Annotated in this window: 55 protein-coding genes (2 of these 55 running past the window's edge); 19 read left to right on the forward strand and 36 right to left on the reverse strand. The window is 64.7% G+C overall.

Annotated elements, in window-relative coordinates; translation table 11 throughout:
- On the reverse strand, positions 1-236 hold the beginning of the coding sequence (locus tag ACTUWL_RS15020; protein ID WP_021077611.1) for a haloacid dehalogenase type II. It extends 466 nt beyond the left edge of the window; 236 of the gene's 702 nt are visible here — the first part of the coding sequence; its start codon is at positions 234-236; the stop codon falls past the left edge of the window.
- A gap of 93 nt (positions 237-329) precedes the next feature.
- On the opposite strand from ACTUWL_RS15020, the gene ACTUWL_RS15025 reads away from it, so the two are divergent.
- On the forward strand, positions 330-1,232 hold the full coding sequence (locus ACTUWL_RS15025; protein WP_021077612.1) for a LysR family transcriptional regulator: 903 nt from the start codon (positions 330-332) through the stop codon (positions 1,230-1,232).
- Here ACTUWL_RS15025 and ACTUWL_RS15030 read toward each other — a convergent pair.
- From ACTUWL_RS15030 to ACTUWL_RS15050, 5 genes are all read right to left on the reverse strand, one after another.
- A complete protein-coding gene (locus ACTUWL_RS15030; protein ID WP_021077613.1) occupies positions 1,229-2,638 on the reverse strand; it encodes an MFS transporter in 1,410 nt (469 codons plus the stop codon). The two genes, ACTUWL_RS15025 and ACTUWL_RS15030, sit on opposite strands and share 4 nt — an antisense overlap.
- A 360-nt stretch (positions 2,639-2,998) precedes the next feature.
- On the reverse strand, positions 2,999-4,333 hold the full coding sequence (locus tag ACTUWL_RS15035) for a TadE/TadG family type IV pilus assembly protein (RefSeq protein WP_158267778.1): 1,335 nt from the start codon (positions 4,331-4,333) through the stop codon (positions 2,999-3,001).
- A gap of 16 nt (positions 4,334-4,349) precedes the next feature.
- Positions 4,350-4,883 (reverse strand): hypothetical protein, encoded by a 534-nt coding sequence (locus ACTUWL_RS15040; protein WP_021077615.1) that lies wholly within the window; start codon positions 4,881-4,883, stop codon positions 4,350-4,352.
- Between the two features lie 5 nt (positions 4,884-4,888).
- Positions 4,889-5,383 (reverse strand): TadE/TadG family type IV pilus assembly protein, encoded by a 495-nt coding sequence (locus ACTUWL_RS15045; protein ID WP_021077616.1) that lies wholly within the window; start codon positions 5,381-5,383, stop codon positions 4,889-4,891.
- A gap of 62 nt (positions 5,384-5,445) precedes the next feature.
- Entirely contained in the window at positions 5,446-6,048 is a 603-nt protein-coding gene (locus ACTUWL_RS15050) for a pilus assembly protein N-terminal domain-containing protein (RefSeq protein WP_106940397.1), read from the reverse strand.
- 449 nt (positions 6,049-6,497) lie between these two features.
- Between ACTUWL_RS15050 and ACTUWL_RS15055 the strand changes: the two genes are divergently transcribed.
- Positions 6,498-7,790 (forward strand): YXWGXW repeat-containing protein, encoded by a 1,293-nt coding sequence (locus ACTUWL_RS15055; RefSeq protein ID WP_021077618.1) that lies wholly within the window; start codon positions 6,498-6,500, stop codon positions 7,788-7,790.
- A gap of 80 nt (positions 7,791-7,870) precedes the next feature.
- Here ACTUWL_RS15055 and ACTUWL_RS15060 read toward each other — a convergent pair whose 3' ends face one another.
- The 4 genes from ACTUWL_RS15060 to bioB form a co-directional block, all read right to left on the reverse strand.
- Positions 7,871-9,133 (reverse strand): adenosylmethionine--8-amino-7-oxononanoate transaminase, encoded by a 1,263-nt coding sequence (locus tag ACTUWL_RS15060; protein ID WP_021077619.1) that lies wholly within the window; start codon positions 9,131-9,133, stop codon positions 7,871-7,873.
- On the reverse strand, positions 9,130-9,762 hold the full coding sequence (bioD, locus tag ACTUWL_RS15065) for a dethiobiotin synthase (protein WP_035650561.1): 633 nt from the start codon (positions 9,760-9,762) through the stop codon (positions 9,130-9,132). Before bioD ends, ACTUWL_RS15060 begins: the two co-directional genes overlap by 4 nt.
- Entirely contained in the window at positions 9,759-10,913 is a 1,155-nt protein-coding gene (locus ACTUWL_RS15070) for an 8-amino-7-oxononanoate synthase (protein ID WP_021077621.1), read from the reverse strand. The genes bioD and ACTUWL_RS15070 overlap by 4 nt, the downstream gene beginning before the upstream one ends.
- A 66-nt stretch (positions 10,914-10,979) precedes the next feature.
- On the reverse strand, positions 10,980-11,975 hold the full coding sequence (gene bioB / locus ACTUWL_RS15075; protein ID WP_021077622.1) for a biotin synthase BioB: 996 nt from the start codon (positions 11,973-11,975) through the stop codon (positions 10,980-10,982).
- Between the two features lie 123 nt (positions 11,976-12,098).
- On the opposite strand from bioB, the gene ACTUWL_RS15080 reads away from it, so the two are divergent.
- Complete coding sequence (locus ACTUWL_RS15080) at positions 12,099-12,737, forward strand: GntR family transcriptional regulator (RefSeq protein ID WP_035650522.1); 639 nt, start codon at positions 12,099-12,101, stop codon at positions 12,735-12,737.
- Positions 12,738-12,867: 130 nt separating this feature from the next.
- Here the strand turns inward: ACTUWL_RS15080 and greA are convergent, their stop codons facing one another.
- From greA to ACTUWL_RS15100, 4 genes are all read right to left on the reverse strand, one after another.
- Complete coding sequence (gene greA, locus ACTUWL_RS15085; RefSeq protein WP_021077624.1) at positions 12,868-13,350, reverse strand: transcription elongation factor GreA; 483 nt, start codon at positions 13,348-13,350, stop codon at positions 12,868-12,870.
- A gap of 80 nt (positions 13,351-13,430) precedes the next feature.
- Positions 13,431-16,577, reverse strand: a complete 3,147-nt coding sequence (locus ACTUWL_RS15090) for an efflux RND transporter permease subunit (protein ID WP_021077625.1) — start codon at positions 16,575-16,577, stop codon at positions 13,431-13,433.
- Positions 16,574-17,809: an efflux RND transporter periplasmic adaptor subunit gene (locus ACTUWL_RS15095; protein ID WP_021077626.1), complete on the reverse strand. Its 1,236-nt coding sequence runs from the start codon at positions 17,807-17,809 to the stop codon at positions 16,574-16,576. Before ACTUWL_RS15095 ends, ACTUWL_RS15090 begins: the two co-directional genes overlap by 4 nt.
- A gap of 289 nt (positions 17,810-18,098) precedes the next feature.
- Entirely contained in the window at positions 18,099-19,136 is a 1,038-nt protein-coding gene (locus ACTUWL_RS15100) for an MDR family NADP-dependent oxidoreductase (RefSeq protein ID WP_199196609.1), read from the reverse strand.
- A 111-nt stretch (positions 19,137-19,247) separates the two neighbouring features.
- Here ACTUWL_RS15100 and ACTUWL_RS15105 point away from each other — a divergent pair, with 111 nt between their 5' ends.
- Positions 19,248-19,853 carry a TetR/AcrR family transcriptional regulator gene (locus tag ACTUWL_RS15105; RefSeq protein ID WP_021077628.1) on the forward strand — a complete coding sequence of 202 codons (606 nt, stop codon included), beginning with the start codon at positions 19,248-19,250 and terminating at the stop codon, positions 19,851-19,853.
- Between the two features lie 60 nt (positions 19,854-19,913).
- Here the strand turns inward: ACTUWL_RS15105 and ACTUWL_RS15110 are convergent, their stop codons facing one another.
- Positions 19,914-21,047: a hypothetical protein gene (locus ACTUWL_RS15110; protein WP_021077629.1), complete on the reverse strand. Its 1,134-nt coding sequence runs from the start codon at positions 21,045-21,047 to the stop codon at positions 19,914-19,916.
- 503 nt (positions 21,048-21,550) lie between these two features.
- Here ACTUWL_RS15110 and ACTUWL_RS15115 point away from each other — a divergent pair.
- The 4 genes from ACTUWL_RS15115 to ACTUWL_RS15130 all read left to right on the forward strand — a co-directional run bounded on the left by ACTUWL_RS15115 (position 21,551) and on the right by ACTUWL_RS15130 (position 24,423).
- A complete protein-coding gene (locus tag ACTUWL_RS15115; RefSeq protein WP_021077630.1) occupies positions 21,551-22,663 on the forward strand; it encodes a helix-turn-helix transcriptional regulator in 1,113 nt (370 codons plus the stop codon).
- Between the two features lie 194 nt (positions 22,664-22,857).
- Complete coding sequence (locus ACTUWL_RS15120; protein ID WP_021077631.1) at positions 22,858-23,163, forward strand: hypothetical protein; 306 nt, start codon at positions 22,858-22,860, stop codon at positions 23,161-23,163.
- A 95-nt stretch (positions 23,164-23,258) separates the two neighbouring features.
- Positions 23,259-23,900, forward strand: a complete 642-nt coding sequence (locus ACTUWL_RS15125; RefSeq protein WP_021077632.1) for a glutathione S-transferase family protein — start codon at positions 23,259-23,261, stop codon at positions 23,898-23,900.
- 7 nt (positions 23,901-23,907) lie between these two features.
- Positions 23,908-24,423 carry a DUF1697 domain-containing protein gene (locus ACTUWL_RS15130; protein ID WP_021077633.1) on the forward strand — a complete coding sequence of 172 codons (516 nt, stop codon included), beginning with the start codon at positions 23,908-23,910 and terminating at the stop codon, positions 24,421-24,423.
- A gap of 88 nt (positions 24,424-24,511) precedes the next feature.
- On the opposite strand, the gene ACTUWL_RS15135 is transcribed toward ACTUWL_RS15130, so the two are convergent.
- The 13 genes from ACTUWL_RS15135 to ACTUWL_RS15195 form a co-directional block, all read right to left on the reverse strand.
- A complete protein-coding gene (locus ACTUWL_RS15135) occupies positions 24,512-25,750 on the reverse strand; it encodes a threonine ammonia-lyase (protein ID WP_021077634.1) in 1,239 nt (412 codons plus the stop codon).
- Positions 25,751-26,054: 304 nt separating this feature from the next.
- Positions 26,055-26,210 carry a hypothetical protein gene (locus tag ACTUWL_RS15140; RefSeq protein WP_021077636.1) on the reverse strand — a complete coding sequence of 52 codons (156 nt, stop codon included), beginning with the start codon at positions 26,208-26,210 and terminating at the stop codon, positions 26,055-26,057.
- Positions 26,211-26,264: 54 nt separating this feature from the next.
- Positions 26,265-26,675, reverse strand: coding sequence for a hypothetical protein (locus ACTUWL_RS15145; RefSeq protein WP_021077637.1), 411 nt, complete (start codon positions 26,673-26,675; stop codon positions 26,265-26,267).
- 124 nt (positions 26,676-26,799) lie between these two features.
- A complete protein-coding gene (bchE, locus tag ACTUWL_RS15150) occupies positions 26,800-28,326 on the reverse strand; it encodes a magnesium-protoporphyrin IX monomethyl ester anaerobic oxidative cyclase (RefSeq protein WP_021077638.1) in 1,527 nt (508 codons plus the stop codon).
- Positions 28,327-28,452: 126 nt separating this feature from the next.
- The gene (locus ACTUWL_RS15155) at positions 28,453-29,193 is read right to left on the reverse strand and encodes a di-trans,poly-cis-decaprenylcistransferase (RefSeq protein WP_021077639.1); all 741 of its coding nucleotides are present in this window, start codon (positions 29,191-29,193) and stop codon (positions 28,453-28,455) included.
- Between the two features lie 29 nt (positions 29,194-29,222).
- Entirely contained in the window at positions 29,223-29,603 is a 381-nt protein-coding gene (locus tag ACTUWL_RS15160; protein ID WP_021077640.1) for a transcriptional regulator, read from the reverse strand.
- The gene (locus ACTUWL_RS15165) at positions 29,590-30,207 is read right to left on the reverse strand and encodes a hypothetical protein (RefSeq protein ID WP_021077641.1); all 618 of its coding nucleotides are present in this window, start codon (positions 30,205-30,207) and stop codon (positions 29,590-29,592) included. The genes ACTUWL_RS15160 and ACTUWL_RS15165 overlap by 14 nt, the downstream gene beginning before the upstream one ends.
- Positions 30,208-30,334: 127 nt before the next feature.
- A complete protein-coding gene (locus ACTUWL_RS15170) occupies positions 30,335-30,691 on the reverse strand; it encodes a DUF1428 domain-containing protein (protein ID WP_021077642.1) in 357 nt (118 codons plus the stop codon).
- Positions 30,692-30,836: 145 nt separating this feature from the next.
- Complete coding sequence (locus tag ACTUWL_RS15175; protein ID WP_021077643.1) at positions 30,837-31,577, reverse strand: DUF899 domain-containing protein; 741 nt, start codon at positions 31,575-31,577, stop codon at positions 30,837-30,839.
- An 18-nt stretch (positions 31,578-31,595) separates the two neighbouring features.
- Positions 31,596-31,943, reverse strand: a complete 348-nt coding sequence (locus ACTUWL_RS15180) for an SRPBCC family protein (protein ID WP_199196608.1) — start codon at positions 31,941-31,943, stop codon at positions 31,596-31,598.
- Complete coding sequence (locus tag ACTUWL_RS15185) at positions 31,943-32,401, reverse strand: ArsR/SmtB family transcription factor (RefSeq protein WP_035650535.1); 459 nt, start codon at positions 32,399-32,401, stop codon at positions 31,943-31,945. The genes ACTUWL_RS15180 and ACTUWL_RS15185 overlap by 1 nt, the downstream gene beginning before the upstream one ends.
- A gap of 94 nt (positions 32,402-32,495) precedes the next feature.
- Positions 32,496-32,780, reverse strand: coding sequence for a DUF3551 domain-containing protein (locus tag ACTUWL_RS15190; RefSeq protein WP_021077645.1), 285 nt, complete (start codon positions 32,778-32,780; stop codon positions 32,496-32,498).
- A 145-nt stretch (positions 32,781-32,925) separates the two neighbouring features.
- On the reverse strand, positions 32,926-33,897 hold the full coding sequence (locus ACTUWL_RS15195; protein WP_021077646.1) for a Bug family tripartite tricarboxylate transporter substrate binding protein: 972 nt from the start codon (positions 33,895-33,897) through the stop codon (positions 32,926-32,928).
- Between the two features lie 164 nt (positions 33,898-34,061).
- Between ACTUWL_RS15195 and ACTUWL_RS15200 the strand changes: the two genes are divergently transcribed.
- Together ACTUWL_RS15200 and ACTUWL_RS15205 are read left to right on the forward strand one after the other, a co-directional pair.
- Complete coding sequence (locus tag ACTUWL_RS15200; protein WP_021077647.1) at positions 34,062-34,481, forward strand: VOC family protein; 420 nt, start codon at positions 34,062-34,064, stop codon at positions 34,479-34,481.
- A 191-nt stretch (positions 34,482-34,672) separates the two neighbouring features.
- Complete coding sequence (locus ACTUWL_RS15205; RefSeq protein WP_021077648.1) at positions 34,673-36,253, forward strand: AMP-binding protein; 1,581 nt, start codon at positions 34,673-34,675, stop codon at positions 36,251-36,253.
- Between the two features lie 104 nt (positions 36,254-36,357).
- On the opposite strand, the gene ACTUWL_RS15210 is transcribed toward ACTUWL_RS15205, so the two are convergent.
- The 3 genes from ACTUWL_RS15210 to ACTUWL_RS15220 form a co-directional block, all read right to left on the reverse strand.
- Entirely contained in the window at positions 36,358-37,647 is a 1,290-nt protein-coding gene (locus ACTUWL_RS15210) for a cytochrome P450 (protein WP_021077649.1), read from the reverse strand.
- Between the two features lie 153 nt (positions 37,648-37,800).
- Entirely contained in the window at positions 37,801-38,898 is a 1,098-nt protein-coding gene (locus tag ACTUWL_RS15215) for an HD domain-containing protein (RefSeq protein WP_021077650.1), read from the reverse strand.
- A 228-nt stretch (positions 38,899-39,126) separates the two neighbouring features.
- Positions 39,127-40,050 (reverse strand): LysR family transcriptional regulator, encoded by a 924-nt coding sequence (locus ACTUWL_RS15220; protein ID WP_021077651.1) that lies wholly within the window; start codon positions 40,048-40,050, stop codon positions 39,127-39,129.
- A 192-nt stretch (positions 40,051-40,242) separates the two neighbouring features.
- On the opposite strand from ACTUWL_RS15220, the gene ACTUWL_RS15225 reads away from it, so the two are divergent.
- Positions 40,243-40,821: a hypothetical protein gene (locus tag ACTUWL_RS15225; protein WP_021077652.1), complete on the forward strand. Its 579-nt coding sequence runs from the start codon at positions 40,243-40,245 to the stop codon at positions 40,819-40,821.
- Between the two features lie 66 nt (positions 40,822-40,887).
- Here the strand turns inward: ACTUWL_RS15225 and ACTUWL_RS15230 are convergent, their stop codons facing one another.
- Positions 40,888-43,173 (reverse strand): xanthine dehydrogenase family protein molybdopterin-binding subunit, encoded by a 2,286-nt coding sequence (locus ACTUWL_RS15230; protein WP_021077653.1) that lies wholly within the window; start codon positions 43,171-43,173, stop codon positions 40,888-40,890.
- Positions 43,170-43,661, reverse strand: coding sequence for a (2Fe-2S)-binding protein (locus ACTUWL_RS15235; RefSeq protein WP_021077654.1), 492 nt, complete (start codon positions 43,659-43,661; stop codon positions 43,170-43,172). Before ACTUWL_RS15235 ends, ACTUWL_RS15230 begins: the two co-directional genes overlap by 4 nt.
- A 287-nt stretch (positions 43,662-43,948) precedes the next feature.
- On the opposite strand from ACTUWL_RS15235, the gene ACTUWL_RS15240 reads away from it, so the two are divergent.
- The 3 genes from ACTUWL_RS15240 to ACTUWL_RS15250 are packed head-to-tail and all read left to right on the forward strand — an operon-like array spanning position 43,949 to position 45,804.
- Positions 43,949-44,737 (forward strand): alpha/beta fold hydrolase, encoded by a 789-nt coding sequence (locus ACTUWL_RS15240; RefSeq protein WP_021077655.1) that lies wholly within the window; start codon positions 43,949-43,951, stop codon positions 44,735-44,737.
- Positions 44,734-45,075 (forward strand): hypothetical protein, encoded by a 342-nt coding sequence (locus tag ACTUWL_RS15245; RefSeq protein WP_021077656.1) that lies wholly within the window; start codon positions 44,734-44,736, stop codon positions 45,073-45,075. The genes ACTUWL_RS15240 and ACTUWL_RS15245 overlap by 4 nt, the downstream gene beginning before the upstream one ends.
- 54 nt (positions 45,076-45,129) lie before the next feature.
- Positions 45,130-45,804, forward strand: coding sequence for a dienelactone hydrolase family protein (locus ACTUWL_RS15250; RefSeq protein ID WP_021077657.1), 675 nt, complete (start codon positions 45,130-45,132; stop codon positions 45,802-45,804).
- 165 nt (positions 45,805-45,969) lie between these two features.
- Here ACTUWL_RS15250 and ACTUWL_RS15255 read toward each other — a convergent pair whose 3' ends face one another.
- The 3 genes from ACTUWL_RS15255 to ACTUWL_RS15265 all read right to left on the reverse strand — a co-directional run bounded on the left by ACTUWL_RS15255 (position 45,970) and on the right by ACTUWL_RS15265 (position 47,985).
- Positions 45,970-46,707 carry a polysaccharide biosynthesis/export family protein gene (locus tag ACTUWL_RS15255; RefSeq protein WP_021077658.1) on the reverse strand — a complete coding sequence of 246 codons (738 nt, stop codon included), beginning with the start codon at positions 46,705-46,707 and terminating at the stop codon, positions 45,970-45,972.
- Between the two features lie 157 nt (positions 46,708-46,864).
- Entirely contained in the window at positions 46,865-47,524 is a 660-nt protein-coding gene (gene msrA / locus ACTUWL_RS15260; protein WP_021077659.1) for a peptide-methionine (S)-S-oxide reductase MsrA, read from the reverse strand.
- Positions 47,525-47,667: 143 nt separating this feature from the next.
- Positions 47,668-47,985 carry a hypothetical protein gene (locus ACTUWL_RS15265; RefSeq protein WP_021077660.1) on the reverse strand — a complete coding sequence of 106 codons (318 nt, stop codon included), beginning with the start codon at positions 47,983-47,985 and terminating at the stop codon, positions 47,668-47,670.
- Between the two features lie 373 nt (positions 47,986-48,358).
- On the opposite strand from ACTUWL_RS15265, the gene rpsT reads away from it, so the two are divergent.
- From rpsT to gyrB, 5 genes are all read left to right on the forward strand, one after another.
- On the forward strand, positions 48,359-48,625 hold the full coding sequence (gene rpsT / locus ACTUWL_RS15270) for a 30S ribosomal protein S20 (protein ID WP_021077661.1): 267 nt from the start codon (positions 48,359-48,361) through the stop codon (positions 48,623-48,625).
- A 1,228-nt stretch (positions 48,626-49,853) separates the two neighbouring features.
- Positions 49,854-51,284: a chromosomal replication initiator protein DnaA gene (dnaA, locus tag ACTUWL_RS15275; protein ID WP_035650540.1), complete on the forward strand. Its 1,431-nt coding sequence runs from the start codon at positions 49,854-49,856 to the stop codon at positions 51,282-51,284.
- A gap of 264 nt (positions 51,285-51,548) precedes the next feature.
- Positions 51,549-52,667 (forward strand): DNA polymerase III subunit beta, encoded by a 1,119-nt coding sequence (gene dnaN, locus ACTUWL_RS15280; RefSeq protein ID WP_021077663.1) that lies wholly within the window; start codon positions 51,549-51,551, stop codon positions 52,665-52,667.
- A gap of 74 nt (positions 52,668-52,741) precedes the next feature.
- Entirely contained in the window at positions 52,742-53,878 is a 1,137-nt protein-coding gene (recF, locus tag ACTUWL_RS15285) for a DNA replication/repair protein RecF (protein ID WP_021077664.1), read from the forward strand.
- A gap of 229 nt (positions 53,879-54,107) precedes the next feature.
- Positions 54,108-56,130, forward strand: the 5' portion of a protein-coding gene (gene gyrB, locus ACTUWL_RS15290; protein WP_021077665.1) for a DNA topoisomerase (ATP-hydrolyzing) subunit B. 413 nt of this gene lie beyond the right edge of the window; 2,023 of the gene's 2,436 nt are visible here — the first part of the coding sequence; it begins with the start codon at positions 54,108-54,110; its stop codon lies beyond the right edge, outside the window.

Consider the following 56,130-nt stretch of genomic DNA (forward strand, 5'->3'; position numbering starts at 1 on the left):
CGGTGTCCGATCTCGCGATAGGGCGTGTGCTCGCGATGCAGCAGCGCATCGATCATCGAATTCTCGAAATGGGTCCGACGCCACCATGTGACGAAGGAATTCGGATCGCCCTTCCAGCCCTTCTTTGCAAGGAACGGTGCGGCGATTTTAATCAGGCCGCCCTGCATGTCGACGACGGTGCCGTACTGATCGAACATGCAGATCTTCACGTCGCGCTTGATCGTCTCAAAGCTCATTGATGCCTCCTTGTTCTGAGCGATTGATACGCCTTTCGCCATCATGGATGAAATGGATTTGTGATCTGCCGTTATTCACGTTATGAATGACGAATGAACCTTCGATCCATCGACCTCAATTTGCTCGTCGCGCTGGACGCACTGCTGGCCGAGCGTCACGTCACCAAGGCGGCGGACCGCGTCGGCCTCAGTCAACCGGCGATGAGCAACGCGCTCAACCGGTTGCGCGCGATGTTCGAGGACGAACTGCTGGTGCGGACGACGAGCGGCATGAAGCCGACGCCACGCGCCACCGAACTGGCGGAGCCGCTGCGCCAGGTGCTGCGCCAGGTCGAGCGCGTGATGGCGAGCGACGCCGGCTTCAACCCGGGCCGGACGGAACGCACCTTCACGATCAGGATGTCGGATATTCTCGCCTGCCTGCTGCTGCCGAGGCTCACAGCGGCGCGATCGCCGGACGCGCGGATCTCCTACAACATCATCCATCTGCCGCCTGCGCTGACGATCGATGCACTGGAACGGGACGAGATCGACGTCGCGGTCAGCATGGGGCTCGACCATTCCGCATCGATCCGTTCGGAGACGCTGCTGCGCGACCGCATGGTCTGCCTGATGCGCAGCGGCCACCAGATCAAGCGCGGACGGCTGACCTTCGAGCGCTTCATCGCGCAGGAGCACATGAAAGTCTCGATCAGCCCGGCCGATCTGCGCTTCGTCGACGACGTGCTGACCGAGCGCGGCCACCGCAGACGCATCGCGCTGAACGTGCCGCATTGGCTGGTCGTACCGCACGTTCTGAAGCAGACCGATCTGCTCGCGGTGATGCCGAGGCATCTCGCGGCCGTGCTGATGGACGATGGCCTTCGAATGGAGGAACTGCCGTTCGAGTCCGCACCGTTCGACTGGATGCTGTACTGGCACCGCCGATACGATCAGAGCAACGCGAACGGCTGGCTCCGCGACCGGATCAGGGCGGCTTGCACCGGTCTGGGTTAGGCTCCGATATCCGCCGGCCTCCGCGCGATCGACGGCCGGCTTCCCGCTTCGGCCTCCGCCACTGCCGATGCGTCCTCCAGCGATCGCCCCCTGGTCTCGAATCCGAACACAAGAAACACCCCGGCCTGGACCACGAGGATGCCGGCCAGGGTCGTCAGCACGCCGGTCAATCCTTGCCAGGCGAAGATCGCGACCACGACGTACTGGACCAGCGCGGTCGCGATCCGTCCGGAGGTGGCGCAGATCGCCGTGCCGCGAAGCCGATAGCGCGTCGGGAACAGTTCAGGGACGTGCATCGCGAACCCGGTCGCCAGCATGACATAGATCGCGGTGACGAGCAGGAAGCCCACGGCTGCGAGCGCAATACCGTCCGCCATATGCGGATAGGCTAAGCCGAGCACCGCTGCCGCGATCGACGAGCCGACGATCGAGAGCCTGCGTCCGAGCCGGTCCGCCAGCACGAGCCCGATCAGCGAGCCGACCGGCCCGCCCAGCGCCATCACGGAGGTATAGCCCAGCGAGGACACCACGCTGTGGCCGCCCTTGACCATGAAGCTCGGCAGCCAGCCGATGAATCCGTAGAGGCTGAAGCCCACAACGATGTGCAACAGGCTGCCGAGCAGCGTGCGCGCAAGATACGGCGGCTGGAACAGACGCCAGACCGAACCAGCAGATTCCTGTGCCGGCACGCTGGCGACGACCGCAGAGAGCGGCCCCTTGCGCGCGGCCTCCGCTTCGATCGCCGATAGAATGTCCTCGGCTTCATCCGCGCGGCCGTTGGCGGCGAGCCAGCGCGGCGATTCCGGCATCGACTTGCGCAGTATCCAGACGACCATCGCCAGGATGCCGACAAGGCCGAACATGTAGCGCCATCCGAGCGTCGGAATCACCCACAGGCCGACCATGGACGATGCGAACAGCGAGAAGTTGGTGATGACGGCCAAGAGCCCGATCCAGCGGCCACGCGATGCGGCCGGCACGAACTCCGTCAGGGTCGCGTAGCCGACCACGATCTCGGCGCCGAGCCCGATGCCGATGATGAAGCGCAGGACGATCAGGACCATCATGTTCGGTGCGAAGGCCGCCGCGATCGACGCGAGGCCGAAGATCGCGAGGTTCATCTGGTAGGAGAAGCGGCGGCCGAAGCGGTCGCCGAGGATGCCGGACAACCAGGCGCCGATCGTCATTCCGACAAAGGTCGCGGAGACGAAGGCGGCATTGAGCTCGAGCGTCGACCAGCCGTCCTTCAGCACCGCACCCAACACGCCGCCGGCCAGATAGATATCGAATGCATCGAGGAACATGCCGGCCCCGATCAGGGCCAGGATGCGCCAGTGGAATCCACAGGTCGGCAGCCGGTCGAGGCGTGCGCCCGCGTTGATGTCGATGTCGGCGGATCGCGCCATGCCAAACCTCCCCGTCGTCTTCTTGGGAACCGGATGCTCCGGTCACCGATTGATGACGCGCAGGGGGTCGCCGTCCAATTCAAAACGAAAATTCGACTATTTGGCGCGGTGATGAAGCTGACGCGGCCGGCATGATCGCGGCACAAGACATCGGCGCGGGTCTCAACTATCGTCTGATGTATAGCGTACGGGAGCGGGTTGGCATGGGATCGGCGTCACAACTCGACACTATCGGCTTCTGCGTATTGGTGACGTGACCGCATTCAAGTTGGCAGATTCGACGCCGTCACGGATTGGCTATTTTCAAGCGGCTTGGAGAGAAACACGTCAGCGAAACCAACGGCCTCGCGTTCCCGTCGCTTACTGCGAAAGATGCGCGGCCTGCTGGAGGGCGTTGTTGAACAGCGCCTGCATCGCGTTCTGCAGCGCTGTGCTGTCGCTCGCCTGGAAGAAGAAGCTCGATGATGATGCGCAATTTTGCAGGGCGCCGGCGATATTGCTCGCGAACGGCGCAACCATGTCGGTGTACTGAAGCCCACCGACATTGATGTAGGTGGTATAGATCACCCCCACCGTCGCGCCCTTGCTCTTGAGGTTGGCGCAGACCGGGCTCCAGAGCAGCACGCTGGCATAGGGCGTACCGTACCAGGAGCCGACCGGACTCGTCAGCGTGTCGTAGCTGCCCGGCTGATAGCCAAAGGCATGATCTTCAACGCCGTCGGTCACCAGGAACACGAATTGAAACGGCGAGGCTTGCGTGCCGTTGCCGGAGCCCGATGTCACTGCATTCTGGGTGAGCCATTGGACGGCGTCAGCGATCTGGGTGCCTTGGTCGGTCGTCGGCAACTGAATGCCGCCACTCTGGTTCGCGAAGCCGACATCGGACGACGTCTGATTCAGATTCGCAGTCAGACCGGAAAGCTTGGTGACCGAATTGTTGAAGGTGTAGACGGCGAACTTATACTGCCCTGAGACCATTTCGCCCTGGGCCTGCGCGATGATCAGCTGAACCGCTGTCTTGAGCGCATCAAGCCGATTGGAGGCGCCGCTCACATAGCCCGTGGTATAGCCGGGATAGTTGCCTTGGGTGGCCTCAGGCGAATGACACTCGAAACCGCAGCCTCCGTTGACGCTGCCTATCTTGGTGATATCGGCCGCAGTTGCGCCGATGCCCATCGACGGCGAATTGTCGAGAAGCAGATAGAAATTCACGTAGGTCGGCAATGTCGCGGTTGCAGTCGATGTTCCACTGACAGAGGTGAAGGTGCTGCCGAGAAGGCCAGGCAGCAGGCTCGTCAGGGTCGCCGTGTAGCTGACGGTCGCCGTCAACGCACCCGGCGACGTTGTCGTTGCTCCCGAGGCCGTGACGTTGACGTTCAACGATGAAACCTTGCCTTCCTTGACGGCTGCCGCTTGGGTGTTGAACATCGCCGTCGCATTGGCCTGGCCGGTCGCCCCCGTATTGACGTAGGTCAGCATCGCGGGGTTTGAAACCGCCTGCAATGCGGCCGCGTCGGCAATCGCGTTCAATTTGGTCCTGAGCGAAATGGCCAGGCCGTATTGAACGACGCCGAGCGTTGCCAGCACCATCGGCACGAGAGCAAAGGCGAAAATAATCGCGACATTGCCGCTCCTGGCGCCTCTGAACCGCTTGGCTACCGACAACAGTCTGGTGAGCGGTCGTTGTGCCGACATCTGCCGCTTCATGCGTCTATGGTGAAATGCGTGCAACGAACGCGCTGTTTCGCGGCGAAACATAAATCGAATCGGAAAGCGTGATCGGACCGGTGATGAAAGAACCGAACGCGGGCGTGAAAGTGTAGCTCACGGTGGCGTAGATCAGATAGCTGTTAGGAACAGCGAGTGCCGAGGGGAGCGGGAAGCTCGAACCCGGGGTGCGATTCGTACTCCAGCTCACAGTGGCGGCGCCGGACGAGCTGATTGCAATTTGCGAGACATTCGATGTGGCGGGTGTGCTGGAATACGGTGCGAGCACCGCCGCGGTTGCTCCCAGTATTTGGGCCATGTCGGTATCGTGTATCGGCTCCGACGTGCTGTTGTACTGGTTGGTGATCTGCGCCAGCGTTGCGGTGGCAAAGTGGGTCTTGGTGTAGATCGCGACCGCCGTGCCGGCGTCGTAGAATGCCAGAAGCAAGCCGATGAGAAGCGGCAGTATCATGCCGAATTCGATCCCGGCGACGCCGCCTGTCGAGGCAATGAAACGGCGGTGCATTCGAGCGCCCATGACCGTCACGGCTCCACTTTGAAGGCGGTTATCCCCATGATGAGGGACGTTCCGTTGGACAGATTCGGACGGATAAGGGCAAACGGACCGGTGATGACCGGCCATTGGTACAGCAACCGTACGACCATGATCTGGCCGGCAGTGCCTGGGTTGTAGCTCCAGCCGTTGGTGACCTGACCTTGGGCGTTGTACGTCAACGTTGGCATCGAAACGTTGGCTGCGCTGAACGAGGCATAGGTGTTCACGTCGACCATCAGGCTGCCGCAATTGAACAAGGCCTGAATGCTCGGGCACACCCGGGAAACGAACTGTGCCTCCGTCAGGTTACTGGCCTGAGCCTGCCCCGTTAGAAACGATCGCCCGGATTGAACGGCGGCAGCTTGCAGGACGTTCTGGGCAAAAAAATAGATACCGGTTTCCAGTATCGAGATGAGAAGTCCGATGAAAAGGGGAGCGAGAATGGCAAATTCGACCGCGGTCGAACCACGTCCCTCGCGCAAGAAGCGCCAAATGCGATGCGACCGCCGAAACCCTCGACGTCTTGAATGGCTGGACATATCCGTCACAAATGCGCCCCGCTTTCCGTGTGCGGCGGCTCGACCTGCCTGGGCTCGCGAGAGCGGATCTGTCCCACAGCATTGCCAAACTGCTTGTCGGCATCACCAAGCCGCAACCGCGGCTGGCATAGCCGGTCGCAGTCGACATAAGTCCCGCGCTCCTGCCCGCGATAGACCGTGACGGCGGCGTCTGCCGCCTCCAAGACCCGCACGGTCGACGTGGCGACGACTTCGCCGGCATTGCCGAGCACCATCATACGCGTTTCGCCATAGGAGATTCCCGTCAGCACCGCGCGATCGCCTTCAGGCAGATAAGTCGCGCGAACGATCCGCGGATTGTCGAACACGAGGATACGCCGCCGTGCCGGCATCTGGATCAGCGTTGCGTGATCAATTTCGACGACGATTGGCGCCATGGCTTCGACCGCAACAGCCGCGTCGCCTGTCGCAAGCGATGACGCCGCCGCAAGCGCCAAGCAGCCTGCGGCCAGCCACGGCATGTGACCCCGACGGCGGCGGCGAACCGCTGTGTCTCGAAGCGACCACTGCCGGGCCAAGCCTTGGGTGCAGGGAATCATCGCGGGTTCAAGGAGGTTGATCTTGACCAATACGGCAGGGTGGCCGGCTTCGTTTGAGCAAGCTACGCTTCCCGCATTATCAACGACTGAAGGGAGATGTCGGATTTCGGCAAGCCGGTGTTTCTACGGGAACGCCCATTTGGATCGTGTCGGGTACACAAGCGACCCGTCACTCGGGAGACGACGGTGCTCAGTCGATCAGCACAAATCTCTGGTTCTTAGCCGCGGAGTCGCAGCGGTGCTGGCGCTGAGTGCGCAGCCCCCTCCTGTTTCATGCGAGCCGCATGGCCCGTGTTCGAACGCCGAGCGCGCATGATCGCGTTCCATCCTGACACCAAGCTGAATTGCGTTTGCCGCTGCTAACAATTTCATGGCCGCGCGATCTCGTGATCGCGCATCGACACCGACATTCACAACGGGTTCATGTCGAGGCGCCTATTCGACTCCGAAGCCGGGGGAAGAAGATTGGAGTATGTGCCATGCGCCGCATCGCCGGATTGCCTTTCGCCATAGCTCTCAGCCTCTGCTGTCTCTTGCCGCCCACCCCTGCCCGCGCGCAGATCGCCATCGGCATCGGCATCAGCGTCGATGTGGCCCCGCCTCCATTGCCTGTCTACGATCAGCCGCCGATTCCCGGCGACGGCTACATCTGGACCCCGGGCTATTGGGCATGGAGCGACGATACCGGTTACTACTGGGTGCCCGGCACATGGGTGCTGCCGCCCGCACCTGAATTGCTATGGACACCCGGCTACTGGGGCTGGAACGATGGTGTCTACGCTTTCCACGCCGGCTACTGGGGAGCGACCGTCGGCTTCTACGGCGGCATCTCTTATGGCTTCGGCTACACCGGTCTCGGCTATGAGGGCGGCTACTGGCGCGGCGGCAGCTTCTTCTACAACCGCTCCGTCACCAACATCACCAATGTCTCGGTCACCAACGTCTACAACAAGACCGTGATCAACAACACGACCAACATCAGCTACAACGGCGGCACCGGCGGCACCACGGTGAGGCCGACGCCGCAGCAACTCTCGGCAATGAACGAGCACCACGTGGCTGCGACCGCCGAGCAGACCCGGCACGCCGAAGCGGCGATGAAGGATCCGGCGCTGTCGCTCGCCAACAATCATGGGCATCCGGCCGTCGCCGCGACCGCGCACGCCGCACACTTCAGCGGCGCGGGCGTGATCGCCGCGCGTCCGGGCAAGCCGATCGCGGCACCGCCGCCCCGGCATGCACAGCCTGCGGCAGGACACGCCTTGCCGACGGGAAATGCCGTACCGCCGGGGCACGCGCTGCCGAGCGGAAATGCTCTGCCGCCGGTGCATGCGCCACCGACAAACCACGCACAAACGACGGGAAATGCTCCGCCCGCAGGCCACGCTCTCCCGACAGGAAGCGCGCTGCCGGTAGTGCACGCCCCACCAACAGAACACACTCAAACGACGGGACACGCTCCACCGGCAGGACACCCGCTCGCGACAGCGAACACGCTGGCCGGCGCAGGCAACCATCCCGCACCGGCGCCGCACGTTGCCGCACCAGCCATGCATGCGCCGAGGCCGCAGGTCGCACATAATGCACCGCCACCGCCGCGCCCGGTCGCGCACCCGCCGGCGCCGCGCGTCGCGCAACAGGCTGTGCACCGCCCGCCACCGCCGCGCCGGCCTGCGCCGCATGTGTCACGGCCAGCACCGCGGCCCCATCCTGCGCCACGCCCGCATCCTGCGGCAGCGAGGCCGCATCCGGCGCCACACAGGCACGCATGATCCAGTGCATCGGCGTGCTCGCAAGGGCACGCCGATTTGAGATAGAGACCATCGGAAGCAGCGCGGCGCGAAGTGCGCCCTCAGGTCAGTTCATCCGCGGCATCGCTGATCGCGGCGTAGATCTCCGCGAGATCCGCTTCCGTGACGCAGTAGGGTGGCATCAGGTAGATCGTGTTGCCGAGCGGCCGTAGCAGCAGGTTTCGCCGTTCGAAGAAGGCCTGGAGTTTTGGGCCGATGCCGGCGAGATAACCGGCATCGCTGGCCTTCAGGTCGAGTGCGGTGATGGTCCCGGTGCGGCGGACGTTTTCAAACCGCGTGTCGGCATGGAAGGACGCAAGCATCCGCTCCTGCATCGCGGCGAGCGAGGCGACGCGCGCGTCCGCGCCGTGTTGCCAGAGCTCGAGATTCGCCCTGGCGGCGGCGCAGGCGACCGGATTCGCCGTATAGGAACTGGAATGGAAGAAGGTTCGCGAACGGTCGCTGGAATAATGCGCGTCGTAGATCTCGGCACCGCACAACGTCACCGCGAGCGGCAATGATCCGCCGGTCAGCCCCTTGGAGTAGCAGGCAATATCCGGCCTGACATCGGCCTGCTCGCATGCGAACAAGGTGCCGGTGCGGCCCCAGCCGGTCATCACCTCATCGGCGATGAACAGCACGCCGAAGACCTCGCAGATGCGCTTCATTTCCTTGAGCACCCAAGCGGGATACATCAGCATCCCGCCGGCGCCGAGGATCAGCGGCTCGACGATGAACGCTGCCGCAGTTTGCTCCCTGCATGCCGCCTCGAGGGCATCTAGCGTGGCCTGCTCGCAGCCAGCCGCCGGAAACGGGATCGACGCGACGTCGAACAGCAGCGGCTCGTAAGCCTTGTTGAAGACGCCCCGCGCGCCGACCGACATCGTCCCCACGGTGTCGCCATGGTAGGAGTGCTCCATGACGATGATCCGCGTGCGCGGCACGCCGATATTGTGCCAATAGCCGAGCGCCATCTTCAGCGCCACTTCGACGCTGGTCGAGCCGGAGTCTGAGAAGAACACGTAGTCGAGGCCATCGGGCGCGAGCTTCAGGAGCTGCGCCGCAACGGTTTCGGCCGGATCGTGGGTGTGGCCGGCAAAGATGATCTGATTGAGCTGTTCCGCCTGCTCCTGGATCGCGCGCACGATATGCGGATGGCAATGGCCATGGGTCACCACCCACCAGGACGCGATCGCATCGATGATGCGGCGATCATCCGCGGTGTAGAGATAGGCGCCCTCGCTGCGCACGATCCACGTCATCTCGCCATGCAGCGCATGCTGCGTGAACGGGTGCCAGATCGGTGATTTGCGTGCGGGCATCATGGATTGAAATCTTCGCGCCGGAATGAATCCCTGAATGCCGCTTGCAGCGTGTCCGCCGTGAGCGGCGACAGCAACGGCAACCGGCCCAGCCGGCGCACCTGCCCGAACGCGCAGATGGCGCGCTCGCTTTCGGGATTGCTCTCGCCGATGAAGGCGATCCCGAGGATGTCGATCCGGCGCTTGCGCAGCGCCTCGACCGACAGCAGCGAATGATTGATGGTGCCGAGCGCCGTCCGGGCGCAGAGCACGACCGGCAGCTGCCAGCGCTCGAACATGTCGATATAGAGCGTGTCGTCGTTCAGCGGCACCATCAGCCCGCCGGCGCCCTCGATCACGAGCGGCCGATCTCCTGATGTCGGCACGTCGAGTGCGGCGGGATCAATGCGCACCCCGTCGATCGCCGCGGCCTGATGTGGCGACGCCGGCGTGCGAAGCCGGTAGCGTTCCGGCACGATGCGATCGGCCGGGATGCCGCCAAGCCGCGCAACCAGCTGTGCATCGGTCTCCTCGTCGAGCCCCGACTGAACCGGCTTCCAGTAGCTCGCGCCGAGGAAGCCGGAGAGACCTGCCGAGAAGATGGTCTTTCCGATCCCGGTATCGGTTCCGGTCACCACGATCCCATTGCTCATTGCGGCCATCCGTTGGTCTCCGCGACAAGCGCATCGAGCAGCGCCCGCACGTCGTCCTCGTCGACATTGAGGGTCAGCGCGATCCGCAACCGCGCGGTGCCCGCCGGCACGGTCGGCGGCCGGATGCCCCTGACGTCAAAGCCGCGGGCCTGCAATGCTGAGGCAAGCTGCATCGCGCGCGCATTGTCGCCGACGATATAGGGCACGATCTGCGAGCGCGACGGGCTGCGCCAGCCGCGCAGGTCGAGCTCGCGATGCGTGAACGCAACCAGCTTTGCCAGGCGCTGCTGGCGCTCGGGCTCCTGTTGCAGGATCAGCAGCGCCTCGCGCACGGCAACCGCCGTCAACGGCGATGGCGCGGTGGCGAAGATGAACGGGCGGCAGCGATTGACCATGAAGTCGCGCAGCACGGTCGGGGCCGTGACCAGCGCGCCCGCGGCGCCCAGCGCCTTGCCGCAGGTATGGACGATCACGAGGTTATCGCGCCCTTCATAGGGGGCCGTGAGCCCACGCCCCTGCTCGCCATAGACGCCGGTGCCGTGCGCCTCGTCCACCATCAGGAACGCATCGTGCCGATCCGCGATGGCGATGAGCTCGTCGAGCGGGGCGATGTCGCCATCCATGCTGTAGACACTCTCGATCACGATCCAGACCCGGCCCGTTCCACCCTCGGCGCGCCAGCCGCGAATGGTATCCTCGACCGATTGCGGATCATTGTGCGCGCTGAACCTGAATTCGGCCCGGCCGGCCCGCGCGCCCTCGTGAATGCTGGCATGCACCAGGGCGTCGAGCACCAGCAGATCACCGCGCTGCGGGAGCGTCGTCAGCACCGCGAAATTGGCGACATAGCCGCCGCCGAAAAACAGCGCGGTCTCGACACGGAAGAACGCGGCGGCTTCAGTCTCCAGCCGTTCGTGCTCCTCGCAATTGCCGCGCAAAAGCCGCGAGCCGCCGGCGCCGACCGGCGTGCCGGCCTCGAGCGCTGCCGCGACCGCCTGCTTGATGCGCGGCGCGTTTGCGAGCGCCAGATAGTCGTTGGAGACGAAATCGATGCCCGCGCGCGGCTTGAGGCCGCGCAGCCGATCGTCCTTGCTCAGGGCGTGCAAGGCCGCGGCGTAATCAGCGGCGTTGGCCGCATGGATTGCGCTCATGCTTCTCTCTCGGATGCAAGGTTGGTCGCGCGCGGACTTGGGCCGCGCGCTCGCGGAAGATTGCGATCAGGCGAGGCGGGAGGTGATGCCGAGCCGATCCAGCAGGTCGGCGTCGCGGTCGCGCTGCGGGTTCTTGGTGGTCAGCAGCACGTCGCCGATGAAGATCGAGTTCGCGCCGGCCAGGAAGCACATCGCCTGCAGTTCATCGGTCATGTATTGCCGACCGGCCGACAGCCGCACCACACTCTGCGGCATCATGATCCGCGCGGTTGCGACCAGCCGCACCAGTCCGATCGGATCGGGGCGCTCGGCGGTGTCATTGACCGGCACGCCCTTAACCTCGTTCCACAGGTTGATCGGCACGCTGTCCGGATGGCTGGGAAGATTCGCGAGCAGCATCAGCATGCCGAGCCGGTCATCGACCTGCTCGCCCATGCCGATGATGCCGCCGCAGCAGACCTTGATGCCGGCGTCGCGCACATGCGCCAGCGTATCGATGCGGTCCTGCAAGGTGCGGGTGGTGATGATCTTGTCGTAGAACTCCGGCGAGGTATCGACATTGTGGTTGTAGAAATCGAGACCCGCCTCGGAGAGGCGCTCGGCCTGCTTCGGCGTCAGCATGCCGAGCGTGACGCAGGTCTCCATGCCGAGGCCCTTCACCGCGCTGACCATGTCGCAGACCTGATCGAGATCGCGGTCCTTGGGACTGCGCCAGGCCGCGGCCATGCAGAAGCGGGTAGCGCCGGCATCCTTGGCGCGCTGCGCCACCGCGACCACCTCGTCCCGCGGCATCAGCCGGGTCGCCTTCAGGCCGGTGTCGTAATGCGCGCTCTGGGAGCAGTAGCCGCAATCTTCCGGACAGCCGCCGGTCTTGATGCTGAGCAGGCTCGCGGTCTCGACGTGGTTCGGATTGAAGTTGGCGCGGTGGACGCCCTGGGCCTGGAACATCAGGTCCGCGAACGGCAGATTATAGAGTGCCTCGGCCTCCGCCCGCTCCCAGGTCTTGCGGGGCGGAGCGCTGTTGCGGCTGTCGGTCCGTTCGATCTCAACGACATCAACCATCGGGCTTGCCTTCTCGTTTGTGATACATCATAGATAATCAATAAGATTATCTATGATCACTCTCTTGGAATGATGCTAGCTGAGGCCGTGTGGCAGTGCACTCGTTTTTATGATAGATAATCTATGATGGACGAAGGCGAGAACACGACGACCGCCGGGCGCATTGCCGAGGTGCTCGCTGAGGGCATCATCAGCGGCGCGCTGCCGCCCGATGCCCCGCTCCGGCAGGACCATGTCGCGCGGGAATTCCATTCCAGCCACGTCCCGGTGCGCGAGGCCTTCCGGCAGTTGGAGGCGCAGCATCTCGTCGTCGCGGTCCCCCGCCGCGGCGTGCGGGTCGCGCCGCTCGACACCAAATCGGTGAAGGAGATCGCCGAGATGCGCGCTGCGCTCGAGGTGGTCGCGCTGCGCAATGCGGCGCCGAAATTCACCTCGGCCCTCCTGGCGCGGATCGAGGTCGCCGTGATCGAAGGCGACAATGCCGAGACGGTCGAGGAATTCGAGTTGGCCAATCGCGACTTCCACCACGCGCTGGTGGCGCCCTGCGCGATGCCGCGGCTGCTCGCCAGCCTCGACGGCTTGCAGCTGGCGAATTCGCGACTGGTGTTCGCGATGGCACGCAATGCCGGCTGGCGGCCACGGCCGAGCCAGGATCATCGCGTGATCTTGCAGGCGCTGCGCGCCCGCAACATCGAGCAGGCCTGCAGCCTTCTGGCGCGGCATATCCAGACCATCGAGCGGCTTGCGCTGTCGGCGTCGTGACAGAAATCTGCAATCCGCTAGATCGGGATGACGTTAGGTTGAATCGGTTTGGCCACGAACACGATTCACCTCTCCCTTGGGAGAGGTGAACTTCCGACGCCGTTCCAGCTCAACCTGATCCCATCCCGCTTTAGGCGATTGCGACGATCTCGAGTTCCTGCTCGCCTGAGCCCGCGACGTCGCCCACGGCTTTGCCCATCAGCGACCTTGCCACCGGCGAGACGAACGAGATCGAGCCCGCCTTGGGATCAGCCTCGTCCTCACCGACAATCCGGTAGGTCTGCACGCGGCCGTCGGCGCGGCTGAAGGTCACCGTGCTGCCGAAGGCAACGGTTTCGGTCGATGCAGGATCTGCGACGACCTGCGCAGTGCGGAGCCGCTCGGTGAGATAGCGCGCGTCGCGCAGCGGAACCGCCGATTGCCGCCGCCGTTCGTTGACGTCGTCCAGTTGCTGCGCGGCCTCATAGGCCGCGCGCGCCTGCTGGAGCTGACGTTCCAGCGCTTTCCGTCCTGCCTCCGTCACCAGATTGGGATGCGGCGAAATGGGGCGGTCTGGCAACAGCGTCTCGGACGCGGTCTCGGCACTTTCTTCCTTGGTGAAGGCAACGCTCAATCCGGAACTCCATCGATGAGGCGGACAGTATAGCGCCGCCTCGCGGACCCCGCTAATGCGCGATTGGATTAGGCTGGAGCTTAGTGCGACGCCGGTTGTTCCGCCTTGCTCCGTCGGCCGAAGCGGTTCTTCACGCCTTCGCGCCAACTCTGGAAAGTGACGAACAGCATCGGCACCAGGAAGATGCCGATCGAGCTGGCGGCCAGCATGCCGCCGAACACTGCGGTGCCGACCGCACGGCGGCTGATTTCCGCAGCACCCGTCGCGACCACCAGCGGCACCAGGCCGAGGATGAAGGCGATCGAAGTCATCATCACCGCGCGGAAGCGCATTTGCGCACCTATCGTCGCGGCCTCCGCGATCGGCCTGCCGGCCTCGCGCTGCTCCTTGGCGAACTCGACGATCAGGATGCCGTTCTTGGCGGCGAGCGCGATCAGCACCACAAGCCCGATCTGGCCGTAGAGATCCAGGTTGAGGCCAGCGAGCTTGATCGCGAGATAGGAGCCGAACACGCCGACCGTCACCGACAGCAGCACGGGAATCGGGATCGTCCAGCTCTCATACAGCGCCACCAGGAACAGATAGGCAAACAGCACCGCGAGCGCCAGGATGATGCCGGTCTGGCCGGAAGCCGCCTGCTCCTGATAGGCGGTGCCGGTCCATTCATACGAGTAGCCGGCCGGCAACGTCGTCTTCGAGAGGTCGGCCATCGTCGCGATCGCGGTGCCTGACGACACGCCTGCCGCGGGGCTGCCGTTCACCGTGACCGAGCGATAATTGTTGTAGCGCGTGATCACCTGCGGACCGGTGACGATCCGCAAGCTTGCGATCGAGCGGATCGGCACCATCTCGCCGCCGGTATTGCGCACATAGATCTGCCAGATGTCGGGAATGTCGCGGCGGTCGGACGCATCGCCCTGCACGTTGACCTGCCAGGTGCGGCCGAACAGGTTGAAATTGTTGACGTAGATACCGCCGAGCGTGGCCTGCAGCGCAGTGAAGACGTCGGCCATGTTGAGGCCGAGCGCCTGCGCCTTGGCGCGATCGATATCGAGATAGACAGATGGATTGGTCGCGGTGAAGGTCGAGAACACGCGGGTGAGATTCGGATTGCGGTTGGCCGCGCCGATCAACCCGCCCATCACGCTGCTGAGCGAAGCCGGGTCCTGTCCCTCCAGCGCCTCGAGCTGATATTCGAAGCCGCCCGAAGTCGAGAGCCCGATGATCGGCGGCAGATTGAACGGCAGCACCGAGGCCTGACGGATCTGCGTTCCGCCGACGAAAGTCTGTCCGATCGCGGCCTGCACCGAATCCGTGACGGCCTTGCGGTCGGCGAACGCCTTCATCCGCGCCACCATGAACGCGGAGTTCGGCTCGCTGGCGCCGTCGAGCAACGAGAAGCCGATAATCGACAGCACGTGATCGACCGCCGGGTTCTTCTTCAACAACGCTTCGACCTGCTTGGTCGCCTCGCTGGTGCGCGCCACCGAGGCGCCGTCGGGCAATTGCACCGCGATGAAGAACGCGCCCTGGTCCTCCTCGGGCAGGAAGCCGGTCGGCGTGATCTTCGACACGCCGAACACCGCGCCGGCAAACACCAGCACCGCGACCAACGACAACACCGCGACGCGGACCAGCCGCTGCACCACGCCGGCGTAGCGGTCGCGGACCCAGTCGATGCTGCCGAGCACCCGTCCCATGATGCCGCGGCGCGGCCCGGTGTGGCGCAGGAACACCGCGCACAGCGCCGGCGACAATGTCAGCGCGTTCAGCGCCGAGATCACCATCGCGGCGCTGATCGTCACCGCGAACTGGCGGAATAGCGTGCCGGAAATGCCGGGGATGAACGCGATCGGAACGAACACCGAGAGCAGCACCAGCGAGATCGCGATGATCGGCGCGGTGATCTGCGTCATCGCCTTCTTGGTGGCGTCGGCCGGCGACAGCTCCGGCTCCTCCTCCATGACGCGTTCGACGTTCTCGACCACGACGATGGCGTCGTCGACCACGATGCCGATCGCCAGCACCATCGCCAATAGCGAGACCGTGTTGGCGGAATAGCCGAGCGCCAGCAGCACCGCGAAGGCGCCGATCAGGCTGACCGGAACCGCGACCGCCGGGATCACCGTGGCGCGCAGATTGCCGAGGAACAGGAACACCACGATCACGACGAGCACGAAGGCCTCGCCGAGCGTCTTCATCACCTCCTTGATCGTGTCGGAGACGAAGGTCGTGGAGTCGTACTGCACGAGGTAGGTCAGGCCCGGCGGAAACCGCTCCGACAATTTCGCAAGCGTCGCCTGCACGGCCTTGGCCGTCGTCACCGCATTGGCGCCGGGTGCGAGATAGATGCCCATCGGCACGCCGGGATTGCCGTCGATCCGCGACTCCGAATCCATGTTCTGCGCGCCGATCTCGACGCGGGCGACGTCCCTGATCCGCAGCACCGATCCGTCCGGATTGGCCCGCAGCACGATGTCGCCGAACTGCTTGGAAGTCGTCAGGCGGCCCTGGGTCTGCACGTTGAACTGGAACTGCTGGTCGTTGCTGATCGGACGCGCGCCGATGCGGCCGACCGGCGCCTGCACGCTCTGGGCACGGATCGCGGCGATCACGTCCGACGGCGCCAGATTGAGGCTGGTCAGGCGCTGGGTGTCGAACCAGATCCGCATCGAATAGTTCAGCTTGGCGAACAGCGAGGCCTGCCCGACGCCAGGCGTGCGCGAGATCGCGTCCAGCACGTTGATGATGGCGTAGTTGGTGATGAACAGCGGATCCTGCTCGGCGCTCTTGCTGTACAGCACGATGAACTGCAGCACGGCCGAGGACTTCTTCTGCACGGTGAGGCCCTGTGCCTGCACCTCGGTCGGCAATTGCGCGAGCGCGCTCTGCACGCGGTTGTTGACGTTGACGGTGTTGATGTCGGGATCGGTGCCGAGCGCGAACGAGACCGTCAGCGTATAGCTGCCGTCATTGCCGCTGGTCGACTTCATGTAGAGCATCTTGTCGACGCCGACGACCTGCGCCTCCAGCGGCTGGGCGACGCTGGATTCGACCACCTCGGCCGACGCGCCGGGGAACACGGCCGAGACCGTGACCTGCGGCGGCACGATGTCCGGGAACTGGGCGACCGGAATCTGCATCAGCGCCAGCGCGCCGGCGATCGTGATCACGAACGCGATGACGATCGCAAGCCGCGGACGATCGACGAAGACAGCGGAAATCATGGGTTGCTACCCGTCGATTTCGGCGCGCTGCCGGCGCCGCCATCGGCGGAAACCTTCATGCTCGACTGGATCAGCGCGCTGGCCGGCCCCGGCGCGACCACCTCGCCCGGCTTGACCTTCTGCAACCCCTCGACGATGACCTTGTCGCCAAGCGCGATGCCGCTTGTCACCGCCGCGATCGTCGAGGTCGATTGCCCGAGTTGGATCCGCTTCTGCTCGGCCTTGTTCTCCGCGCCGACGACATAGACATACTCGCCCTGCTGGTCAGACAGCACCGCTGAGCGCGGGATCGCCAGCACCTCGACCGGCTGCACGCCTTCCAGCAGGACGGTCACGAACTCATTGTCGGTGAGCTCGCGGAGCGAGCCGCCTGTTGCGGCCGAGGTATAGGTCGATGGATTCGGGATGGTGCCGCGCAAGGAGATGGTGTCGGTGTTCTGTGCGATCGTGTTGTTGACGAAATTCAATTCGCCGGTCTGCTCGTAGAGCCGGCCGTCCGGCAGGCGCAGCCGGATGACGACGGCCTTGAAGCCGCCGCGGGTCACATAGCGTTCGCGCAGATCGAGTGACTCGCGCACCGACACGGGAAAGGTGACATACATCGGATCCTGGCTGACGATGGTGGTCAGGGTTCCCGAGCTCGGCGTCACGACGTTACCTTCGGTGACCGCGGTGCGTCCGATCCTGCCGTCGATCGGCGAATGGATCTCGGTGTAGTCGAGATTGATCTGGGACAGGTCGACCTGCGCCTGGGCGGCCTGCACCTGCGCCTCGAGGCTCTGCTGGTTGGCGACCGCCGCATCGACATTGGATTGCTGGCCGGCCGGACCGCCCATCAGGGCCTTGGCGCGATCGGTGGTCAGCTTGGCGTTGACCAGCGTCGCCTGCAACTGGGCGACCTGCGCCTTCTTCGATGCGAGGTCGGCCTCGAACGGGCCGCGCTCGAGTTGATACAGCAGGTCGCCGGCCTTGACCTCGGCGCCCTCGACGAAGTTTCGCTTGTCCAGGAACGCCGTGACGCGCGCCACCACGTTGACGCGGTTGGGCGCCTCGATACGTCCCAGGAACTCGTTGGTTTCGGTGACCGGCCGCTTCACCGCCTCGAACACGCCAACGGCAGGAGGCCCGGGCGGCCCCGCCTGCGCATGAGCCGCTGAAACTCCCGCCACCGCCAATCCCGCCGATACCAGAAACCTCGTCAGTCCACCGAAGCTTCGTTCCGTACCACCCATGCTGCTCAACCCTTCGGCTAACAAGCTCTACGAGACGGATATGACGTCGACGTCCCTCAGACCCGGGAAGGTCAGGGATCGGCAAGATGCGTTGCAGCAAATCATAACGAGTCCAATCCGACAATCCTGTAACCCTGGTTCCGGGTTTGGGCCGACGACAGCGGATTGGAGGGACGGCGGACCGCATGAGCATGCGTGTCGGCCGCCGATCAACACAGTCGCCTCGATTTGAGCGGCGACAACGGCGCATCGATTGACATGAATCGAGTGCCGTCGGCTCGACAGGCCATCAAAGCCTGATGACGACCATACCGAAGTAGCGGCCCCGCGCGGTATCAGCCAACGCGAGTGTGGCTTGCTCCAGCCCGTCGATCACGACATGGGGAAGAGCGATATCGCCGGAGCGGCACCAATCGGCCAGACGGCGGAACCACTCGTCGCGTGCTTCCGGATTGTCGTCGGCGCTATAGCCCCGGATGGTGATCTTCCGTAGCAGGATTTGGGTGGAGTCCAACACGACAGGCGCCACACGCCCGGTTCCGGCCGCGGCTAGCTGCCCCGACAATGTCCCCGTGATGACGAAGCGCGCATGCTCGCGCGCGACGGCCACGGCGGCCTGCAACTGCTCGCCCCCCACATTGTCGAGAAAGACATCGATGCCGTCGGGCGCCGCCTCGCGCAGTTGCGCAACGAACGACTTGTCGGTGCCGCGGATCACCGCGGCGTCATAGCCGAGCTCGGCGACCAGCCGATCCGCTTTCGCCGATGCACTGGTGCTGCCGATCACGCGCCCCGCCCCGAGCAGTCGAGCGATCTGCCCGGCCATCGAGCCGATCGCTCCGGCCGCGCTCGATATGAAGACGGTGTCGCCGGCCCGGATCTGCACGCCACGCGTCAGCGCCGCGTGGGCGGTCCAGCCATGCCCGAGATAGCCGAGGTAACCGAGCGGATCGGGCAGCGGCGCAGCCAGCCGGAGGCACTGGACGGCCGGAACAACGGCGTAATCGCGCCAGCCGAACATGTGCAGCACCATGTCACCAGGTGACAGCCCGCTGCTTGTCGGCGCCATCACGACCTCGCCGATCGCCTCGCCGCGCAGGCCGTCGCCCGGGCGCAGCGCGGGAAACGGAACCCCCGGCACATCCTCCGCGCCCTGGCTCACCATCTGGCGGAGCGAAGCCGATACCAGGAAGCAGCGATTGCGCACCAACACCTCACCCGCGCCTGCAACCGGTAGCGGCTCGTCCACCAGCTCGAAATGCTGCGGCCCCGGCAGTCCCTCGGGCCTGATCGTCAGCCTGACCTCGCGCGCGGTCTCCCCCGCCATCATGAATATCCTTTGACTTGATCCGCCCGTCGGACAGAATGTGAGCACTATGCTCACATTACCGGCGGAGAGGCGCGCCTGACCACTCGCATTCCGAAACCGACGAGCACGATGCGGAAAGCCCCGCGACAGGCCCGCTCGCGCGCCACCATCGAGATCATCCTCGAGGGCGCGGCTCGCATTCTCGGCGAGCGCGGCTGGGCCGCGACGACCACCAACGCGGTTGCCGCGACGGCAGGCGTCAGCATCGGGTCGCTGTATCAGTATTTTCCCAACAAGCTCGCGCTGGTCGAGGCGGTCCGGCGCCGTCACTTCGACGAGGTGCTGGCGGTGCTGCGCGCAGCGACCGACGCCGCGACGCCTCGGGCACGCCGTGTCGCCGCGTTCGTCGACGGCATGATCGCGGTGCATCGTCGCTTTCCCGCCGCGCACCGGGTGCTGCTCGAGGAAGCCCCCCGCGACGCAGCCAGCGAGGCCACGCACCGCCGGTTCGAGACCGAGTATCGCAGCGGCTGCGACGCGTTCTTCACGGCCAACAGGCGAGGCGACACCGCCGTGGATAGCGCGATCGCCGCTCAGGTCCTCGCTGCCGCGGTGGCGGGCGTCGTCCACGATGCGGCACGGCTCGGGTTGCTCGCCTCGCCGCTGTTCAGACGGGAACTGATCGCGCTGGTCGAATCCAGCCTGGCCAGACGGCGCGCCGCGGCCGACCGATGATCAACGGTTTTGGCGATGCCCATCCGCCGCGGGGCGCACAAGGACAGCACCCGCGGATCATCACAACGCAACAGCGTTCTTCAGGCGCGAGGTGACCTGGTAGGCGGGTGATGCCAGCTGCTCGTACAGCCATGGCCGCGCGCGCTTGCCGCCAACCTCGTGCACGCCATCGAACAGCGCCATCTCGATCGAATGCGGATGACCCGACGCTGCGTAGACGGACTGCATTTCGGCGAACTTCTCATCACGCCCGAGTTCCGTGGTGTTTGCGCCATCGCGGCTGCCGATCTCGACGAACAGCGGACACGGAGAGACCAGGTACGCCAGCTCCGCGCCGGCGTACTTGGCGCGGCTGTTGGCGAAATGGATGTAGGCCGCAAGTTCGATGCCGAGGTTCTTGCTGATGACGGACGATGTCAGGAACTTCTTCTCGTCACGCATATATCCGGAGACGACGGTCGGCCGCATCCGCCCCGTCGCGGCTTCCAGATGCAGCGCGAGAAAGGCGCCCGAGGACACCCCATAGACGCCGACATGCAGACCGGACATTCCGGTCAACCTCCGGCAGACCGTTTCGCCGGCGTCGATCGATGCGCATGACACGTTGTGCGCGGAGATGCCATGCGATGCCAGCATCGCGGCGATGTTGTTCTGGCTCTCCTGATTTCCGATCTGCACGATGTAGGGGCACCAGACGACATAACCATCCTGGCAAAGCTGTTTGCCGAGCGCGTTCATGTAGTCCTTGTCAGCGTCGTCGAAGCACCGCTCCGGCGTACTCGCCATGCCGTGGCCGAGCAGGATCAATCCCTTGAACGCACCGTCGGGGATCCCGAGGCATCCGCGCACCGGTACGCCGCATTCCAGATCGAACTCGACTTTCACGACCGAAAACCCCGCGGCCGTATCGCGCCAGAGAACCCGCATGTCCTCGCGGGATGGCCGATAGAGCCGCCGCGCCCGGAACAGCGACCGCATCTCCCGCCGGACATCGGGGCCGGTTGCGACCGCGCGCAGCTTTCCGCTTGCCGCGAGATCGAAGAACGACCGGCAGAACGTATCGTAGCCAAGCGTCGGCAGATCGACATTGGCGCACGATCCCCGGCAGTGACTGAGAGCCAGCGTGTTGCCGGTCACCGATGAGGGGCCGACCAACGTCATCAGTAATCCGGAAAGCGCCCTGCGGCTGATCATCGGTCCTCCCCGAGCCGGCGACGGCTCGACTGGTGCCATCAAGATGGCGGCCCAGCAGGCGCGACAAGTCGCGCGGATACAAATTAAAGGATGTTCATGGTCGAAGGATCATGCGCAGCGTTGCAAACGTGTACGCTGCCCGGCCGCGCGCTGTCGCAATTCATGGCAAAGCGTTTCGAGACGCTTCGGAAAGATGTCTGATTGTCACGCAGACTCAATCTCGCCTTAGCCGGCGCCGAACGTCAGGTCCTGATCATCGGGTCTCGATCATCAAGTTTTGGGCTTGACCTCGGTGACCTTGGCATCGGGTCGCTGCCCAGCGAGCGCGGCCCCATCAGACGGCGCGAAGATCACCTGCAAAATCGTCCAAGAGCCGCGATCCATCGTGATGCGAGCGGTCGCACCGGAATAGCCCGGACTCGTGGGCCAGACCGAATTGCTCTAGGCATTCATTCCGGGATCGACGGGTTATCTGTTGGGCAACAGCGTTTCTGGAATGGCCGATGGCGAACGACCTGCACGCGCATCTGATTGAACTGGCCTATGAGGCCGCGGTCCTCCCCGAGCTGTGGCCGAATGTTCTGCATCAGGTCGGCGGGATCGCGCGGGCCCGCGGCATCGTGCTGCTGACGGCGGCCCCGCAGGACGTGCGCTGGGTCGCCTCCCCCGACATGCACGATGACACGGTTGCCTATGTCGAAGGCGGCTGGCACGAGCGCAACGGGCGGTTGCCGCGCCTGCTCGCGGCCAATCATGCCGGCTTCCTGCGCGATATCGACGTGTTCGATACGCCCGAGGAAGTGCAGCAGGATTTCCAGATCCGGGAATTCTTCCGCCCGCGCGGGCTCGGATGGGGCGCCGGTACCGCGATCCCAGTGCCGAGCGGCGACGTGCTGATCTACAGCGTCGAGCGCGAATACCGGCACGGGCCGATCGAGCGGGAGGCGATCGAACAGCTCGACGCACTGCGCCCGCATCTGGCGCGGGCGGCGCTGCTGTCGGCGCGGCTTGGGATGGAGCGCGCGAAGGCCGCCGCCGAATCGCTGGCGATGCTCGGCCTGCCCGCGGGGGTGCTGCGCCGCGGCGGCCGCCTGATGGCGGCCAACACGCTGTTCGATCGCCTGGTGCCCGATGTGATGCAGGATCGCACCGATCGCCTGGCGCTGGCGGCGCCTGCCGCCGATGCGCTGTTCGCGCAGGCCGTCGGTGCACTTGATCACGGGCTCATCAGCGGCGAGGTCCGCTCGGTCCCGATCGCTGCACAGGACGAGCGCCCGCCGCTCATCGTGCATCTGGTCCCGATCCGTGGCGCGGCGCGCGACCTGTTCGACCGCGCACTGGCGATCGTGATCGTGACGCCGGTGGTGCCGGCCGAGGTGCCGACCGCGGAGGTGCTGCAGGGCCTGTTCGACCTGACGCCGGCCGAGGCGCGGGTCGCCCGCGGCATCGGCGAAGGACGAACCGTCGAGGCGATCGCCATCGCCTTCGGAATCTCCCGCGAAACCGTGCGCAACCAGCTCAAGGCCGTGCTGGCGAAGACCGGGCTCGGCCGCCAGGTCGAACTCGCCGGACTGCTCGCCGGCGCCAAGGTGCCGCCGGGTTCGTCGGCGGAATAGACTTACGCCGCGCTCAGGCGAGCCTGGAAGCGCCCCACAACCCGACCGATCACGTTGGCCGTCATTGCGGCGGCATGCTCCCGGCGGCATCGCAAGCGGATCGGCATGTTCAAACGGCGCCGGTTGAGCTAGTGGTAGCTCCCCTCCCTTCGTGCGCCCGTTCGGCGCATGTCCAGTGAATAGAGTGCATCTGAATGGCCGAAGCCGACCTCGACGCCGTCATCCGGCAGACCGCAAGAGCCCAGACCAAGGCCGTGATGGCGGCGGCCAAGAAGCGCCAGGCCGTCTGGGTCGCGCGCGCGGCCAAGGCCAAGGACAAGGAGACCAAGGCGCGCTTCCGCTTCCTCGCCAAGAGCACGATGCTGAACGCGACGGCGACCGCCAAGCGGTTGCAGAATTCGGCCGAGAACGCCGCCGACGCCTACGCCCGCGCGATGAAGCGGGCGATGGAAGAGCCGCCGCCGGCCAAAAAGCCCGCGAAGAAGAAAGAGGACGCCTGATGCGCTTCTATGGAAGCGCGTCATGATCATTATTTTCGCATGATCGTTTCGGAAAACCGGTGTCCACTTTTCCGGATCATGCTCCAGGAGCCTTCATGCTCACCGTTCACCATCTCGGCAAGTCGCAATCGGAGCGGATCGTCTGGCTGTGCGAGGAGCTGGAGATCCCCTATGAACTGAAGTGCACCACGCGCGATCCGGTCACGATGCTCGCGCCCGCCGACTACAAGGCGCTGCATCCGATCGGCGCCGCGCCCGTCATCACCGACGGCGACCTGGTGCTGGCCGAGTCCGGCGCTGTCGTCGAGTACATCGTCGCCAGATACGGCAATGGCCGGCTGACGCTGAAATCAGATCATCCAGACTTCGCCCGGTTCCTGTACTGGTTTCACTTCGCCAACAGCACGCTGCAGGCACAGATGGGCCGCAGCATGATCCTGAACCGGCTCAACCTGCCGGCCGACAATCCGATGCTGGCGGCGACCCGGGCGCGGGTCGACCGCTCGTTCGATCTGATCGAGGCGCGGGCGCGCGAGGCGCGCTATCTCGCGGGCGACCAATTCACCACCGCCGATATCATGATCGGCTTCTCGCTCACGACGATGCGCTATTTCCTGCCCTATGATCTCGGCCGCTGCCCCGGCATCAGGGATTATCTCGGCCGCATCGCGGCGCGCCCGGCCTATCAGCGCGCGATGCAGAAGGGCGATCCCGGCATGGCGCTGCTGCTGACGTGAGGCCGTGATGCCGCGCTACGTCGCCCTGCTGCGCGCCGTCAATGTCGGCGGCACCGGCAAGCTGCCGATGACCGAACTGAAGGCGATGTGCGTCGATGCGGGATTTGCCGACGTCGAGACCTACATCGCCAGCGGCAACGTCGTGTTCTCCTCCAGGCTCGGCGCGGCCAAGGTCAAGGCCGCGCTGGAGCAGCGGCTGCACGCCTACGCCGGCAAGCCGGTCGGCGTTGCCGTCAGGAGCGCGGACGAGATCGCCGCGGTGCTGAAGGCCAATCCGTTTCCGAAGGCGCCGCCGAATTTTACGGTCGCGATCTTCCTCGACGAGCCGCCACCCAAGGACGCCCTGAAAGACGTCAGGGGCCAGCAGGACGAGCAAGTGCGGCTCGGCAAGCGGGAGATCTACGTCGCCTATGGCAGCGGCATGGGCCGCTCGAAGCTGAAGATCCCCGCCGCCGCCAACGGCACCGCGCGCAACATCAACACCATCGCGAAGCTCGCCGAGCTGGCGGCGGGCGACGGCTAGAGAAAGCTCGTCCAGTTTTCTCCGAACCGTCATTCTGAGAAGCGCGCAGCGGCGTCTCAGGATGACGGTTAAAGCGCGGTTTGCGTTGCTAGCGCTCGTGCACAACAAATCCCTCGACATCGAGCCTCGCCAGCACATCCTCCAGATGGGCGCGGTCGCGGGTTTCGATCACGAGCTCGAGCAGGGTCGCCTTCGCCGGCAGATCGGAGAACGTGCGCTGGTGCGAGACCTCGATGATGTTGGCGCCGGCGTCGGCCAGCAGGATCGACACCGCCGCGAGCTGCCCGGGCCGGTCGACGATGTCGAGCGCCAGCTGCGTCAGCCGTCCCTCGCGCGCAAGCTCACGGGTCAGGACCGAGGCGATCAGCCTGGTATCGATATTGCCGCCGGTCAGCACCAGGCCGACTTTGCGGCCGGCAAAGCGCTCGGGCGCTGCGAGCACCGCGGCGAGGCCGGCGGCGCCGGCGCCCTCGACCACCGTCTTCTCGATCGAGATCAGGGTCGCGACGGCGCGCTCGATCTGATCCTCGCTGACCAGCACGATATCGTCGACGAGCTCGCGGACGATTTCAGTGGTGATCCGCCCGGGCGCCTTGACGGCGATGCCTTCGGCGAGGGTGTCGCCGCGCATCGGCAGCTGCGTGCCTTTGACGGCATTGTACATCGACGGATAGAGCTGAGCCTGCACGCCGATGATCTGCAGCGACGGCTTGATCGCCTTTGCGGCGGTGGCGATACCCGAGATCAGCCCCCCGCCGCCGATCGGCACCACCAGGATATCGAGTTCCGGCGCCGCCTCGAGCATTTCGAGCCCGATCGTGCCCTGGCCGGCGATGATCAGCGGATCGTCATAGGGGTGGACCAGGATCAGGCCGCGCTGCTCAGCATGTGCGCCGACGAAGGCGAAGCATTCTTCCAGCGTCTGTCCGGTGATGATGACCTCGGCGCCGTGCCGTCTGGTGTTCTCGATCTTCACCATCGGCGTGCCCGTCGGCATCACGATGGTGGCGGGGATGCCGAGCCGCTTCGCGTGATAGGCGACGCCCTGGGCGTGATTGCCGGCCGACATCGCGATCACCCCACGCGTGCGCTCCTCGGGCGACAGCGCCTGCAGCCTGTTCAGCGCGCCGCGCTCCTTGAAGGTCGCGGTGAATTGCAAGTTCTCGAATTTGAGGAACAGGCGGCAACCGCAGATGTCGCCCAGCGTGCGGCTTTCGTTGCACGCGGTGACCATCACCGAGCCCCGGATGGTATCGGCGGCACGGCGTATATCGGCAAGGGTGACGCCCGCTGGGCTGAGGGCGGTGGTATCGGCAGGATGCGGCATCGGGTTTCGCTTTGGACCGTTTCGTCAGACGGAACCTAGCGGGTTTCGGCGCCGAAGACGACCGGCTATCGCGTGGTCAACACCCGTTGCTCCGGCCGTGCCAGCGCGGGCAGCTGTGTCTCATCGCATTTGAGGCACAGCAACGCGGTGCGGAAATGCTTGTCGAGCACAATGGTTCGCGTCCTGCCGCACTGGCAGCGCATCGGCTTGTCCATGGAAGGTCGGCCCAGGTTCGAGATGCAAGGAAAGCGTGCGCTTAGCTATCCCGGTCCGGTTAACCCAATATGACTTGCTGCCGGAAAAATCAGAAGAACCCCGCACTGAGATCGAGGCCATAGCTTGCCCTGAGCACCGCGACGAACAGGGCCGCAAAGCCGAGCAGCAGGACATGCCGGGCGATGCTGCTCCGAAGCGAATTGGCCGGAAATACCCGAGCGATCGATTGAGCCAATGCAGTCATTTGCGACCTCCAGAACCACGTCCCGAAGGTAGGTCGCCGGCGACGCTGCGAGGTTCAACGCGGCTCGCGGGACGGCCGGCGGCGCACTGACGTGCTCGGCTCCGCATCACGTTGCGGCCGCGTACTGTTCCGGAAGCGGCGACCGACCACGATCAGCGTGCCCGCGGCACGGACTGCGGTCCCGGCCGACGGGGCGGGCGGCAGGTTGTCTTGCGTAACGGCTTCCAGCGCGCGCAGAAACGCACGTCCATCCGGTGTGATCTCCCAGCCTTCGGCATCACGCAGCACATAACCGTTGCTGAAGATGTCGAGCTCGGGAACCCGAGATGCCAGACGTTTGATCCGCGCATGCCAATCGTCGCCGCTCGAAGAGAGAATGGCGAGGTCGTGCTTGAGCGAATCGATGGTGGCTCTGCCGCTGACGTGACTGGCCAATATTTTTAGAATCGCAACCTGTATGCTCAACTCAACGCCTCGACCGCCACGGTTCTTTTTGTTCTGCGCAGCCGATCTGGAAATTATCGCGCTGATGACTCCGACGTCCAGTCATCAGCGCCAGTTATCCAGAACCGCGCATGACGGTATCGATTTACGCAACGCGCGACGTGCCGACGCTGCGCTCGGGCCGGTGCGACGACATCGATTCCTCTTCGCCATCCTGCGGCGAGCCCCAGAATTCCCGCACCGTCGGCCCGTGCGTCAACCTGGTGTCGCGCAGGAAGCCGAGAATTTCGTGCGGCCAGACCCGACGCCCCATCTGCGTGTACCAGCGCATGGCGTGACGAAGCCCGGCGTCGCGATGCAACAGCACGCGCAGCAAGGCCTTGGGTCGGCATTGCAGCACCATCTCGGTAAATTTGAACCAGAGCAGCACCCGCCACGGCGGCATGTGTCGGGTCGCGAGCACCTGATGCTTGTAGTCCCATCGGCGGCGATCGGTCTGGATCACACGTCGTTCTGCCGCGAGACGGAAATAGGGCGTCCAGCGATGCGGCGTGACGTAGAGCATCTGGATCTGATCGGGATCGTAGGACAGAAGCTGCCGCAGGCCGCGCCAGTGATCGCGATCGGTCTCCTCCTCGAAACCGACCACCCAGGTCGCCATCGACAGGATGCCGTACCGGCGCATCAGGCGGATAGCCTCGCGATCGGTCGTGGTGGTGGTGCCCTTGCGAATCAGCTGCAGCGTCTTCTCGTCGGTGTTCTCCATGCCGAGCAGGAAGCGCTGCCAACCCGCTCTCTTGTAGAGATGCAGGATATCGGCATCGCGGACGATATCGTCGGCGCGGGTCGAGCCGACCAGGATCAGATCGACATTCTCCGCGATCAGCGCTTCGAGGAACGTCCGCCAGGCCTTCTTCGAGACGGTCGGATTCTCGTCGGCGAAATTGATCACCTTGACGCCGTGCTCGCGGTGCAGCCGTGCCAACTCGCCGGCAAAGCGCACGGGATCACGGTGCCGCCATCGCGTCCAGAAACCGCGCTGGCCGCAGTAATTGCAGAGATGCGGACAGCCGCGCGAGAACTGCACGACGACGGCGCGCAAACCTCCCCAATAGCTGTAGCGGGCGTGATCGATCAATTCCCAGCCGATGCGATAGGCATCGAGATCGCGGATGACAGGCGCGGGCGGCGTGACGCGCGGCCCGTAATCATCGCGGAAGGCGATGCCGTTGATGGTGCGGAGATCGCCGCCGGTCTCCAGGGCCCGCATCAGGCGGCGCGCCGTCTCCTCCCCCTCACCGCGCACGATCGCAGTGACGTAGCGCTCTTCGCGCAAGATCTCGCGCCAGTGATAGGTCGGAAACACCCCGCCATACACGATCCGCACATTCGGCAGGGCCTTGACGATGGCCTGCGCCACCTCGGTGATGACGGGATGGCCCGAGGTGGAGCCGGAATGGCCGAACAAGACCGCATCGGGCGAGAATCGCGACGCCTCGGCCACGATGGCTGTGACCGGCATCGGGCCGAACTCGGCATCGAGAAGACGAACGTGGTGGCCGTCGTCGATCAACGGACCGCCGATCGACAGCAGGCCGAGCGGCGGCAGATGGTCGTCGGGGATCCGGCTGCCGATCGCCGGGTGCGGCACGTTGATGAGAAGAATGCGCATGGATGATCGCTCCCGCTTTGGTTGGCGTGATCGTTCGTCCCCGCATCTTGTGAAAGGAGAGCCCAACCCCCCGGCCGGGCTTGAAGAGAATCGAAGGCGCGGTCCGCCGCGCTAAAGCGCGATGAGTTAGAGGCTTGCCACCTCCGCCGGCGCGATCGCGGTCAGCCCGCCGAAGCGGCGCTCGCGGCGGTGGAAGGAGGCGAGCGCGTCGGCGAGATCATCGGCCTCGAATTCGGGCCACATCCGCTCGGTGAAATGCAGTTCGGCATAGGCGCCTTCCCAGAGCAGGAAGTCCGACAGCCGCTTCTCGCCCGAGGTGCGGATGATCAGGTCGACATCGCGGAGGCCGGCTTCGCCGGTGATCAGGTCGGCGAAGGCCTCACGGCTCAACGGACCGGCGCCGGCCGCGCGCGCGGCGGCGTTCAGGATCGCGTCGCGCGCCGAGTAATCGATCGCGATACGCAGATGCAGCGTGGTGCCGCCATGGGTCTCGGCCTCCGCGCGCGTGATCGCGGCGGCGATGCCGTCGGGCAGCCGGTCGCGGCGGCCGATCACGGTGAGGCGGACACCGTTGCGCACCAGGGCTGCGATCTCGTTGGCGAGATAGAACCGCAACAGCCCCATCAGCGCCGCGACTTCGGCTTTCGGACGACGCCAATTGTCGCTCGAGAATGCGTACAGCGTCAGCGTGCCGACGCCCTGGTCGGGCGCGGCCTCGACGATGCGGCGGATCGCCTCGACGCCCGCTTCATGTCCACGCAGGCGCGACAGGCCGCGCCGCGTCGCCCAGCGGCCGTTGCCGTCCATGATGATGCCGACATGGAGCCGGGCGACGGCGTCCGGCTTGAGCGCAACGTTGCTTTGCATCACAAAGTCTCCGGGCAAAAAAGGGATGATCAAATCGGCTGGATACCGAGGCGGCCAGATGCGCCTTCGTCCTTGCCGGCGGCTTTGGCCGCGTCGCGCACCAACTGCTCGAGCACGGCGAGATAATCGAGGAAACGGCGGCGGCCGCTCTTGGTCAGACGGCAGCTGGTATGCGGACGATTGCCTTCATAACCCTTGATGACATCGACGAGGCCGGCCTCCTGCAGCACCTGAAGATGCCGGCTGAGATTGCCGTCGGTCAGACCGCAGAGCTGCTTGAGGTCGGCGAAGGCGAGCCCCTTGGGATGCGCCATCAACGAGGTCAATAGACCGAGCCGCGCCTTCTCGTGGATGACGCGGTCGAGGCCATCATAGGCAAATGGCGCGGTGGTCACGTCAGTCTTCGGCATCATGGCCTCCGGAAGCGAAATACAACAGCGCTGCGAGCAGCAACTGGCCGATCGCGAATGGCAGTCCCATGGTCCAGGGCGACAGCGCGTGGCTCTGGCTTGCGATCAACAGCACCGTGAAGCCCGACAGGAAATACCAGGCGCCTCCGAGCGCGATCGTGCGCGGCAACAGGCGAACCGAGGCGAACACGGCGAGGCTGACCAGCACCTGCCACAGGCCGGGCAGCATCCACAGCGTCTCCGGCGCGAATTTCCATTGCAGCACCGCGAGCAAGACGCCGGCGATGACGGCGGGAACGAACTGCTCGATCGCCTGCTGGACCATGGCGTCGGCAAGGCCGGAATGATGCCGCCGCGAGCGTGCCTGCATCTCGATCCAGATCAGCACCGCGGACAGCAGCGCGGCCGCCGCCCAGCCGGCAAGGAAGGCGATCGGATGACCGGTGGGATCATCGAGCCAGAGATATTGGGCGAGCGCCGTGACCAGCGCGATGCCGCTGGTGACAGCCACCGTTGCCGGACCGTAGCCGCGGAATGCGGTCCCCGCCGCAATCTGGCTGCGGATCGCAAGAATGTCGGCCAAGGCCTTGTCGAGGTCGCGCATGATTCGCCCGAACTTTGTAATGCAAAGTATACGGGATCACCAAGTAAACGCAAGCGGCACCGGCCGTCCGCGCCGCATGATGTTTAACGGGTGGTTACTGCGCGGATTGCAGCGAAACCGTGCCGCCTCAGACCTTCACCAGGCTAGCAAAGCCGCCGTAGATCATACGCTGCACATTGAACGGCGCCGTTTTCGGATCCATCGACGCGAAGCGCGGATCGGCCATCACCTTGGCATTGATCCGATCGCGCTGGGCGCGCGACTTGTAGGTGATCCAGGCAAACACGACGGTTTCGCCGGCCTTCAGCTTCACGCTCTGCGGAAACGATGTCAGCTTGCCCGGCTTGACGTCGTCGGCAACCCACTCGCGATAATCCAGCGCGCCATGTTCGCGCCAGACCTTGCCGGCCATTTTCGAGAGCTTCGCATAGGCCTTGAGCTTCTTCTTCGGCACTGCGACGACGAAGCCATCGACGTAAAGCATGGGCGTTTCCTTGTCGTTATTGCGTCGTCATCGCGAGAAGCGAAGCGATGAAGCAATCCGTACCTGCACTTGCGGCGCGATGGATTGCTTCGCGGAGCCCGTCATTGGGCGCGCATTCGCGCGACCCGTTGACTCGCAACCACGATCAGGAGTGACAGCAGCAGGATGCCTGAACGGGCTCCGGTTGATACTGGTCACGTAGCCGCACCCAGTCCATCGGATAGGGCAGTCCTTCTTCATGGCGGCCGAGCGGCGTCAAGTCGAGATAGTGATAGGCGGCATTCATCATGTCGAGGCCGCGCGCGAACGTCGAGTAGGTGTGGAACACACTTCCCGCCTCGTCTCGATAGAACACGCTGATGCCGGGCAGCTCAGGCCCATAGAGCGGGGTCGTTCCATAATTGTATTTGGCGTCGCCCGCATCGATCTGCCCTTGTGTGAACGACACACCATAATCGTAGTTGAAGTCATTCTCTCCGGAGGACACCCAGTCGAAGGTCCACCCCATCCGCTGCTTGAAGGCCTCGAGCTTGGCCAGCGGCGCGCGCGAGATCGCGACCATCGTGGTGTCGCGCGCGGCAAGGTGCGGAACCATGCGCTCGAAGCCGTCGACCCAGAACGAGCAGCTCTTGCAGGCCGCGTCCCACTCCGGCGCGAACATCACGTGCTGCACCACGAGCTGCGGCCTGCCCTTGAAGAGATCACCGAGCGTCACCTTGCCGCCGGGCCCATCGAACACATAGTCCTTGTCGACCTTGACCCACGGCAGCTCGCGGCGTTGCCGGCTCACCGCTTCGCGGGCTTGCGTCAGTTCCTTCTCGCTGATCATCAGCGCCTTGCGGGCCGCGGTCCATTCTTCGCGCGAGACGATCTTGTGCTGGGACATGCGATGCTCTTTTGCGCTTCAGGCGTCGACGTAATGTTGGAGATTGCCGAGGAATTCGGTCCAGCCGCGCTGGTGGTTGTCGCGCGCGGCCTCATCGACGAACTGCGCGTGATGGAAGGTGAGCAAGGTGCCGCCGCCGTCGGGCCTGATCGACACCGTCACCTCGGAGACGCGCTCCGGCGTCGAATGCCAGGCCCAGCTGAACACCAGCCTCTCGTTCGGCACCACCTCGCGATAGATGCCGCCGACCTCGTGATATTCACCGTTGGTCCCGGTGAACTTGATCCGGTAGCGGCCGCCGACGCGGACATCGAGCTCGGCCTGTGTCGTACCGGGCTTGACCTGGCCCGGACCGAACCATTGCACTAGGTTTTCCGGCTCGGTCCACGCGGCGTAGACTTTCTCCGGCCGGGCGCGGAGGCGCCGCGTGAGGGTGAGGCTGGGACGCGCGGTAAGGCCGGCGTCGGCTGCGACTGCGGATTTGTTGGCTGCCACGGGTTTTCCTCCACAAAAGCGGCAAGGCGGTCGAGATTGTCGGACCAGAATTGCGCATACCGATTGAGCCAGTTCATCGCTTGCTCCATCGGCCGCGCGGTGAGCCGGCACGCCACCGTGCGGCCGGTCTTTTCGCGCGCGACCAGACCGGCATCCGTGAGCACGTCGAGATGCTTCATGATCGCCGGCAACGACATCGCGAATGGCTGCGCCAGCTCGCTCACCGACAGGCTTTCCTGCTCGCCGAGCCGCGCCAGCAGCACGCGGCGGGTGGGATCGGAAAGCGCCGCAAAGGTGCGGTCCAGCGTTTCGTCCTGATACTTAACCATATGGTTTAGTATAAGCGCAAACGGCGCGGCGTCAAGCGCGCGTCTTCACGATCGCGCGACGACGGATAGGTGCGCGGCGCCGGCCGGAAGTCTGCTAGTCGGGGTAGACCGTCCGATGCCGGCGCTGATGGCGGCGCGGCGGCGGCGGGGGCTCGCTGAACAGAAAGCGCGGATTTTCTCCGCAAGCGAGATAGCGGCCCGACACGCTCGCGAGGCACTGCTCGTAGGTTCGATAGGCGCATTCGCCCGGATAGCCCAGGCTCGGCCCCTGCGCACACCACGGATAATCATAAGGATCGGCGGAAGCGGGTGTGACGCTCGCCGTGCCGGCAAGCGTCATCGCTCCCAGGACAAGCATTGCCATTTGCGATGTGCGCATGATCCGCCTCCTTGAGATGCCGCAGTTCAAGCGCGGCATCCTGGGTAAGGTTCCTGAAGGTCATTTTATTCCGCGTCAAGGTCCCGCAATTTGCCTTGCAGGACAGCCATCGCCGCGCGGACCGGCAACGTTGAACGTCCGAGGCCTACTCGACCTTGAGGCCGGCGAACTCGACCACCTTCTTCCACTTGTCGGTCTCGGCCTTGATGTCGTTGTCGAACGCCTCCGGGGTCTGGATCAGCGAGTCGCCGCCGAGTTCGACCAGACGCTTCCTCATGTCGGGCTCGGCGAGAACGGCGTTGATCTCGGCGTTGAGCTTGGCGATCAATTCCTTCGGCGTGTTCTTCGGCGCCCCCATGCCGAACAGCGCGCTCGCCTCATAGCCCTTCACGGTCTCGGCGATCGCCGGCACGTCGGGCAATTGCGAGGAGCGATCCGTCGTCGTCACGCCGAGCGCGCGCAGCGAGCCGGAGCGGATGTGCTGGATGATCGAGGGCATGTTGTCGAAGATCACCTGCACCTGGCCGCCGAGCATGTCGGTGATCGCGGGCGCCGCGCCGCGATACGGCACGTGCTGCATCTTGCAGCCGGTCATCGACATGAACATCTCGCCGGACAGATGCACCGAGGTGCCGTTGCCGGACGAGGCCATGTTCACCTTGCCGGGATTGGACTTCACATATTCGATGAACTCGGCGACGTTCTTCGCCGGCACGTCCTTGTTCACCGTCATCACGTTCGGCACGCGGTTGAAGGACGCAACCGGCGCAACGTCGCGCACGAAGTTGAACTTCAGATTGGCGTACAGCGAGGCGTTGATGTAGTTCGCCGGATTGACCAGCAGCACGGTGTAACCATCCGGCTCGGCGTTGATCGCAGCCTCGGTGCCGATATTGTTGCCGGCGCCCGGCTTGTTCTCGATCACGAACTGCTGCCCGAGCTTTTCCGACAGCCGCTGCCCGATCAGGCGCGCGATGATGTCGGTGGCGCCGCCCGGCGGATAGCCCACGATCCAGCGCACCGGCCGCGCCGGATAGTCGGCTGCGGATGCGCGGCCGATCGCGAATGTCGAAATTCCCGACCCGATCAGGCCCAGCGCAGTGCGGCGTGAAATCATGAAGTCTCTCCCGATCCAGCAGGGTTTGGCCCCCTGCCCGTTTCTGTTGCGTTGCGTGCGGCGCGGTTCTAACAAACAATGTCAGATGCGACCAGTGCGACACGTGCGACACTGACCGCGACGAAAGACTAAGCTGCAAATGCGCTGGACCAAAAGGATCGATCATGTCCGTCAAGGTGAATGGGCTCGACCATCTCGTGATCAACGTCACCGATGTCGTGCGCTCGGTTGCCTGGTACAGCAGGATCCTCGGCATGGAGGTGAAGGTGTTCGACCCCGGCAAGGGCAAGACACCGCGCACCTCGCTGGTGTTCGGCAACCAGAAGATCAATGTGCGGCCGTGCGATGCCGACAAGGTGGATTGGTTCACCGCCGATCATGAAGCGGCCGGCAGCGACGACCTCTGCTTCCTCACCTCGAGCACGCCCGACGAGGTGGTGGCGCATCTGAAGGCCAATGGCGTGAAGATCGAGGAAGGCCCGGTGGCCAAGCAGGGCGCACGCGGCACGCTGCGCTCGGTGTACTGCCGAGATCCCGACGGCAGCCTGATCGAGATTTCGTCGTACGAGGACGGCACGACGTAGTCGTTTTCGTTGCGCGCGACGGCTCGCGCGGATGCGCGACCGATGACAGGCCCACAAGGCAATCAGGCCTTCCGCGCCGCGGAACAGATTGCTCCAGCGCTGCGCTTCCGATTTGCGCTTGGCGCACGCCGATGGCAGAACTGCTCCCAACCAAGATCAATGGCGGCCGGCAAGGCTGCGCGGGAGGACGTATGGCCAGTTCAAGTGCAGTCCCGGGTGTCGTAGGTCCGTTTGCGGGGCTCGACGTGCCATGGCTGCTCAGGATGCGCGCCGAGGTGCGCCGCGATCATCCGTTCCTGATCTGGGCTCCGTTCGACGCGCCGGCGCGGCGCTGGAACTACGGCGAATTCCATGAGCGCGTCGGCGCGCTGGCGGCGGGCCTCGCCAAACGCGGCATCAAGCAAGGCGACTATGTCCTGATCCATCTCGACAATTGCGTCGAGGCGATCATGTCGTGGTTCGCCTGTGTCGAGCTCGGCGCGATCGCCGTCACCACCAACACCCGCTCGGCTGCCGCCGAGATCGAATATTTCGCCGGCCATTGCGGCGCGGTCGCCGCGATCACCCAGCCGGCCTATGCCGAACTGATATCAGCCAACTGTAAGGGGCTTCGCTGGATCGCCGTGATCTCGCACGATGCCGGGCAGGCGCCGTCTCAGGCGCCCGCCCGAGGCGACAGTTTTGACGCGCTGTTCGCCGACAGCGCCGACCGGCCGAAGCGCCTGATCGATCCGCTGGCACCGTGCAGCGTGCAGTACACCTCCGGGACCACGTCGCGTCCGAAGGCGGTGCTGTGGACGCATGCCAACGCGCTGTGGGGCGCCAAGATCAATGCTGCGCACCAGGATCTGCATGGCTTCGACGTGCACCAGACCTATCTGCCGCTGTTCCACACCAACGCGCTGGCCTATTCGATGCTGGCGAGCCTGTGGGTCGGCGCGACCTGCGTGATCCAGCCACGCTTCTCGGCGAGCCGGTTCTGGCCGGTGGCGCTCGAGCACGGCTCGACCTGGACCTCGACGATCCCGTTCTGCATGAAGGCGCTGCTGGAGCACGAGGTGCCGAAGCATCACAAGTTCCGGCTCTGGGGCACCGCCGTGAACGAGCCGCCGCCATTCGCCGTATTCGGCATCAAGATCATCGGCTGGTGGGGCATGACCGAGACCATCACCCACGGCATCATCGGCGAGGTCGACCAGCCGAACCCGCCGATGTCGATCGGCCGCGCCGCGCCGGAATACGAAATCCGCATCACCAATGATGACGGCACCGCGACCGGCGTCGGCGAGACCGGCAATCTCCTGATCAAGGGCATTCCCGGCCTGTCACTGTTCGCCGAGTATCTGCACAATGAGAAGGCGACGCGCGAGAGTTTTGACGAGCATGGCTATTTCATCACAGGCGATCGCGTCACGATGCTGGAGCGCGGCTACATCAAGTTCGGCGACCGCTCCAAGGATATGCTGAAGGTCGGCGGCGAGAACGTCGCGGCCTCCGAGATCGAGCAGGTGATCGCAGTGGTACCGGGCGTGCGCGAGGCCGCCGTGGTGGCGAAGAAGCATCCGATGCTGGACGAGGTGCCGGTTGTCTTCATCATCCCGCAAACCGGCATCGCCGCCTTGCCTGCCGACCTGCACGACAAGGTCATGACCGCCTGCCGCGCAGGCCTCGCCGATTTCAAGGTGCCGCGCGAGATCCGCTTCGTCGACGAGATGCCCCGCTCGACGCTGGAGAAGGTCGCGAAGGCCGAGCTGCGGAAGATGCTGGAATAAGAGCCCGCCCCGTCATTGCGAGGAGCGAAGCGACGAAGCAATCCGTCTCTCCGCGCATATGAACGTATGGATTGCTTCGCTTCGCTCGCAATGACGGTGAGACGTCAATTCACCTCGAACCTGATCGGCAGCTTTTTCGGACCGTTGACAAAATAGGCCTGCGTCATCTTCACCTCGCCGTCGAGCGACAGCGACTTCAGGTGCGGCAGCAGCTCCTCGAACAGGATGCGCATCTCGAGCTTGGCGAGATACTGGCCGAGGCATAGATGCGCGCCGTAGCCGAACGCGACGTGGCGGTTGGGCTTGCGGTCGCTGCGGAAGCGATCGGGCTCCTCGAACACCTCCTCGTCGCGATTGCCCGAGGCGTAGCACAGCATCAGCCAGTCGCCCTTGGCGATCTTGCGGCCGCCGAGCTCGGTATCGGCGGTGGCCGAGCGCATGAAATGCTTGACCGGCGTCATCCAGCGGATCGCCTCGTCGACCAGGCCCGGGATCAAGTCCGGATTGGCCTTCACCTTGGCGAATTCCACGGGATCCCTGGCCAGCGCCCAGATCGCGCCTGCGGTCGAGGATGAGGTGGTGTCGTGGCCCGCGGTCGCAACGATCATGTAATAGCTGGTCTGATCGTGCTCCGGCATATAGTCGCCGCCGATCTTCGCATTCGCAATGACGGTGGCGAGATCGTCCCGCGGGTTCTGCCGACGATCCTCGGTGATCTTGCGGAAATACGCGGAGAAGTCGGCGATGATCGCCTGCAGCATCACCGAGACCTGCTCCGCGCTCAGCGCGTCTCGGACGCGCGCCGTGTCGGGATCCTGCGGGCCGAACAGCTCCTGCGTCAGCTTGAGCATGCGCGGCTCGTCCGCCTCGGGCACGCCGAGGATCTCCATGATGACGTGCAGCGGATAGCCGAGCGCGACGTCGTCGACGAAATCGCAGGCGCCGCCGCGGTCGAGCATGCGCCGCACGGTTGCGCGCGCGATCTCGCGGACGCGGCCCTCGAACTTGCCGAGATTATTCGGCATGAACCAGCCCTGCGTCAGCGCGCGGTATTTCGGATGGTCCGGCGCGTCCATCTGTACCAGCGAGCGCACCAGATTGGGGCTGCCGGTGATCTTGCGGACGCGCTCCTCGAGCGCCCGGTTGGTCAGCGTGGTCGGCCGGTCGGCATTGTGGAACAGGTCGTTCTGCCGGCTGATCGCCTGGATATGCGCGTGCTTGGTCACCACCCAGAACGGATCGAACTTCTCCGGTTGCGCGATCCCGAGCGGATTGTTGGCGCGCAGCCAGCGATAGCTGTCGTGGATGCGATCGTCGGCATAGGCGACGGGATCGACGAGGGTTGCCGCGATGTCGGCGGGGATGTTGATATCCCCGGTCGTTGCCGTGTCCATGTTCGTCCTCACCTGTCCCAGCATCGGGTCGTGCCGATGATCGCCGAAATCTAGGCAGGGTTAAGGACAAAGGACTTGCGTTGATTGGCTACAAACCCCGCCGCACACGCGATTGCGGGGCGTGCCGGCGCAATGACGGCGGGGAGGAAGTCCTCAATAATGCCCGAACGCCACCGGGCGGAACGCCTGCAGCAATTGCTGGTCGAGCTTGCCGCCCATCTCCTCCATCATGGAGAACGCCTTGGCGTGGGTGAATTGCAGCCGGTAGGCCCGCTTCTCGACCAGGGCGGCATAGACGTCGACGATCGTGGTGACGCGGACGATGTCGCTGATCTGGTTGCCGCTGAGACCGTTTGGATAGCCGGTGCCGTCGAGGAATTCGTGATGGTGCAGGATCACGTCGAGCATTTCCGGCGGGAAGCCGCCCTGCGCCGACAACGCCTCGTAGCCGCGGCGCGGATGCTCGCGCATCTCGGCCATTTCCTCGACCGTCAGTGCGCCGGGCTTGTCGAGCAGGGCGACCGGAACGAAGGCCTTGCCGACATCGTGCAACAGCGCCGCGCGCGCGAGCCGACGCTGGTCGTCGTCGCGCATGCCGAGATGCTGCGAAAACGCGACCGCAAAGCCGGTCACGAACAGGCAGTGGCGATAGGTCTCCTGGTGATGACAGCCGACCGTGGTCAGCCATTCGCGCAGCGAGTTGTGCTTGATCGCCTTGAGGATCTTGTTTTCGGCGGCAACGATGTCCTCGAACTTGAGCGGCTCGCCGGCGCGCATCCGCTCGAACATCTTCACCATCACGGCATGCGCGGCCTCGACGCCGCGGTTCAGCGCCTTGCCACGGTCGGTCTCGTCATAGCCGCTGTCGTCGGGAAATGCAGCGCGGATGCGCTGCAGGAGGCCGCGCGCATCGAATGGCCGCGAGATCGTGTCGGTGGCGCCGAGCGCCCAGGCCTGCATCGAGGCGTGGTGCAGCGCATCCGCCAGCACGAACAGCCGCGGCATCTCGCGATAGGCGTCGCCCTGCAGCTTGGTGCGCACCAACTGCACGGCTTCCGGCGAGCGCAGGTTGATGTCGACGACGATGCCGGAGAGATCGTGGGCCGGCCGCTCGGGAATATCCGACGTCAGAACGGTGTCGACCTCGCCCACCGCGCGCAGGATGCTGGCGAGTTCGTTGCTTTGATCGCTTCGATCTGACGCCAGCAAGAGGCGGCGCTTCGAAGTCTGGTTATTGGCTAAGGCAGTCATGACATCCCCGTCGCGGTAACGACCGACGCCGGACGCTAGCTGACGATGCGTTCCCTCCGGCTTAATGGGGATGCTGAACGGCGGTTAAGCGCAATGGCTACAATTTGAGCGACCGCAACATCTGCCAGCAAAATCAGGCTGGCTGGACCGACGCGCCGAGGCGGCTCGCACAGCCAATTATCGGTTTTTGGGTGGCCCAAGACGACGTTGATACCCGCGTCGGCGCGCTCAGTCGCAGGGTCTGAGATAGCCGGCAGTGATCGCCATCTCCACAAGTTCCTTGATGCCATCGCGGAGACCGCTGATGCCGACGTCGCGCTCGCTGCGCTCGTGCCAGACGACGCCCGCGTCGAAGCCGGGCAGATCGAACGGAAGCTTGAACTTTGCAACGTCGGCGCGACGCTCCACCAGCCCATCGGGAACGATCCCGAGCAGATCGCTGTTGGCGACGAGGCCGGCCACCAGCATGTGGCTCGGCACCACCAGGCCGATGTCGCGCGTGACCCCCTGACGGCGCAAGGCGAGATCGATCCGGTTCGGAAACAGTCCGTCGGAGGACACCACAACGTGGCGTTGCGCCATGAAGCGTTCGCGCGACGGCCGCTTGAGGATCGAATGACCGGGTCTGGCGATGCCGACGAAGTCCGAGCGGCTGAGTTTCAGCGCGTGCAGCTTGGCGGGCAGCGGCTCGAGCGGTGCCACCATGAGATCACAGGTGCCTTCGACCACCATGCGCACCGCAGCGTCCGGGCCCGGCCACGGCTTGGCGTGGACCGACAGATACGGCGCCCTCGCCTGAACCCATCGCCACAGATCCGGCAGCAATCCTGCCAGCGCATAATCGCCCGATGTCAACGTGACGGTCTGGCGAACCTCGGACAGCGGCTGCGGGGTCAGCCCGACCACGGCTTCGACCCCGGCCAGCACGTCGTTCAATGGACCGGCCAGGCGCTCGGCCTTTGGCGACGGCATGAAGCGATTGCCATGCCGGATCAGGATCGGATCGTCGAACAACACGCGCAATCGCTCGAGCGCATTGCTGAGCGCCGGCTGCGAGAGGCCGACACGTTTGGCCGCCTTGCTGACGTGGCGTTCCGCGAGCAACGCCTGCAACACCACCAGCAGATTGAGGTCGATTGAACGCAAATTCATCTGATCAATACCCGGATATACAAAGTATCCATTAGATGGATGTGCTGCGTTGCGCTAGGAGTTTCACAACTCACTTGCCCCTCGCCGCCGACCTGCCGGGGCGCGATCGATCCGAACACCGGCCACGATGTGGCTGCGGCGCTGCGGATTGGCCGCGCCATCGCAGGCGCGCGTCCCTCATGGACCTTTGTGATGCATGCCCCCAAGCGCGCCGGCCTGGCACGCAACCTTGCCACCCTCCTGACCGGACTCTGCGTGGCCTCCTGTGCGCACGACCCATCCGATCGCGTCACGGGAGAGTGTTCGGTGACGTTGATCGGCAAGTGCTCGTCTAAGCAGGTCACCAGCGACCTGTCGGAGAGCGACAAGGCGGCGTTGGTATCGCTGCAAAACCGCAAGGTCGGCATCACCATCAACGATGCTTTGAAGGCCGCGGAAGCCTCGCTGAAGGCAAACCAGTTCGAGCAGGTGTCAATCGACAGCTCCGGCGCACTGGTGCAGGGCGAGAAGAATCACAAGATCGCCGACCGTGGCCACCAGATGCTGCAAGCGGTGATCAACGCCAAATTGCCGATGCTGAAGGGCAAGCCCGACCACGAGACGACGCGCGCGCTGGTGACCGTGCATGCGGTGTCGGGCGTCACTGCCGTACACGCCGAATTCATCACGACGATCTGGGACAGCAAGGGCGACTCGAAGACCCGCGTGGTGACCGATCCGCAGGTCTATAACTCGTTCTTCGCGAAGTTCGCCGACAATTCACCCCGGTGATCACGAATGAAAAACGCCGGAGAGCGGTGCTCTCCGGCGTTTTCATCGGTTCGATCGTTCAGGACGTTACGCCTTCATCGCCGCCTTGACGGCCTCCGCCGTGATCGGCAGGCCGCGGACGCGGGCGCCGACCGCGTTGAAGACGGCGTTGCCGATCGCCGGCGCCACCACCGTCACCGCGGGCTCGCCGACGCCGGTGGCCTTCTCGCCGTTGGCGATGACGCTGACCGCGACTTCCGGCAGCTGGCTCATCCGAAGCGGCGTGTAGCTGTCGAAGTTGGTCTGCTCGATGCCGCCGTCCTTCAACGTCGCCTTCTCGAACAGTGCCAGTGACATGCCCCACAGCGCCGCGCCCTCGACCTGGGCCCGGATGCCATCGGGATTCACTTGCGTACCGACATCGGTCGCAACCGTCAGCTTCTTCACCGTCACCTCGCCCGACGGAGCGACCGCGACATGGGCGACGCAGGCGGTCCAGCTTGCGGTGGCGCGCTCCTGCGACGACACGCAGGCCACGCCCATACCTTCGCCCTTTGGCAGCTTCTTGGTGCCGTAACCGGCGAGACCCATCGCCGCGAGCAAGGTATTGCGGAGACGCTGCGCGCCGCCGTCGTTCTTGCCCTTGCCGTCGAGCAGCTCGACACGAAGCAGGGCCGGGTCCTTGCCGGTCGCATGCGCGATCTCATCGACCATGCTTTCGACCGCCCAGAACGTCCAGCCCGGCGCCACCGAGCGGAGCTGACCCGACGGGGTGGCGTTGTGCGCCATCTCGTTCTTGATCGCCCGCACATAGTGGTTGGGTACGGTGTAGAAGAAGTCCGCTCCGTTGACGGTGAACGCGTCGAGCGGTCCCTTCTTGTCGACCGAAGGCGACAGGAAGTCGGGGATTCCCCAACGCTGGGTCGGCCAGGCGGAGACGACGTCGTGGCTCAATGCGACGAGCTTGCCGTCGCCGTCCACGCCGGCCTTCACCTTCTGGAAGGTCAAGGGACGCGAGAAATCCATCGTCATGTCGTTCTCGCGCGAGTAGATGACCTTGACCGGCTTGCCGACGGCCTTCGCCGCCTGCACCGCGGGCACCATCATGTCGGCGTCGAGACGCCGGCCGAAGCCGCCACCCAGCCACGTCTGGTGCATCACCACGAACTTGGGATCGATCCCGGCCGCGCCGGCCGCGATCGCACCGGAGCGCGTCGCGAACTGGTTGCCGGAATAGATGTGCAGGATGTCGCCCTTGAACTCCGCGGTGGCGTTCATCGGCTCCATCGGCGCGTGGATGTTGATGTTGGTGGTGTATTCCGCCTCCAGCACCTTGGCCGCCGTGCCGAAGGCCGCATCCGGATCGCCGTCCTTGACGAAGAATTGGCCGGAGTCGCTCAGCCCCTGCAGCCGCTTGGCTTCGGCGAGCAGCGCTTCGCTCGACGCCTTGGCGTTCGGCCCGCCATCATAGCTGATCTTGAGCGCCTCGGCCGCCTTCTTCGCCTGGGCATAGGTGTTGGCGACGGCGACGACCCAGCCGGTCGTGGTCATGGTCTTGTCGTCCAGGGTGACGGCCTTGATGAAGCCCGGCAGCTTCTTGGCCGCTGAGTCGTCCACCGACTTCACGGCCGCGCCGTAGCGCACCGGCGGGGTGACCAGCGCGCCGTAGACCATGCCCGGCAGCATCGTGTCGATGCCGTACTTGGCCGTGCCGTTGACCTTCAGGGGAATGTCGAGCTGCGGCACCGAGACGCCGATCATGGTGTACTGGTCCGGCGTCTTCAGCTTGATCGCCTTCAGATCGTCCGCCGTGAACGTCTTGGTCGCCTTGCCGCTCTTCACCACGTCGGCAAACGACATCGACTTCTTCGACTTCGGATGGCTGATCGTCGACGCGCGCACCACCAGTTCGCTGGCCGGCACGCCCATCGAGGCCGCCGCCGCTTCGGTCAATGCGATGCGGCCGGCAGCGCCGGCGCGGCTCATGGCGTCGAAGTTCATCATCGTCGACCAGCTGCCGCCGGTGATCTGCGCGCCCAGCACGGGATCGTTGAACTTCGGATCGTTGGAGGCGAGCTGGACCCGCATGTCCTTCCAGTTCGCGCCGAGCTCTTCGGCCACGATCTGCGCCATGGTCGAGGCGACGTGCTGGCCCATATCCGCCTTGCCGCAAGTCACGGTGACGAGACCATCGGGCGCGATCGAGTACCAGACGCTCGGTTCGAAATTGGCGGGTGCGGGCGCCGCGAGCGCCTGATCGATGCCGGAGCCGGCATAGCCGAGCACGAGGCCGGTTGCAGCGGTGCCGACCAGGAAGGAACGGCGGCTGAGGTCGGTCGTCTCGGGAGCGAGGTTTTTCACGTGCTTGTTCATGTGGCCCTCCGCTCGGATCCGGAGGCCGATGCGGTGCGCATGTCGGACGCAGCGCGCATGATGGCCTTCTGGATACGTGAATAGGTCATGCAACGGCAGAGATTGCCGTCCATATGCGCGACCACTTCTTCCTTGGTCGGGTTGGTGTTCTTCGACAGCAGCGCCGCCGCCTGCATGATCTGGCCGGACTGGCAGTAGCCGCATTGCGGCACCTGCTCGGCGACCCAGGCCTTCTGCAAGGGATGTTCGCCCTTCGCGGAGAGCCCTTCGATGGTGGTGATCTTCTTGCCGACGGCGTCGGCGACCGAGGTCTGGCATGACCGCACCGCTTCACCGTTGAGATGAACCGTACAGGCGCCACAGAGACCGGCGCCGCAACCGAATTTGGTGCCCGTCATCTGCAATTGCTCGCGGATGACCCAAAGCAGCGGCGTGTCATTGGCCGCCTCGACGGACATGTTCCGTCCGTTGATATTGAGATTTGGCATCTCTCTCCCCTTCCGGTGTAGGAAGCCGCTTACGGCGGCAACTCACTGTTGGGTCATGGCTGGCGCCCACCGGGTAAGCGACAGTTGCCGAAACAATGATCCGGTTCCCGGCTGGAGGCAATCCAATTTGGAATTGCTCGAAAAGAATAAATCTCGGAAACTGCCGGTTGTGCGATGCGGCAACGGCATGAAGCTTTTGAAATGCCAGTATTGATGCCGTATCGATCACTCCTACCAAGGTCGGTAGCACTGCCGGACCCGACATCGACAACAGAAGGAGCCCGTCAATGGCCAAGCTCAACCGTAGCGGCGTCGATATCTATTACGAGATTCACGGCAGCGGTCCGCCTTTGATCCTCACCCATGGCTACTCATCGACGTCGGCGATGTGGCAGGGCCAGATCGAGGCGCTGTCGAAGCGGCACAAGCTGATCCTGTGGGACATGCGCGGGCACGGCCAATCCGACTACCCCGACGATCCGGATGCCTACAGCGAAGCCCTGACGGTCGGCGACATCGCCGCCCTGCTCGATGCCGCCGGCGCCGACACGGCTGTTGTCGGCGGCCTTTCGCTCGGCGGCTACATGTCGCTCGCCTTTCATCGCGCTCACCCTGCGCGGGTGCGTGCGCTGCTGATCATCGACACCGGCCCGGGATTCAAGAAGGACGACGCCCGCGAGGCCTGGAACAAGCGCGCCCGCGACACCGGCGATCGCTTCGATCGCGAAGGGCTCGAGGTGCTGAAGTCGCTCAGCGCCGAGCGCGCGTCGGTCACGCATCGCAACGCCCGCGGCCTCGCGCTTGCCGCGCGCGGCATGCTGGCGCAGCGCGACGCGCGGGTGATCGAGTCATTGCCCGCGATCAAGGTGCCATCGCTGGTTGTGGTCGGCGCCGACGACACCCCGTTCCTGGCGGCCTCCGACTATATGGCGGCAAAGATCCCGGGCGCGCAGAAGGCGGTGATCCCGAACGCCGGCCATGCGGTCAACATCGACCAGCCGAAAGCCTTCATCGACGCCGTGCTGCCGTTCCTCGACGGTCTCGCGGCAAACGCGCCTGGAAAGGCCGCCTCATGAAGACGATTGTCGTCGCTCTGCTGCTGACGCTGGCCGCAACGGACGCGAACGCCCGGAAGCCACGGCTGTTCGCCGACCCGGCCACACCAACCTTCACCGCGACGCTGTCGAACCACACGCCGCTGGCGTTCGGCATGGGTGTCGCCGACGCGCAGCGCGCGCTCGGCACGCCCCTCACCTATGTCAGCGGGCGGCCCGGCAACGAGATCTTCCTGACCTTCCGCGATATCGGCGGCAGCGGGCTGTTCCAGCATCATGACCGTCTCTATCTGCAATTCCGCAAGGGCCGGCTCGCCGGCTGGAAGGGCGACTGGGGCGAGAACTGGATGTGGCGCTAGCCCTCGTCAACGATCTTCATGCAACCCCCAAACGCGACACGACAAGGATGGACCATGGGACAAGACATCAAACTGAAGGCTTCGGACGGCTTTGAACTCGGCGCCTATCGCGCTGAGCCCACCAGTGCACCGAAGGGCGCTGTCGTCGTGATCCAGGAGATCTTCGGCGTCAACCACCACATCCGCTCGGTCTGCGACCGGCTGGCGAGGGAAGGCTATGTCGCGATTGCGCCCTCGATCTTCGACCGCATCACGCCGAACTTCCAGAGCGGCTACTCGCCCGATGAGGTCGCCGAGGCGCGCAAGTTCGTCGCCAATCCGGACTTTGCCGCGATGCTGCGCGACAGCCAGGCGGCGATCGACGCGGTGAAACCGGTCGGGCCGGTCGGCATCATCGGCTTCTGCCTCGGCGGCAGCATCGCCTATGCGGCCGCCACCAAGCTGTCTGGGCTCTCGGCTGCGATCGGCTATTACGGCGGCGCCATCATCCGCTTCGCCGACGACAAGCCGGCGGTGCCGACACAGCTGCATTTCGGCGAGAAGGATGCCGGCATTCCCTTGAGCGATGTCGAGACCATCAAGTCGAAGCGGCCCGAAGTCGAGGTCTTCATCTATCCCGGCGCGCAGCACGGCTTCCATTGCGACGAGCGCGCCAGCTACGACAGGGCGAGCGCCGACATCGCCTGGCCGCGCAGCATGGAATTCTTCGCGAAGCATTTGCAGAAATAGCGCGGCTCTCTCCATCCCGTCATTCCTGGTGCGCAATTGCGCACCTGGGGATGCGCCGCAAGGCGCAGGCCCGGAATCCATTCCACCGCAAGACGCGCGGACAAATGGATTCCGGGCTCGCGCTCCGCGCGCCCCGGAATGACGAAAGAAGAGAGATTGCCTAAACTAGAACCAACGCTCGCCGACGAACACCGTATCGCCGGGGCTCATCGGCGTGCCCAGCGGCACCACGAAGCGGCCGGAGCCGGACGCATCGGTGTGGGTCAGCGTGACGCTGTCGCGCCTGGCCCGTGGCGAGAAGCCGCCGGCGATCGCGACCGCGCTCTCGACGGTCATGTTCGGAACGTAGGGATATTGGCCGGGGGCTTGGACCTCGCCGAGGATGAAGAACGGCCGGTAGGATTCGATTTCGACCGCCACCGACGGCTCGCGGATGAAACCGTTGCGCAGCCGTGCCGAGATTTCTCCGGCGAGCCCGGCCGGCGTGCGGCCGCGCGCCGGCACCGAGCCGATCAGCGGCATGGTGATCGCACCGGCTGCATCGATCGCATAGGAGTTGGTCAGGCCTTCCTGGCCGTAGACCACGACGCGGAGCTTGTCGCCCGGGCCGAGATGATAGGAGTTGTCGTAACCGGCGGGCCCACCCGGTGCGGCGGCATAGACCACCGGGGCGGCATAGCCATAACCAGGGGAAGCGCCGGCAAAGGCGGAACGCAGTGCGCTGATGGCACCACCGCCGCCTCCGTCGGCGACCGGAGCAGATGCGTAGGCCGGGCCGTAGGTGACGGTATCGACACCTTGCGGGCCGACCGCAACGGGACCGGACGTGCTCATGCAGCCAGACAGCGCGAGCGCAGCCACAACGGCAGTGATCGGCAATCGTAACGCGCGTGCAACTGGCACCGGACCTATCCCTCAACGGCGAGACAAGCCCAGTCTTGCACCACTTATGGTTAATAAAGGGTTTGCGCGACCCGGCGGGAGAGCCGGAAATCCCGCCTCCCCGTCGATTTAGCGCAAGGCAACTGAACGCAAGGCAACCGAGCGCAAGGCCACGCGATCAGGCGGCCGTGGCGCCGACGCCGATCGGGCACGACACGCCGGTGCCGCCAAGCCCGCAATAGCCCGCCGGATTCTTGGCGAGGTATTGCTGATGGTAGTCCTCGGCAAAATAGAACTCGCCCGATGGTGCGATCTCCGTGGTGATTGCACCGAGCCCTTTGGCGGCAAGCGCCTTCTGATACGTCGCCTGCGACGCATCGGCGGCTTTGCGCTGCGCGTCGCTGAACGTGTAGATCGCGGAGCGATACTGCGTGCCGATGTCGTTGCCCTGGCGCATGCCCTGCGTCGGGTTGTGGTTCTCCCAGAACGTCTTCAGCAGCTTCTCGTAGGCGACCTTCTTCGGATCGAACACGACCAGCACGACTTCGGTGTGGCCGGTGCGTCCCGAGCAGACTTCCTCATAGGTCGGGTTCGGCGTGTGGCCGCCGGCATAGCCAACCGCGGTGGTGTAGATCCCGTCGCCGAGTTCCCAGAACTTGCGTTCCGCGCCCCAGAAGCAGCCGAGCCCGAACACCGCCTGCTCGAGGCCCGGCGGATAAGGCGGCGTCAGTTTGCTGCCATTGACGAAATGGGTGGTCGCAGTCGGGATCGGCGTTGCGCGGCCGGGCAGCGCCTCGGCGGCGCTTGGCAACGCGGTGGTCTTGCGCATGAACAACATGGATACCTCCAGGCGGGACATCGGCCGACGCGGGCTGCGGCCTGCGGGCCGGCTGTCACCTATATATGTCGTTACGCGAATGATGGCAGCCCCGTTACTGATGGCTGCGGCGAAGAGATGCTACACCCCGGGGCGCCGCCAGCTCAGTCGCGCGCGTAACCGATCAGCGGCTTGCGTGGCCGGAACAGGATCATCAGCAGGATGCCGGCAATGCCGAGCACCGCGAACACCGGCTGCTCCAGCAGCAGGCGGATCACGCCGTTCCAGAGCCAGGGCGCAAAGCGATCTACCCAGGCATGGAACGCCTGCTGGCTCGACTGGTGGATATCGTTCCAGAACTGGCCGAATTGGGTGAACCGCAGGCTCTGGTCGGCGACGTAGCGGGCCCCGTCATAGACCATGAAGATGAAGCTGCCAGCGAGCAGCAAAAGGCCGATCAGACGGAAAAAGCCGCGGATCATGCGTCACCCAAACTCCCTGTCGCGCCCCACGCGTCGTCAGGCCTTACCGGGCGCTCCCCGGAAATTCAACCTCTTCAGCGGCTTATCCGGCCCTCCCGAGGCCGATTTCAGGCCCTTTTTCGGTCCCTAAAGCGTTGACGGTGCTGCCTGCGCCATCTATAAGACCGGCCGATGGCGGCGGGCGCAATCCTGCCGCCGCTGTTCTTTGGACAGTGCCGCATGCGGGGGCAGCAGTTTTGCGCTCTTCGCATGGCCGCCTCAAGGACACCCAAGTCGATACCTTGGACAAATACATCAGAGTCGAGATTTGAACCGGCCGGTGCGCGCAAGCCCGACCACTGAGCGATCACCGCCGAAGGACAGTTAGAGAACCATGGCCAACACCACCTCCGCCAAGAAGGCGACCCGCAAGATTGCCCGCCGCACCATCGTCAACAAGTCGCGCCGCACGCAGATGCGTGGCGCGGTGCGCACCGTCGAGGAAGCGATCAAGAGCGGCGACCGCGAGGCGGCACTCAAGGCGATGCGCAAGGCCGAGCCCGAACTGATGAAGGCAGCGCAGCGCAACATCATTCACAAGAACCTCGCCAGCCGGAAGGTGTCGCGCCTCACGCAGAGCATCGCCAAGCTCGCCAAGTAGAGTTCGCGAAGCTCGCCGCGCGAGCTGACTGAAAAACACATTTGTCACGAAGCCCGGCTCGCGCCGGGCTTTTTGTTTTTGTCGCGCCTCCTTTCGTGGAAGTTTTTATAGCCCGATAAAAGTTCGCATTGCCGCAACCGCATGTCATGCTTCGTCGCGTCCGTAGTTCTACCGGCAGATATGCTTAACGCGTCGCGCTCGCGCAGAGATTGTTCTGCGCTAAGCCAGATAGATGGAATAGCGCGCGGATATCTCGCGTCGAAAAAACGAGGCGGGGTTACCCTGCAAAAGCAATCGTGAAAAATCACGCTTCGCGAATTACTTATGCACATAGTGCCGGACAGCGATTGGAAAAATGACCGGCGCGAGACCAAATGTAAATTTTCTATGAAAAATTTTTGGTATTGCACCATCGTTTGTGACACGCGTGATTCTACGCGGTGATTCAAAAACTTGCTTTCACACCTCCGCATCGGCAACGCCGCAACAGTTGCGAAGAGTCGCGATCCCCGTCGAATCCACGGATTGTCAGGAAATGCGCTTGGTGTATTTATTTCTTGTTCGCGACGCCCACGGCTCTCCAGATCAGCGCGGTTTGAGACCCAAGGGCGGACGCACAAATCGGCGGCGGTGTGTGCGTTAGCGACGCTTTCCAAGCGAAGCTGGATTGACGGCTCATAGCGATATGAGGATGGTCGACCTGTGTCAAAATTTCTCCGGCGATGTCCCCGGCAATTTGGGGGATCGAACAAGAGAGACCAGGGCGCCCGTCGGAATCCGGCAGCGGGAACGCGGCGCAAGCGAACGGGTTGACGACGACACGCGGCGGCGAAGCGCCGGGCATTTCGGTGTTCGGTAGCGGCAGTTCGAATTTGAAGACACCAGCAAGCTGACAGCTTGCCGCGATACGTCGCGGCGGGAGGGGGAGGACTTATGCCTTACGGTATCATCACTGCAGTCGAACTAACGACAGCCGAAGTGCAGATCTCCAGTGGTGCCGTAATCAACTCCTCGGACGTTGGCTCTTACCCGCAGAGACCGTCGAGTACGCGCTGACCTCGCGGGGCGCCTCTTCTCCAAACAGCTGATCTGTCGCGTGGCGCATGGCCGCCACACGGGAGAGCTTTGTCCGGAGCAGACCGCGCCCGCTAGAGGTCGCGTCGTGTCAGGGAACCTGCACGGCGCTTTCGCCATCATCATCTCTCAGATTTGGAAAAGTACGAAGGCAATGACGAACACGGAACAGGATCGCTGGTCGCGGGTGAAGGGACGTTTGCGGACGAGCGTTGGCGAGGACGTTTACACGAGCTGGTTTGCACGGATGGATCTGGAGAGCGTGCACGACGAGAGCGTGCACCTGTCGGTTCCGACCCGGTTCCTCAAGAGCTGGATCCAGGCGCATTACGCCGACCGTGTGCTCACCTGCTGGCAGGCCGAGATGCCCGAAGTGCACCGCATCGACCTCACCGTGCGCTCAGCGATCCGTGCGATGGCGCCGGCAAAGGAAGCGGTTGCGCCGGTCGAGATGCGTCGTGTCGAGCGCACCGATGGCCGCCCCGCGCCCGAACTGCGCTCGGTTGCGACCGCGCCGGTGTCGGCCAGCCATGACGCGCTGGGCGGCTCGCCGCTCGATCCGCGCCTGACCTTTGCAAGCTTCGTCGTCGGCCGTTCCAACACGCTGGCCCATGCGGCTGCGCGCCAGGTCGCAGAGGGACGCCGCGGCGACCCCGTGATGTTCAACCCGCTCTACATCCATGCCGGCGTCGGCCTCGGCAAGACGCACCTGCTGCAGGCGGTGACCTGGGCCGGCAATTCCGGCGGCGAGCGCAAGGTGCTTTATCTGACCGCCGAGAAGTTCATGTATGGCTTCGTCGCGGCGCTGAAGACGCAGACGGCGCTGGCGTTCAAGGAAGCGCTGCGCGGCATCGACGTGCTCGTGATCGACGACCTGCAGTTCCTGCAGGGCAAGTCGACGCAGGCCGAGTTCTGCCACACGCTGAATGCGCTGATCGATGCCGGCCGCCAGGTCGTGATCGCGGCCGACCGTCCGCCGTCGGACCTCGAAAGCCTTGACGATCGCGTGCGCTCCCGGCTCGCCGGCGGTTTGGTTGTCGAGATGGGTTCGCTCGGCGAGGAACTGCGGCTCGGCATCCTCAAGTCGCGCGTCGCCGCGGCCCGCGCCCACCACGCAAGCTTCGACGTGCCGGAGGAGGTGCTCGACTATCTGGCGCGCACCATCACCCATAACGGCCGCGACCTCGAAGGCGCGATCAACCGCCTCCTGGCGCATTCCAAGCTCAACAACCAGCCGGTGACGCTGGAGATGGCCGAGCGCGAGGTGCGCGACCTGGTCCGCCCGCAGGAGCCGAAGCGGATCAAGATCGAGGACATCCAGCGCGTGGTCGCCCGGCAGTACAATGTCAGCCGCTCCGACCTCTTGTCGTCGCGCCGCACCGCCAATGTGGTGCGCCCGCGCCAGGTTGCGATGTATCTGGCGAAGACCCTGACCCTGCGCTCGCTGCCGGAGATCGGCCGCAGGTTCGGCGGCCGCGACCACACCACGGTGCTGCACGCAGTGCGCAAGATTGAGGCACTGGTCGCCAAGGACACGGCGCTGTCGGAGGAAGTCGAGTCGCTGAAGCGTCAGCTCCAGGAATAAGGCGCCGCGTCGTTCTAGCGCGTTCCATGGCCCTCCCCTTTACCATAGGGGAGGGCTAAACTTTTTTCCGGCCCAAAACGTGGGGAACGGGGCCCGTTTCCTGCCCGTCTCCCTTGCACCGGCCGGCCATCCGCGCCACCTTGCGGTCCCCCCGTGGGTTTGATCAAATCCGGTATTGATCCGACTTTTCGGGTTTCCGACGCCGCGGTGCTGCCCTGAACGGCCGCCCGGCTTTTCCATCTGAGGGATCTGGCGGGTATTGCAATGAAGGTCACCGTCGAGCGCGCGCAACTCCTGAAATCGCTGGGTCACGTTCATCGCGTGGTCGAGCGCCGCAACACCATCCCGATCCTCGGCAACGTGTTGATCCGCGCCGAGGGCGCCAAATTGTCGCTGAAGGCGACCGACCTCGACCTCGAGGTGACCGAGACCCTGGCGGCCGAAACCGGAACCGCCGGCTCGACCACCGTACCCGCGCACATGTTCTACGACATCGTCCGCAAGCTGCCCGACGGCTCGCAGATCGTGCTGGAGGCTGACGGCGACCGCTCGGTGCTCGCGGTGCGCGCCGGCCGCTCGCGCTTCACGCTGCAGACCCTGCCGGAGAGCGATTTCCCCGGCCTTGCCGCCGGCGACATGACGCATTCGTTCTCGCTGCCGGCGTCCGACTTCAAGCGCCTGATCGACCGCACCCAGTTCGCGATCTCGACCGAAGAGACCCGTTACTACCTGAACGGCATCTATCTGCACGCCGCGGGCAGCGCCAAGGCCGCAACCCTGCGCGGCGTCGCGACCGATGGCCACCGCCTGGCCCAGATCGACCTTCCGCTACCCAGCGGCGCAGCCGGCATGCCCGGCGTGATCGTGCCGCGCAAGACGGTCGGTGAGGTGCAGCGGCTGATCGAGGGCGACGACGCCGAGATCTCGATCGAGCTGTCGGACGGCAAGATCCGCTTCACCCTCGGCAATGTGGTGCTGACCTCGAAGCTGATCGACGGCACCTTCCCGGACTACGGCCGCGTCATTCCGCAGAACAACGACAAGGAACTGGTGGTCGACAAGAAGGATTTCGAGGCCGCCGTCGACCGCGTCTCGACCATTTCCAGCGAACGCGGCCGCGCGGTGAAGCTCGCGCTGTCCGCGGGCAAGCTGGTGCTCTCGGTTACCAATCCGGATTCCGGCAGCGCCACCGAGGAGCTTGAGGTCGAGTACGCCTCCGATGCGCTCGATATCGGCTTCAACTCGCGCTATCTGCTCGACATCGCCGCCCAGATCGAGGGCGAGGTCGCGGTGCTGAAGCTCGCCGACCCTGGCTCGCCGACCCTGGTGCAGGACAAGGACAGCAAGGGCGCGCTCTACGTGCTGATGCCGATGCGGGTGTAAGCACTTCTCTTCGCGCGCATCGGCACTAGATTGCGTCGTGGCTGGGCACGACTGCCCGGCAATGACGAGCTGAGATGACCCCGTCCCGCATTCATCGCCTGTCGCTGACGCATTTCCGGAACTACCGGACGGCGACGCTGCAAGTCGCAGGCGACATGGTGGTGCTGGTCGGACCGAACGGCGCCGGCAAGACCAATTGCATGGAGGCGGTCTCGTTCCTGTCGCCGGGCCGCGGCCTGCGCCGCGCGACGCTGGAGGACATCGCCGACAATCAGGGCGACGGCTCCTGGGCGGTCTCCGCGGAGGTCGAGGGCGCGCTTGGGCTCGCGACGCTCGGCACCGGCATCGATCCACCGACCGGCGAGGCGAGCAACACGCGACGCTGCCGCATCGATCGCGAGCCGGTGGGTTCCGCGACCGCGTTCGGCGACCATCTGCGCATGGTGTGGCTGACGCCGGCGATGGACGGCCTGTTCATGGGCGCGGCGTCCGAGCGGCGACGCTTCTTCGACCGCCTCGTGCTGGCGATCGATTCCGACCATTCCAGCCGTGTCTCGGCGCTGGAGCGCTCGCTGCGCTCGCGGAATCGGCTGCTCGAGGTGCGCAACTATGACGACCATTGGTGCGACGCGATCGAGCGCGAGACCGCGGAGCTCGCGGTCGCGGTCGCCGCATCGCGCGGCCAGACCGCGGCCAGACTCGCGATGATGCTGCGCGAGCGCGGCGCGGCGTCGGCCTTCCCCTCCGCCGAGATCATGCTCGATGGCTGGATGGAGAATGCGCTGCTGCAGGAACCCGCAACGGCCGTGGAAGACCGCTACCGCGAGACCCTGCGCACCAGCCGGCCGCGCGACGCCGCCGCCGGACGCACGCTCGACGGCCCGCATCTGACCGATCTGCAGGTGGTCTACGCGCCGAAGAACATGCCGGCGCGCGACGCCTCGACCGGCGAGCAGAAGGCGCTTCTGATCGGGCTGGTGCTGGCGCATGCCACGATGGTCGCGGAGATGACCGGCATCGTGCCGCTGCTGCTGCTCGACGAGGTGGTCGCCCATCTCGATCCCGGCAGGCGCCGGGCGCTGTTCGACGAGCTCGCCAGGCTCGGCGCGCAAGTCTGGATGACCGGCGCAGATCCCGCAGCCTTCGTCGATATCGGCCCGACGGGGGAGATTTTCGACGTCGAATCCGGCCGCGCCACACGGCGCGGCTGAGGTCGTGGAGCAGGCTCCGAAGAGGCTTCGAATCCGCCTTCGAATCGGGCTTTTCAAGACTGCCGGAATCGGCCCTCGGAGACCTTGAAACAGGCCGAAAAAATCCCATCTATTCAATAGTTTGCAGACGGAGACTTTGCGCTAGGCGCAACACCTCTTTCATGGCACAAATAGCGGAATCAGCGCCTCATCATGCGCAGCTGATTCGGGACATCCTCGAAGGCCTCACATGACTGAACCTGCGCGGCAGACCCCTGCCGAATCCGAGCATCCCATTCCGGCCGAATATGGCGCGGAATCGATCCGGGTGCTGAAGGGCCTCGACGCCGTCCGCAAGCGGCCCGGCATGTATATCGGCGACACCGACGACGGGTCCGGCCTGCACCACATGGTCTATGAGGTCGTCGACAACGCGATCGACGAGGCGCTGGCGGGCCATGCGAGCCGCGTGCTGGTCACCCTCAACGCCGACAATTCCGTCACCGTGTTCGACGACGGCCGCGGCATCCCGGTCGACATCCACAAGGGCGAAGGCGTCTCGGCGGCCGAGGTCATCATGACCCAGCTCCATGCCGGCGGAAAGTTCGACCAGAATTCCTACAAGGTCTCCGGCGGCCTGCACGGCGTCGGCGTCTCCGTCGTCAACGCGCTGTCCAGCAAGCTCGGCTTGCGGATCTGGCGCGACGACAAGGAGCACTACATCGAATTCGCGCACGGCGATGCCGTGGCGCCGCTCAAGGTGGTCGGCGATGCGCCGGGCAAACGCGGCACCGAGGTCACCTTCCTCGCCTCGACCGAGACCTTCAAGAACGTCGAATATGATTTCGCGACGCTCGAGCACCGGCTGCGCGAGCTCGCCTTCCTCAATTCCGGCGTCCACATCGTGCTGTCAGACATGCGCCACGCGGTCGAGAAGCGCGAGGAGATGCACTATTCCGGCGGTGTCGAGGAATTCGTCAAATATCTCGACCGCAACAAGAAGGCGATCGTGCCGGCGCCGATCATGGTGCGATCGGAAGCCAACGGCATCGGCGTCGAGGCCGCGCTGTGGTGGAACGACAGCTACCACGAGAACGTGCTGTGCTTCACCAACAACATCCCGCAGCGCGACGGCGGCACCCATCTGGCCGGCTTCCGCGGCGCGCTGACGCGCCAGGTCAACGGCTACGCCGAGGCCAATGCGAAGAAGGAAAAGATCGCGCTGACCGGTGACGACTGCCGCGAAGGCCTCACCGCGGTGCTGTCGGTGAAGGTGCCCGATCCGAAATTCTCGTCGCAGACCAAGGACAAGCTGGTCTCCTCGGAGGTTCGACCCGTGGTCGAGAACGTCCTCAACGAGGCGCTCGCCGCCTGGTTTGAGGAGAATCCGAAGGAAGCCAAGGAGATCGTCGGCAAGGTGATCCAGGCCGCCGCAGCCCGCGAGGCTGCGCGCAAGGCGCGCGAGCTGACCCGCAAGAACCCGCTCAGCGTCTCCTCGCTGCCCGGCAAGCTCGCCGACTGCCAGGAAAAGGATCCGGCCAAGTCCGAACTGTTCATCGTCGAGGGTGACTCGGCAGGCGGCAGCGCCAAGCAGGGCCGCAACCGCGAATTCCAGGCGGTGCTGCCGCTGCGCGGCAAGATCCTCAATGTCGAGCGCGTGCGCCCCGACAAGATGCTGTCGTCGGAGCAGATCGGCACCCTGATCACCGCGCTCGGCACCGGCATCAGCGACGATTTCTCGGTCGACAAGCTGCGCTACCACAAGATCATCGTGATGACCGACGCCGACGTCGACGGCGCCCATATCCGCACGCTTCTGCTGACCTTCTTCTATCGTCAGATGCGCTCGATCATCGATGGCGGCTATCTCTATATCGCCCAGCCGCCGCTCTATAAGGTCTCGCGCGGCAAGTCCGAGCAGTATCTGAAGGACGAGCGCGCGCTCGAGGACTATCTGATCTCGACCGGGCTCGATGAATGCGTGTTCAAGCCGGCCTCCGGAGACGACCGCTCGGGCCGCGATCTGCTGTCGCTGGTCGAGGACGCCCGGATCATCCGCTCGGTGCTGCGCAACCTGCACAGCCGTTACAATCGCGCGGTGATCGAGCAGGCGGCGATCGCGGGCGTGCTCAGCCCCAGGATCACCAGCGAGATCGCGACCGCCAACGCGGCGGCGGAATACATCGCCAAGCGGCTCGACGCGGTGGCCGACGAGGTCGAGCGCGGCTGGGTCGGCACCTTCACGGAAGGCCACGGCTTCCAGTTCGAGCGCA

The organism is Bradyrhizobium sp. WCU1, assembly GCF_053474805.1.

Bases quoted from the DNA above. Each gene is read 5' to 3' on its own strand.
- ACTUWL_RS15025 (WP_021077612.1), top strand. From the start codon at position 330: ATGAACCTTCGATCCATCGACCTCAATTTGCTCGTCGCGCTGGACGCA.
- ACTUWL_RS15030 (WP_021077613.1), bottom strand. From the start codon at position 2,638: ATGGCGCGATCCGCCGACATCGACATCAACGCGGGCGCACGCCTCGAC.
- ACTUWL_RS15035 (WP_158267778.1), bottom strand. From the start codon at position 4,333: ATGTCGGCACAACGACCGCTCACCAGACTGTTGTCGGTAGCCAAGCGG.
- ACTUWL_RS15040 (WP_021077615.1), bottom strand. From the start codon at position 4,883: ATGGGCGCTCGAATGCACCGCCGTTTCATTGCCTCGACAGGCGGCGTC.
- ACTUWL_RS15055 (WP_021077618.1), top strand. From the start codon at position 6,498: ATGCGCCGCATCGCCGGATTGCCTTTCGCCATAGCTCTCAGCCTCTGC.
- ACTUWL_RS15060 (WP_021077619.1), bottom strand. From the start codon at position 9,133: ATGATGCCCGCACGCAAATCACCGATCTGGCACCCGTTCACGCAGCAT.
- bioD (WP_035650561.1), bottom strand. From the start codon at position 9,762: ATGAGCAATGGGATCGTGGTGACCGGAACCGATACCGGGATCGGAAAG.
- ACTUWL_RS15070 (WP_021077621.1), bottom strand. From the start codon at position 10,913: ATGAGCGCAATCCATGCGGCCAACGCCGCTGATTACGCCGCGGCCTTG.
- bioB (WP_021077622.1), bottom strand. From the start codon at position 11,975: ATGGTTGATGTCGTTGAGATCGAACGGACCGACAGCCGCAACAGCGCT.
- ACTUWL_RS15080 (WP_035650522.1), top strand. From the start codon at position 12,099: ATGATGGACGAAGGCGAGAACACGACGACCGCCGGGCGCATTGCCGAG.
- ACTUWL_RS15090 (WP_021077625.1), bottom strand. From the start codon at position 16,577: ATGATTTCCGCTGTCTTCGTCGATCGTCCGCGGCTTGCGATCGTCATC.
- ACTUWL_RS15095 (WP_021077626.1), bottom strand. From the start codon at position 17,809: ATGGGTGGTACGGAACGAAGCTTCGGTGGACTGACGAGGTTTCTGGTA.
- ACTUWL_RS15100 (WP_199196609.1), bottom strand. From the start codon at position 19,136: ATGGCGGGGGAGACCGCGCGCGAGGTCAGGCTGACGATCAGGCCCGAG.
- ACTUWL_RS15105 (WP_021077628.1), top strand. From the start codon at position 19,248: ATGCGGAAAGCCCCGCGACAGGCCCGCTCGCGCGCCACCATCGAGATC.
- ACTUWL_RS15110 (WP_021077629.1), bottom strand. From the start codon at position 21,047: ATGATCAGCCGCAGGGCGCTTTCCGGATTACTGATGACGTTGGTCGGC.
- ACTUWL_RS15115 (WP_021077630.1), top strand. From the start codon at position 21,551: ATGGCGAACGACCTGCACGCGCATCTGATTGAACTGGCCTATGAGGCC.
- ACTUWL_RS15120 (WP_021077631.1), top strand. From the start codon at position 22,858: ATGGCCGAAGCCGACCTCGACGCCGTCATCCGGCAGACCGCAAGAGCC.
- ACTUWL_RS15125 (WP_021077632.1), top strand. From the start codon at position 23,259: ATGCTCACCGTTCACCATCTCGGCAAGTCGCAATCGGAGCGGATCGTC.
- ACTUWL_RS15130 (WP_021077633.1), top strand. From the start codon at position 23,908: ATGCCGCGCTACGTCGCCCTGCTGCGCGCCGTCAATGTCGGCGGCACC.
- ACTUWL_RS15135 (WP_021077634.1), bottom strand. From the start codon at position 25,750: ATGCCGCATCCTGCCGATACCACCGCCCTCAGCCCAGCGGGCGTCACC.
- ACTUWL_RS15140 (WP_021077636.1), bottom strand. From the start codon at position 26,210: ATGACTGCATTGGCTCAATCGATCGCTCGGGTATTTCCGGCCAATTCG.
- bchE (WP_021077638.1), bottom strand. From the start codon at position 28,326: ATGCGCATTCTTCTCATCAACGTGCCGCACCCGGCGATCGGCAGCCGG.
- ACTUWL_RS15155 (WP_021077639.1), bottom strand. From the start codon at position 29,193: ATGCAAAGCAACGTTGCGCTCAAGCCGGACGCCGTCGCCCGGCTCCAT.
- ACTUWL_RS15160 (WP_021077640.1), bottom strand. From the start codon at position 29,603: ATGCCGAAGACTGACGTGACCACCGCGCCATTTGCCTATGATGGCCTC.
- ACTUWL_RS15165 (WP_021077641.1), bottom strand. From the start codon at position 30,207: ATGCGCGACCTCGACAAGGCCTTGGCCGACATTCTTGCGATCCGCAGC.
- ACTUWL_RS15170 (WP_021077642.1), bottom strand. From the start codon at position 30,691: ATGCTTTACGTCGATGGCTTCGTCGTCGCAGTGCCGAAGAAGAAGCTC.
- ACTUWL_RS15175 (WP_021077643.1), bottom strand. From the start codon at position 31,577: ATGTCCCAGCACAAGATCGTCTCGCGCGAAGAATGGACCGCGGCCCGC.
- ACTUWL_RS15185 (WP_035650535.1), bottom strand. From the start codon at position 32,401: ATGGTTAAGTATCAGGACGAAACGCTGGACCGCACCTTTGCGGCGCTT.
- ACTUWL_RS15190 (WP_021077645.1), bottom strand. From the start codon at position 32,780: ATGCGCACATCGCAAATGGCAATGCTTGTCCTGGGAGCGATGACGCTT.
- ACTUWL_RS15195 (WP_021077646.1), bottom strand. From the start codon at position 33,897: ATGATTTCACGCCGCACTGCGCTGGGCCTGATCGGGTCGGGAATTTCG.
- ACTUWL_RS15200 (WP_021077647.1), top strand. From the start codon at position 34,062: ATGTCCGTCAAGGTGAATGGGCTCGACCATCTCGTGATCAACGTCACC.
- ACTUWL_RS15205 (WP_021077648.1), top strand. From the start codon at position 34,673: ATGGCCAGTTCAAGTGCAGTCCCGGGTGTCGTAGGTCCGTTTGCGGGG.
- ACTUWL_RS15210 (WP_021077649.1), bottom strand. From the start codon at position 37,647: ATGGACACGGCAACGACCGGGGATATCAACATCCCCGCCGACATCGCG.
- ACTUWL_RS15215 (WP_021077650.1), bottom strand. From the start codon at position 38,898: ATGACTGCCTTAGCCAATAACCAGACTTCGAAGCGCCGCCTCTTGCTG.
- ACTUWL_RS15220 (WP_021077651.1), bottom strand. From the start codon at position 40,050: ATGAATTTGCGTTCAATCGACCTCAATCTGCTGGTGGTGTTGCAGGCG.
- ACTUWL_RS15225 (WP_021077652.1), top strand. From the start codon at position 40,243: ATGCATGCCCCCAAGCGCGCCGGCCTGGCACGCAACCTTGCCACCCTC.
- ACTUWL_RS15230 (WP_021077653.1), bottom strand. From the start codon at position 43,173: ATGAACAAGCACGTGAAAAACCTCGCTCCCGAGACGACCGACCTCAGC.
- ACTUWL_RS15235 (WP_021077654.1), bottom strand. From the start codon at position 43,661: ATGCCAAATCTCAATATCAACGGACGGAACATGTCCGTCGAGGCGGCC.
- ACTUWL_RS15240 (WP_021077655.1), top strand. From the start codon at position 43,949: ATGGCCAAGCTCAACCGTAGCGGCGTCGATATCTATTACGAGATTCAC.
- ACTUWL_RS15245 (WP_021077656.1), top strand. From the start codon at position 44,734: ATGAAGACGATTGTCGTCGCTCTGCTGCTGACGCTGGCCGCAACGGAC.
- ACTUWL_RS15250 (WP_021077657.1), top strand. From the start codon at position 45,130: ATGGGACAAGACATCAAACTGAAGGCTTCGGACGGCTTTGAACTCGGC.
- msrA (WP_021077659.1), bottom strand. From the start codon at position 47,524: ATGTTGTTCATGCGCAAGACCACCGCGTTGCCAAGCGCCGCCGAGGCG.
- ACTUWL_RS15265 (WP_021077660.1), bottom strand. From the start codon at position 47,985: ATGATCCGCGGCTTTTTCCGTCTGATCGGCCTTTTGCTGCTCGCTGGC.
- rpsT (WP_021077661.1), top strand. From the start codon at position 48,359: ATGGCCAACACCACCTCCGCCAAGAAGGCGACCCGCAAGATTGCCCGC.
- dnaA (WP_035650540.1), top strand. From the start codon at position 49,854: ATGACGAACACGGAACAGGATCGCTGGTCGCGGGTGAAGGGACGTTTG.
- dnaN (WP_021077663.1), top strand. From the start codon at position 51,549: ATGAAGGTCACCGTCGAGCGCGCGCAACTCCTGAAATCGCTGGGTCAC.
- recF (WP_021077664.1), top strand. From the start codon at position 52,742: ATGACCCCGTCCCGCATTCATCGCCTGTCGCTGACGCATTTCCGGAAC.